Source organism: Paenibacillus sp. GXUN7292, from assembly GCF_050864975.1.
In the GTDB taxonomy this organism is placed as follows: Bacteria; Bacillota; Bacilli; order Paenibacillales; family Paenibacillaceae; genus Pristimantibacillus.
Map to the genome: position 1 here is coordinate 57,672 of NZ_JBOZWO010000025.1, position 41,845 is coordinate 99,516.

General features: G+C 42.7%; 38 protein-coding genes and 1 pseudogene. 6 read left to right on the forward strand and 33 right to left on the reverse strand.

The annotated features are described in order from the left end of the window. Window position 1 precedes the first annotated feature (1 nt). The 11 genes from ACRRU2_RS19030 to ACRRU2_RS19080 all read right to left on the reverse strand — a co-directional run bounded on the left by ACRRU2_RS19030 (window position 2) and on the right by ACRRU2_RS19080 (window position 13,475). A complete protein-coding gene (locus tag ACRRU2_RS19030; RefSeq protein WP_432504112.1) occupies window positions 2-781 on the reverse strand; it encodes a DNA alkylation repair protein in 780 nt (259 codons plus the stop codon). Between the two features lie 13 nt (window positions 782-794). Further along, the gene (locus ACRRU2_RS19035; protein ID WP_331699038.1) at window positions 795-1,223 is read right to left on the reverse strand and encodes a VOC family protein; all 429 of its coding nucleotides are present in this window, start codon (window positions 1,221-1,223) and stop codon (window positions 795-797) included. Between the two features lie 88 nt (window positions 1,224-1,311). Further along, complete coding sequence (locus tag ACRRU2_RS19040) at window positions 1,312-2,535, reverse strand: MFS transporter (RefSeq protein ID WP_432504114.1); 1,224 nt, start codon at window positions 2,533-2,535, stop codon at window positions 1,312-1,314. Between the two features lie 296 nt (window positions 2,536-2,831). Then, window positions 2,832-3,650, reverse strand: coding sequence for a MerR family transcriptional regulator (locus ACRRU2_RS19045; protein WP_432504116.1), 819 nt, complete (start codon window positions 3,648-3,650; stop codon window positions 2,832-2,834). A gap of 220 nt (window positions 3,651-3,870) precedes the next feature. Next, the gene (locus ACRRU2_RS19050) at window positions 3,871-4,251 is read right to left on the reverse strand and encodes a VOC family protein (RefSeq protein WP_432504119.1); all 381 of its coding nucleotides are present in this window, start codon (window positions 4,249-4,251) and stop codon (window positions 3,871-3,873) included. Then, window positions 4,244-4,711, reverse strand: coding sequence for an SRPBCC family protein (locus ACRRU2_RS19055; RefSeq protein ID WP_432504171.1), 468 nt, complete (start codon window positions 4,709-4,711; stop codon window positions 4,244-4,246). Before ACRRU2_RS19055 ends, ACRRU2_RS19050 begins: the two co-directional genes overlap by 8 nt. A 55-nt stretch (window positions 4,712-4,766) precedes the next feature. Continuing rightward, window positions 4,767-5,354, reverse strand: coding sequence for a TetR/AcrR family transcriptional regulator (locus tag ACRRU2_RS19060; protein WP_432504121.1), 588 nt, complete (start codon window positions 5,352-5,354; stop codon window positions 4,767-4,769). A 249-nt stretch (window positions 5,355-5,603) separates the two neighbouring features. Continuing rightward, window positions 5,604-8,603, reverse strand: a complete 3,000-nt coding sequence (locus tag ACRRU2_RS19065; protein WP_432504123.1) for an InlB B-repeat-containing protein — start codon at window positions 8,601-8,603, stop codon at window positions 5,604-5,606. Window positions 8,604-8,771: 168 nt separating this feature from the next. After that, window positions 8,772-9,899 carry a response regulator gene (locus ACRRU2_RS19070; RefSeq protein WP_432504125.1) on the reverse strand — a complete coding sequence of 376 codons (1,128 nt, stop codon included), beginning with the start codon at window positions 9,897-9,899 and terminating at the stop codon, window positions 8,772-8,774. After that, a complete protein-coding gene (locus tag ACRRU2_RS19075; protein ID WP_432504127.1) occupies window positions 9,880-12,915 on the reverse strand; it encodes an ATP-binding response regulator in 3,036 nt (1,011 codons plus the stop codon). The genes ACRRU2_RS19070 and ACRRU2_RS19075 overlap by 20 nt, the downstream gene beginning before the upstream one ends. 206 nt (window positions 12,916-13,121) lie before the next feature. Continuing rightward, window positions 13,122-13,475 (reverse strand): VOC family protein, encoded by a 354-nt coding sequence (locus ACRRU2_RS19080; RefSeq protein ID WP_331699044.1) that lies wholly within the window; start codon window positions 13,473-13,475, stop codon window positions 13,122-13,124. 121 nt (window positions 13,476-13,596) lie between these two features. Between ACRRU2_RS19080 and ACRRU2_RS19085 the strand changes: the two genes are divergently transcribed. Then, window positions 13,597-14,520, forward strand: coding sequence for an alpha/beta hydrolase (locus ACRRU2_RS19085; RefSeq protein WP_331699045.1), 924 nt, complete (start codon window positions 13,597-13,599; stop codon window positions 14,518-14,520). 163 nt (window positions 14,521-14,683) lie between these two features. On the opposite strand, the gene ACRRU2_RS19090 is transcribed toward ACRRU2_RS19085, so the two are convergent. The 6 genes from ACRRU2_RS19090 to ACRRU2_RS19115 all read right to left on the reverse strand — a co-directional run bounded on the left by ACRRU2_RS19090 (window position 14,684) and on the right by ACRRU2_RS19115 (window position 18,911). Further along, window positions 14,684-14,797, reverse strand: a complete 114-nt coding sequence (locus ACRRU2_RS19090; protein ID WP_432504173.1) for a hypothetical protein — start codon at window positions 14,795-14,797, stop codon at window positions 14,684-14,686. Window positions 14,798-14,922: 125 nt separating this feature from the next. Further along, window positions 14,923-15,309, reverse strand: coding sequence for a VOC family protein (locus ACRRU2_RS19095; RefSeq protein ID WP_331699046.1), 387 nt, complete (start codon window positions 15,307-15,309; stop codon window positions 14,923-14,925). A 300-nt stretch (window positions 15,310-15,609) separates the two neighbouring features. Continuing rightward, complete coding sequence (locus ACRRU2_RS19100) at window positions 15,610-16,020, reverse strand: carboxymuconolactone decarboxylase family protein (RefSeq protein WP_331699047.1); 411 nt, start codon at window positions 16,018-16,020, stop codon at window positions 15,610-15,612. Window positions 16,021-16,228: 208 nt separating this feature from the next. After that, entirely contained in the window at window positions 16,229-17,233 is a 1,005-nt protein-coding gene (locus tag ACRRU2_RS19105) for a sugar-binding transcriptional regulator (protein ID WP_432504131.1), read from the reverse strand. 49 nt (window positions 17,234-17,282) lie between these two features. Further along, window positions 17,283-17,951, reverse strand: a complete 669-nt coding sequence (locus ACRRU2_RS19110) for a hypothetical protein (protein WP_432504134.1) — start codon at window positions 17,949-17,951, stop codon at window positions 17,283-17,285. Between the two features lie 21 nt (window positions 17,952-17,972). After that, window positions 17,973-18,911, reverse strand: a complete 939-nt coding sequence (locus ACRRU2_RS19115) for a DMT family transporter (RefSeq protein WP_432504137.1) — start codon at window positions 18,909-18,911, stop codon at window positions 17,973-17,975. Window positions 18,912-19,036: 125 nt separating this feature from the next. Between ACRRU2_RS19115 and ACRRU2_RS19120 the strand changes: the two genes are divergently transcribed. Further along, entirely contained in the window at window positions 19,037-20,425 is a 1,389-nt protein-coding gene (locus ACRRU2_RS19120) for a PLP-dependent aminotransferase family protein (RefSeq protein WP_432504139.1), read from the forward strand. A gap of 88 nt (window positions 20,426-20,513) precedes the next feature. Here ACRRU2_RS19120 and ACRRU2_RS19125 read toward each other — a convergent pair whose 3' ends face one another. The 15 genes from ACRRU2_RS19125 to ACRRU2_RS19195 all read right to left on the reverse strand — a co-directional run bounded on the left by ACRRU2_RS19125 (window position 20,514) and on the right by ACRRU2_RS19195 (window position 32,246). Continuing rightward, window positions 20,514-21,491 (reverse strand): tRNA dihydrouridine synthase, encoded by a 978-nt coding sequence (locus ACRRU2_RS19125; RefSeq protein WP_432504141.1) that lies wholly within the window; start codon window positions 21,489-21,491, stop codon window positions 20,514-20,516. A gap of 24 nt (window positions 21,492-21,515) precedes the next feature. After that, a complete protein-coding gene (locus tag ACRRU2_RS19130; RefSeq protein ID WP_432504144.1) occupies window positions 21,516-22,220 on the reverse strand; it encodes a demethylmenaquinone methyltransferase in 705 nt (234 codons plus the stop codon). A 121-nt stretch (window positions 22,221-22,341) separates the two neighbouring features. Next, window positions 22,342-22,911 (reverse strand): SF0329 family protein, encoded by a 570-nt coding sequence (locus tag ACRRU2_RS19135; protein WP_432504146.1) that lies wholly within the window; start codon window positions 22,909-22,911, stop codon window positions 22,342-22,344. A gap of 270 nt (window positions 22,912-23,181) precedes the next feature. Then, window positions 23,182-23,511: a metal-sensitive transcriptional regulator gene (locus ACRRU2_RS19140; RefSeq protein ID WP_331699155.1), complete on the reverse strand. Its 330-nt coding sequence runs from the start codon at window positions 23,509-23,511 to the stop codon at window positions 23,182-23,184. Window positions 23,512-23,637: 126 nt separating this feature from the next. After that, window positions 23,638-23,883 (reverse strand): glutaredoxin family protein, encoded by a 246-nt coding sequence (locus ACRRU2_RS19145; RefSeq protein WP_331699054.1) that lies wholly within the window; start codon window positions 23,881-23,883, stop codon window positions 23,638-23,640. A gap of 135 nt (window positions 23,884-24,018) precedes the next feature. Next, window positions 24,019-25,014 carry an NAD(P)/FAD-dependent oxidoreductase gene (locus ACRRU2_RS19150; RefSeq protein WP_432504149.1) on the reverse strand — a complete coding sequence of 332 codons (996 nt, stop codon included), beginning with the start codon at window positions 25,012-25,014 and terminating at the stop codon, window positions 24,019-24,021. Window positions 25,015-25,047: 33 nt separating this feature from the next. After that, window positions 25,048-25,281: a ferredoxin gene (locus tag ACRRU2_RS19155; RefSeq protein ID WP_331699056.1), complete on the reverse strand. Its 234-nt coding sequence runs from the start codon at window positions 25,279-25,281 to the stop codon at window positions 25,048-25,050. A 122-nt stretch (window positions 25,282-25,403) separates the two neighbouring features. Beyond that, window positions 25,404-25,610 (reverse strand): heavy-metal-associated domain-containing protein, encoded by a 207-nt coding sequence (locus ACRRU2_RS19160; protein ID WP_331699057.1) that lies wholly within the window; start codon window positions 25,608-25,610, stop codon window positions 25,404-25,406. 29 nt (window positions 25,611-25,639) lie between these two features. Beyond that, window positions 25,640-26,260 carry a nitrite reductase gene (locus tag ACRRU2_RS19165; RefSeq protein WP_331699058.1) on the reverse strand — a complete coding sequence of 207 codons (621 nt, stop codon included), beginning with the start codon at window positions 26,258-26,260 and terminating at the stop codon, window positions 25,640-25,642. Between the two features lie 32 nt (window positions 26,261-26,292). Next, on the reverse strand, window positions 26,293-27,165 hold the full coding sequence (locus ACRRU2_RS19170; RefSeq protein WP_432504152.1) for a hypothetical protein: 873 nt from the start codon (window positions 27,163-27,165) through the stop codon (window positions 26,293-26,295). Window positions 27,166-27,196: 31 nt separating this feature from the next. Then, a complete protein-coding gene (locus ACRRU2_RS19175; RefSeq protein ID WP_432504154.1) occupies window positions 27,197-29,629 on the reverse strand; it encodes a heavy metal translocating P-type ATPase in 2,433 nt (810 codons plus the stop codon). Window positions 29,630-29,658: 29 nt separating this feature from the next. Beyond that, a complete protein-coding gene (locus ACRRU2_RS19180; protein ID WP_331699061.1) occupies window positions 29,659-29,859 on the reverse strand; it encodes a copper ion binding protein in 201 nt (66 codons plus the stop codon). Beyond that, window positions 29,856-30,191, reverse strand: coding sequence for a metal-sensing transcriptional repressor (locus ACRRU2_RS19185; RefSeq protein ID WP_432504156.1), 336 nt, complete (start codon window positions 30,189-30,191; stop codon window positions 29,856-29,858). Before ACRRU2_RS19185 ends, ACRRU2_RS19180 begins: the two co-directional genes overlap by 4 nt. A 114-nt stretch (window positions 30,192-30,305) precedes the next feature. Beyond that, a complete protein-coding gene (locus tag ACRRU2_RS19190; RefSeq protein ID WP_331699156.1) occupies window positions 30,306-30,638 on the reverse strand; it encodes a metal-sensitive transcriptional regulator in 333 nt (110 codons plus the stop codon). 168 nt (window positions 30,639-30,806) lie between these two features. Next, window positions 30,807-32,246 (reverse strand): MFS transporter, encoded by a 1,440-nt coding sequence (locus ACRRU2_RS19195; protein ID WP_432504158.1) that lies wholly within the window; start codon window positions 32,244-32,246, stop codon window positions 30,807-30,809. Between the two features lie 361 nt (window positions 32,247-32,607). Here ACRRU2_RS19195 and ACRRU2_RS19200 point away from each other — a divergent pair, with 361 nt between their 5' ends. From ACRRU2_RS19200 to ACRRU2_RS19210, 3 genes are read left to right on the forward strand one after another with little or no spacing between them, the layout of a single operon-like run. Beyond that, the gene (locus ACRRU2_RS19200) at window positions 32,608-34,203 is read left to right on the forward strand and encodes a spore germination protein (RefSeq protein WP_432504161.1); all 1,596 of its coding nucleotides are present in this window, start codon (window positions 32,608-32,610) and stop codon (window positions 34,201-34,203) included. Between the two features lie 49 nt (window positions 34,204-34,252). Beyond that, the gene (locus tag ACRRU2_RS19205) at window positions 34,253-35,356 is read left to right on the forward strand and encodes a GerAB/ArcD/ProY family transporter (protein WP_432504164.1); all 1,104 of its coding nucleotides are present in this window, start codon (window positions 34,253-34,255) and stop codon (window positions 35,354-35,356) included. Then, complete coding sequence (locus ACRRU2_RS19210; RefSeq protein WP_432504166.1) at window positions 35,353-36,540, forward strand: Ger(x)C family spore germination protein; 1,188 nt, start codon at window positions 35,353-35,355, stop codon at window positions 36,538-36,540. Before ACRRU2_RS19205 ends, ACRRU2_RS19210 begins: the two co-directional genes overlap by 4 nt. 115 nt (window positions 36,541-36,655) lie before the next feature. Here the strand turns inward: ACRRU2_RS19210 and ACRRU2_RS19215 are convergent, their stop codons facing one another. Then, the gene (locus tag ACRRU2_RS19215) at window positions 36,656-40,552 is read right to left on the reverse strand and encodes a lamin tail domain-containing protein (protein WP_432504168.1); all 3,897 of its coding nucleotides are present in this window, start codon (window positions 40,550-40,552) and stop codon (window positions 36,656-36,658) included. Window positions 40,553-41,460: 908 nt separating this feature from the next. Here ACRRU2_RS19215 and ACRRU2_RS19220 point away from each other — a divergent pair. Continuing rightward, a pseudogene (locus ACRRU2_RS19220) lies at window positions 41,461-41,838 on the forward strand (SRPBCC family protein); the annotation flags it as partial. Window positions 41,839-41,845: the final 7 nt, after the last annotated feature.

Sequence of the window (41,845 nt, forward strand, 5' to 3'; positions counted from 1 at the left end):
GCTACAGATCCTTCACCATTGCCAACGCATCCGTATCTCCAGACTTCACTAACGATCTTAAGGCGTGGCGGACCATACTCGGGCCATGCTCCCTGCCATTACACAGCTTATCTGCTATCCATTTTATAGTGACCGATTTGTGATCCTTAGTCAAATCGTTTAAATGATTGGCTACAGAACGTCTGACATAGCTCGAATAGTCATCTAACAAAGGCTCAAGTAAAGTAAGATTGCAGAAGGGATCTCCGCCGAGGACCTCCATCTTCCTCGCCCAAGGAAGACGAGGACGGGTCCCTTCACTAACCAAACGGCGCACATGGAAATTAGGATCATAAGACCAGGCTTTAAGTGTCTCCACACATGCTTCCGGGTAACGGTAGAGATAAGGGCGGATTGCATATTCCGCGGTATGGCGCTTAGTAATTTCATACAATGCGTCCATAGAAGTCCGAAAATGCTCCAACCCATATATCTCCACAAAGTTAGCAACAGGCATGAGAAAGTAACCTTCAGTGAACATTCCCTGATCACTTTCATTTTCCGGACCGAGTATTTTTAACAGAATTTCAACCTGATCGGGATAGCCTAATGGTAATGACCGATGCAGCTCTTCAGCAATCAGCCGGACTCTCGCCTTCAATTCCAGCGGACCCACATTCTTCTCCACAGCACTAACAAAATTGGTTACCGGGAAGTCGGGATAGGAGGGCTTGATCAGCTCGGCCAGTCGTACAGCCAGCTCTGCTCCAAAGTAATTTTTCAGCGGTATATACGATCCCAATAATATCGGCCCCTTATTTCCAGACTTCTTCGGTATATTGGCTGTTAAAATCATTTGTCGGAGGGATGACGCTAATGACATCAATCAAGACTCCATTAGGGTCGGAAGTAATGAAATGCCGCTGTCCAAAATCCTCGCTTCGGATATCAAGCTCAAGTGGAAGCTTAGCTTCCTTAATAAGTCTTTCATATTCTGCATCGACATCGTTAACTTCAAAGTTAAGGATCAGCCCTCTTACTTTCGTTCTATACGCGTCTGGAATGGTCGGATGTGCCGCATCGAGAATAGCTAACTCGAATGGGATTTCATTACCGGACATTTTCAAGCTTACATACCAATCTGCCTCAAAAACCATCTCGAATCCGAAGTGCTCCATGTAAAATGCGGCCGTGACTGCAACTTGCTCTGATAAAACAACCGGATAAAAACTGGATACTTTCATTTAAAAACTCCTCTCAGTATGGTAGGTTTATTATACATACATACTGTATGTATGTAAATAAGTAATTTAAAATGGTGGATTATCTCGTTCAGCCGATACGTCTTTCTAATTCTGCGGCATAATCCGGAACAGCATCCGTCGCTGGTGAGGATCTGCGGCCCAAGAGATAACTTATAAATGTCATCAACGAAGCCGCAACCGCAATAAATCCGCCAATCCAGGAAACATCGATAAGCCTCATATTTGCGGCAGCAAATCCGCCCAAGGAGGAGCCAAGCGCAATGCCAACGTTTATGGATACAGGATTCAGCGACGATGCCAGATCTTTGGCAGCCGGATAATGTTTATCCGCCAAGTCAATGAAATACAACTGCATAGTAGAATTCATAATATAAACGACAAGGGCCATAAACGATATGCTTATAAGAGCTGTTACGATCGAATGAGATGATACATAAAGCGACGCAAGAATAACAGCCTGCAGTAGAAACGCATACCTTAGTGTTTTAATACCATTGCGGGCTGCGATTTTTCCGCCAAGCAACGTACTGAATAGGGAAACGACTCCGTACAGCAGGAACACAAGGCTAATATATCGATCCTGAACAAGAAGCACCTCTTTCATCAGAGGAGTTAAATACGTATATACAGTATAAGTCGCTGCAATGCTTAGCGTCGGAATAAAAAATGCGATTAATATACGTGGATTTCCTAACAAGCGTACTTGTTTTACTAGTGAGCCTTTCGTTCTATGCAGCCTCTTCGGAATTGTTATCGAGCAGCTGATTAAGGAAATGATCCCTAATAATGAGGTGAACCAAAAAGCTGAATGCCAACCGCTCCATTGTCCAATAAAAGTTCCAAGAGGTACTCCAATGACACTTGCTACTGTAAAACCTGCAAAAATGATCGCAATCACTTTACCCCGCTTAGCAGCCGGTATCGTTTCGCTGGCAACAGACATGGCGAGCGCAATTAAGACTCCAGTCACAATAGCCGTGAGAATTCTGGACAGTATAAGCAGCGTGTAGGTACCAGATAATGCGGTTATAACATTTCCCGTAATAAATACCGCAATCAAAATGAGCATTAAAGGATATTTTGAAAATCGACTAAATATTGCCGTCAAGACTGGTGTACCTATTGCAAAGGATAGGGCAAAGGCTGATACCGTTGCTCCTGCTGTTGACAGGGCAATATTCAAGTCCGCTGAAATTTCATTTAAAAGCCCCACAATAACAAATTCACTCGTTCCCAGCACGAAGGTCAATAAAAATAAATTTAAGGTCAACTGTTTTTCTTTCGCAGTCAAAAGAAAGCATCTCCTTTCTACATACATGTAAATCCACACGCTGTTGAGAAACTCGTTTGGAAACTCTAACGAATCCTAGCATGCTTATTGACTGTAAAACGCTACTCAAATTAGCATTTGTTCACAGATAGCGCCTCTATGATTCGTAAGAATTTCAAAAGGGGTGTTTTATGTTAAATAGCTTCTTGAATATTCGTTACAAAATGGACAGCCTCTCGAGCGCCCGCTTTGGTCTATTATCCGGACTATTAAGCAACAGTAGAGATTTTTCAACAGCCTGCAACCCAGCGTTTATGTCAAGCTCTTTCAACGGCAATCTGTATTTCGGCCACATACGCTTGTGGATCCGTCAATTTTTCATGGAGAATACAGATTTCGCGCCTCGGTTCATTTTCCTTCATTCGATAACCATTTCGTTCGATCCACACCGCCAGCTCCGTGCTTGCAGTACATTGACTTGTTATCCGGCAATGATGGATAAGCGTAGCCATCGTCTGGGCCTTCGGCAATTGTTTTACCGTAAATGGATAACGCTCCGGTATATCTTGGGTAAGCACTCGTGCCACTTCAATGTCTATCTCCTCCTCGCTTTCCTCACAGCCATGCCAAAGCACCATTCGGGACAGTGAAGATTGCCCGTAACGCTGCAGATAATCGTCCAGCTGCCGAAATAGCTCAGGAATTTGCCGCAGCGAGATTTTCTTCCGGTATGACAGTATGGTCTGTGATTCAATCTCTTTCAGAACAACATCATGCGACGTCGACTGATCCATCCCCTCCTGTTCAATGTTATTTAGACGTTCCCTGATTCGATCGAGTCTGGCCTTCTCCTTCTCCAAAGCGATTTGAATTTCATTTTGTTTGATCAAGAACATTCCCCTGATTTGGTCAAGCGGAATATGTTCGTTCAACATCCGGCGAATTTCCTCCAGAGAGAATCCCAATTCCTTAAAGGCCAAAATACGATGGAGCTGAAACATTTGGTCAGCTGAATAATATCTGTATCCTGTAAATTTGTCAGTATGATCCGGTTTGAGCAAATCTAACTGGTCATAGTAACGCAGCGTCTTAACAGAAACCTGGCTAATCTTCGAAAACTCGCTTATTTTAAACATGTGTCCCATCCCTTTGCAAACAAATTGTCTATTGCACTTTTGTCTTTACCGAGTATATCCTTCCAGTTGAGGGGAAAGTCAAGCGTAAGGATTTTTAGCTATTTACCAGTAGTTTTCATGCGAACACTCTAAGCTCACTAAAACAAAGTAATGACTGTAGATGATATTTTAGATTCACAAGAAAAAAGACATGGAGAACGGGCTCCATGCCTTTGAAAAGCTAATTTAATCGATGTACCATTTCATATTTATTTCCGCAAGGATCTTCAAAATAAACTGCGTAATAAGTTGGGCTAATCGGGAATAAACGAGGGCCGTCATTTATAGTACCGCCATTTTCCTTGACCAGCTTCGCAATACGATCGACCTCTGCCTGACCATCCGCCCAGAATCCAATCATATTGTGATTTGGCTTATGTTCCCGGTCTTCTGTAATCGCAAAATAAGCTGCACTAGGCAATTCCCCATCAGCAGCATATACTTTCCAATTCAAGCTGTGAAAGGTTCTTGTGAACCCTAATTCCGGAAGAAGTGCTTCATAAAAAGGCATGACACTTTCTAAATGGTTCACTCTAAGATCAATGTGACTGAACTTATTCATAATTATCCATCTCCTCCTCATCATTTAGAGTGCTTATTTTCTGCCAGGTGGCGCTCAGCACGTGTTCCCAATGCAGCTTCATTTGTTCCCGCGTGTTCGGATGATCCAAATTTTCTTGATGGAAGCTGATCGTTGTTCGGTCAGGATGATTAGAAAGCAGCCGGATTTGCAGCGTAGACGGCTTCTCCCAATCCTTCTTGCCCCACTTTAAGCGAAGCTGCTTGAATGGCTTTACAATTCTGAGCTGACCCGAAATCCCCTCATCGGATGTAAAAACCTCACCCTCATTAAATGCTAGAGGAGATACATTTCCAATCCATAATTTTATCCCTTCAGGAGAGGTTAAAAACGACCATACCTGTTCTGGTGAAACTGGGAACGTCCTTCTAACACCGATTTGGAAACCTGCAGACGCCGTTTGACCAACAAGCTTGCGCGATTCAATATTCTGATGTTTAATAGTAACACCTCCGCTAAAATATTTGTTAGTACTCACTATCTTTCATTCGAAAAAATTAAGGCCTTAACGCCCTGACAAACAAATCGATGCTTGATTTCATAAAATCTTGCTTGGATTTTGTTGTAATCTCAGACTTGACAAACAACTGCGACATGAATGCTCCGTAATTCATCCACATGAAAGTGATCGCCTGCATCTCCGCATCAGTCGAAATCAGTTTATTCTTTTTCTGCATGTCTATGAAATAAGCCGTCAATAACTCCAATAGTTTCCGCGGATGCTTCTGTGCCTTTTCGCGGATTTGGGTCAATTCATTTTCGCTCAATACAATGAGGAACAATTTTCGGTTACGCTCCATAATTTCATGATACATTTGGCTAATCATGAGCAAGTCCGATCTCAAGTCCCAAATCACTTTCTCGTTAAAAATTTGGGTCATTTCGATTGAGTAATGATAATGGTCAACTGCTTTGTCCAACAGGTTTTGCTTGCTGCCGAAATTACGGAACAATGTCATTTCACTGACCCCTGCCGTTGCTGCAATCTCCTTCGTAGATACGCCCTTATAGCCTTTTTCAGCCATTAGATCTATTGCCGCTTGCATCAATTTGGCTTTATTGTCCAAGATCATCTTATTTCCCATACTTCCCAGCCCGATTCATTATTTTATAGTTAGTGCTAACTAACATGTTATCATAATATTATTAAACCGCTAGAATGTCAATATCTTCAAAGTATCCAGAAGAAACGCTGCGCGTCCTTGGCTAAGGAGGTACCGTTTCTCGGTGGAATATAGGAACAAGTATAAGTTGAAAAAATATACTTTCCTATATTTTTAAAGAGGGACTGTCCGAAATGCGGACAGCCCCTCTCATTCATTTTTTGCAGCAAGTTATAATTGAAGTGCACGTTTCATAAATGTTACAAATTGCGCGCGCGTAACTGGCTCTTCGGGTTTGTAATACCCGTTCTCACCTAATGCTAAGCCGTACGACTCCAAAGCAGCGATATAGGGATAACCCCAATGTGTTTTAGGCACATCTTGAAAAGTACTCTTTCCGCCTGTTGGCAAATTGAAGGCAATGACAAGAATCTTAGCCATTTGTGCCCGTGTAAGATGCTGGTCTGGATAAAAGTATCCATTCGCTCCTTCGAAAATACCAGCTAATGAAACTTTCATGATGGCCTCATAGTACGGACTATTGTTTGAGATATCATAAAAACGGTTCAGCGGGCGGTTTGGCGATAATTCCAGAGCTCTTGTGAACATTACCGCAACATGCGCTCTAATAATGGGATCATCCGGTTTAAACTCTCCGCCTGGATACCCTATTATAATACAACGGCTAGCCATATCTGTTATAGCGTTCTTCGCCCAATGTCTGGATATATCTGTAAACTTTGCAGAACATGCATGTTGTACAGGTTCTTCTTCTTGTATCGGTTCTGGTTCTACAGTGGGTTCAAGTTCTATAATAGGTTCTGAAGGTGTGACATAAATAATTTTCGACCATTTTGCGTAAAGTGTCATATCGGCTATGACGACATTCGTTGTAAAATCCCAAGCGAGTGTTAAGTCTTCATCTTTAAACCAGCCTGCAAAATTATATCCAGACTTTTTGGGATTTGCGGGTAGAACTGCACTTTCTTCAAATGCAACTCGTTGATCAGTTATTTCCGATCCTCCAGTTGTTTCGAAGCTAACCGTATATATCTCTTTTTCCCACTCAGCATAGAGGGTCATATTTTCTGTAACGACATCCGTTGCAAACATCCAAAGTGTTGTTAGTTCCTCATCCTTATACCAATCAACAAAGCTATAACCCGTTTTAATTGGGGGAGCAGGCAATACGACTTTATCATCGTACACTATCACTTGCTCTGCGACTGCTGATCCACCGTTCGACTGAAAACTTACCGTATACGTATTGGCCTTCCATTTCGCATACAGTGTCATATCCCCCTTAACCAGACCCGTATTAAAGTTCCAAGCCGTCGTTAAATCGGAATTCGTATACCAACCTGCAAATGTATGACCCGGTTTACTTGGGTTTGTCGGCGAAACGACTATGCCATCATAGGCTATAGTTTGGTCAGCTACCGCCGAGCCGCCATCCGACTGAAAACTTACCGTATACGTATTGACCATCCATTTCGCATACAGCCTCATATCCCCTTTAACCAGACCCGTGTCAAAGTTCCAAGGCGTCAGTAAAGTGGAATCCACATACCAACCTCCGAAGGTATGGCCCGCTTTGCCCGGATTTACTGGCGATGTGATCTGGTTATCGTAGACTATAGTTTGGGCAGCTACCGCCGACCCGCCGTTCGACTGAAAAATTACCGTATACGTATTGGCCGCCCATTTTGCATACAGCGTCATATTCCCTTTAACCAAGCCCGTCTCAAAATTCCAAGGCGTTGTTAAATCGGAATCTGTATGCCAACCTGCGAAGGTATGACCTGTTTTGCTTGGATTTGCCGGCGACGGGACTCTGTTATCGTACGCTATCACTTGCTCTGCGACAGTTGTTCCACCGTTTGACTGAAAACTTACCGTATACGTATTGGGAATCCACTTCGCATAAAGCGTCATGTTTCCTTTAACCAGATCTGTACCAAAGTCCCAAGGCGTCGTCAAACCAGAATTCGTATACCATCCTGCAAAGGTATGCTCTGCTTTGCTTGGGATTGTCGGCGATACTACTGAGCCATTGTATGCGATGGCCTGGTCCGCAACCGCCGTTCCACCGTTCGACTGAAAACTTACCGTATACGTATTGGCAATCCACTTCGCATACAGTGTGATGTTTCTTGTTACAATATCCGCATCAAAATCCCACTTGTTAATAAGCTCCTTTTCCTTATACCAGCCTTCGAGATTATGCTCTGTTTTATTTGAAGTGATTGCTGTTGTTGTTTGAGCAAAATCCACCTGCTTTGCAGCACCACCCGATCCTCCATTAGCATTAAACGTAACGTAGTTCCTCTGCCACGCTGCATAAATAGTCAGTGGAGACGCCGGGTTAGCCGTAACTGTTTTGTTCCAAACTTGTGCATACTCAGGGTCCGTATACCAATTATACAAATTACTATTCGTTGCATCTGAATACTGATAAAAAAAACCGCTATTAACATCCGCCATGTTATCTTCAAGAAGCGGCGTTCCTAAAAAAGTTACTAATTCTAGTGCGTTGTAATGAAACGCCTCTCTCTTCACAGTAGTTACAGTTTCTGGAATGACCAATTCTAATATACGATTGCCACTAAATGCAGAGTTGCCAATAATCCTCACACTGGCTGGAATGTCCAGAGAAATTAATTTGTTAGTGGCAAAAGCATACTCACTAATCTCTGCCAGACTATTAGACAAGCGCAGATCTACTAGTCTATTTCTCTGAAAGGCATACGCACCCAATTCAGTTACACTATCCGGAAGATGCAAAGCAGTCAGATCATTATTTGTAAATGCATTTTTACCGATCTTCTCTACACCATCATTAAGCGTTAGACTTGTTAATTTATTAAGTTGGAATGCTCCATGACCAATTTCTTTTACACTTCCCGGAATTTCCAGGCTTGTCAAAGGATTATTATAAAACGCTTTTGTACCTATCGACACTAATCCGTCTGGCAATTCCAAGCTCTGTATCGATTTATTTTGAAAAGCCTCGTCACCGATTGCCGTTACTGTTTTCCCATCCATTTTCTGCGGAATAACGACAAGATCTCTTGGAGCAGAATCCGTATATCCTGTAATCGTTACAGTTGTAGGATCAGCATTGTCAGTGTAATAAAAATCACCACTTTGATTATCTGCATGCACAGGCAAAATATTAAACGGTGCGATTAGAAATGCCATAACTAACAACATCATGCATGTTCTTTTCATAATAGCCTCCAATCCTTCATATTTCTAATTATTCAGTTCATCCATTGCTACCAAACGCTGCCTCCCGTATACGAAATATTTGAATACGATATGTAGCTTAATGAATCATAATGGACAAATACTGAACAAATATTAAAATATAAAGTCTTATTGGACGCTTCTCCTCATTTACATGCCCGAAGCTTCATGGCCTTTCATATACTCTTTATATAACTCACTCATTTTTTCGGGTACCGGAATGTTTAACTCCCCCAGCAATTTTTCTTGTATCGTTTCGTAAAATTGATAGCATGCTTGTTTTTTATTTTGCTCAATTAGAAATTGCAGAAGCAAAAACATATACTGCTCATTATATTCCTCTATTTCCAGCATCTTTTGTAAACAGCTTAATTTCAATAATGGATTTATTCCCTTCGTGTCCGCCACATAGGACTCCAGCACATTTACAACCGTTTGTTTTAACCGAAGTCTTATTCTGATTGCCCATGAATATTCTTCAGCTGCTAGAAAATCATCCTCATAGCAATTTAAAATTTGTTGGATCGACTGTTCATCATGCTGCTCCCTCTCTATCAACGCTAACAATTGCTCGTAATCGCTGCCTATTTTCATTGACAACTGATAGTGATTATTAACCAGTAAAATGGGATTGTCACTTCCATACTGCTTGAGGGTTTTTCTTAATTGATATATCGTGGTGTGAAGATTTACACTCGCTCTTTCTGGTTCAACCTCTGGCCATAAATTTTCCATAATGACGACATTTAATAACGGCTTTTTTTGATGAAGCCATAGAAACAAGAACAGCTCGCTTACTTTTTTTGTGCGCCACTTCACCGTTTTTTGCTCAGTATCCAATAATTGAAAGCCGCCAAATACACGAACATAGAGATTTGCATCTATAATGTCAGTCTGTGTTTCCCTACGCGAGTCGTAAATTTGCTGTGCTTTGATCATCGCCTTTTCTAATCGCTGCTCGTGAACCGGCTTTAACAAATAATCTGTAGCTGCAACGTCAAATGCGTCCACCGCAAACTGAGAATGTGCCGTTACAAAAATAAGTTGTATCTGTGGATATTTCGCTAACATTAATTTTGCAATCTGCAATCCATGAACATCAAGCATCTCCATATCTAGAAAAACAAGATCTATTTGTTCCCGTTCAAAAAGATCAAACGCATCCATAGCATCAGTAAAACTTCCTTTCATGCAAATCGAAAATTGTGTTAGCTCCTCTAGCACAATTGTCAATACATCAATTGCTAGCTTCTCATCGTCAATGATGACTATGTTCACTCCGTTCATCTCCCGGCAATAAAATAATGACCGTCGTTCCTTTTCCTTCTTCACTATATAGACGCAAACTTGCACTTTTGATTAGCTTGAACTTTTTCAATGGATTTTTTAGACCAATTCGCGAATGGTCCCCACCCACTATTTGCTGCAATTTATCATTGGGGATTCCTACGCCGTTATCGTCAATTTTAATACGAATCAGCTGTCCATCCCGCTTAATACTAATTTCAACCGTGCCTCCTTCTTTTTTCTTCGAAATTCCGTGAAAAACGGCATTTTCAACTAAGGGCTGAAGAGACAATGCTGGAATTTGTATATCAATTAATTCGTCAATATCATAAATGACAGTCAACCGATCATCTAATCGCATTTTTTCTATATAAAGATACGCCTTTACAAGTTCAATCTCCTCAGAAATAGAAACCATACTGTTACGATAATGAACATTTAGCTTCGCACGAAAATAAGTGGATAAATAGTAGAGTGCTCTCCTCGTACTTTTGATATCTTTATAACTTAACGCAATAATTGTATTTAGTGTGTTATATACAAAGTGAGGGGTCACTTGGGCGTACAAATAATTCATTTCCTCCTCTATTGCATCAATAGAAGATTGACGAACTGCCAGCAATGAGCGAATACGTACCAGCAAATCCTCGGACACGATCGGTTTTAACAAATAATCATTCGCCCCGCTATGCAAAGACAGCATCAGATCTGAATGCTGCATAATCGATGTTAACACAATAATTGGCAGCTCTAATATATCGTGATATTTACGTACCTTTTTACATAATTCATAGCCTGAAATCCCTGACATCATGTAATCGATTAACATACAATCAACTTTATGTGTATTTAAAACTTCCAAGGCATCATAACCATTATCAACTGCTATAAATGTATATCCACTTTGAGTTAATGCGTCAGCAAGCTGCTTAATACTCGCATGATCATCATCAACCACTAAAATAGTCTGTTCATTCCCCTTATAAAAGAGCGGCAATTGTAGCGAATGCAATGTGTTGTCTGTTGTAGAATCAGTAAACTCATCGATCCTGGCAAGCGGCATCGTGAAGGTGAATACCGAACCGACACCAAATATGCTGGTGACATCAATTTGACCGTTTAGCTTTTCAACAATATTTTTAGCAATACTAAGCCCTAATCCAAAGCCCCTTCTTTCATTCTTCACTCTATAAAAGGAGTCAAAAATATATTCTAGTTCTTGTGGAGGTATCCCCGATCCTGTATCGCTGACTTGAATGACCATATGTTCCCCGCGAACCTCTGCAGTGACCTCAATATGGCCTTCGGCAGTATGCTGCAGCGAATTATACAGTAAGTTGTAAAGCACCTGCTTAAACCGCAATTCATCCGTATACATCGCAGGTAAAGAATCATCAACCGCACTAATAAGTCTTATCGGCCCATGATTCGACAGCAAGCTTTGGATTTCATTAATGACTTCATTAATGACTGCAATCGGCACAGCCCGTGGAGCGACACTCACTTCACCTGCCATATGATTGGATGAGAACAATAAATCCTCTACTAAAAAACCTAAGCGTTGTGTGTCACTATGAATAGATATTATATTTTCTTGCTGCTCACGTTTTAATGGACCCTTGGTTCCTTCCATTAAAGATTTGGATACATTTAATATTCTATTTAAAGGTGCCTGTAGCTCCTGTGACGTTTTTATTAAAAACTCATCCTTCAATTGGCTATTTACATACAGTTCTTCCGATAATTTTTGCGTTTTGCTAAAGGAAGCATTTGCTCTAAAGCTAAGCAGTGACGCAAAACTGTAGAGTACGAGTACAAATAACAGTAACTCGCTATAATTCATAGGCAGATCAAATAAAAACTTAACAACCATTAAAATGGAATAGCAGCAAAGCGATACTAAAAATATTAAAATATAATGCGCGCCTTCTACTTTTTTCATGAGTACACGAAATAAAACAAATAAATTGTAGAGTACCACTGGAATAATTGCACTTACATAAATAAGCTGAAGTAATACAATAGCTCCTGTCCCATTATTGCTAAAAGGATCTGTAATCGCATATATAAAGAAAACAGTGCCAAGTAAAACATTAATTCTAATAATCGCCCGTTTTTTAATAAATTCTGGATACATCGCGTGTACAAAATAAGTTAAGCTGGCAGCTACAAGAGGTATAATACCAAGCTGTAATCGTATTTGCTCCGAAACTCCCAGTGATGGCATAAATTGAAAAAATATTTTTTGATTGATAAATGACATGTAAAGACCTAATAATAAGATGAACAGTCCAAAAAACAACTCTTCTTTTCGTTTTCGATTTTGATTATAGGAGATTAAATAAATGAGACCAAATATCATATAGCCGATTGATACCAGAGCATCCAATAACAGTTTTTTATTGTAATGATTTTCGATGGCGCTTTTTGTGCCAAACTCCACCTGAAAAAGAATGCCTGCCTTTGAATAATTGTAATTGGCTACATGAATGACGATATCAAGCTGCTTATTTTCACTTACTGAATAAACTGTGTATTTATCTGCATTTTCAACACGAAATGTTTCAAGTGTAGGACTTGGATTCCCTTTTGCACCAACTTCTTCTCCATTTATAAAAATGCGATTGGCTTGCCGTATTGTACGAATGTATAAGCCGTATTGTCCTTCGACAGGTACTTCTACAAGGAGATGATACGTTCCAACAGAGAGCCCTTCCTCATTTGGTTCAACAAAGCTATTCCACTTGGAAGGTACATTAAGAGCTGCTCGTTGTTGTTCAAATTCTCTCATCTCCCTACTCGGGGGGATCAACACATTGGGATAAAATGCCCACTCTCCATCCAATTTTATAATGGACCGCTTCTCTAATTGCCCAATATCAATGGTGGCAATACCATCCTGAACAACTGATTTATGCTCAATATGAGAAAAGTTTTGATTACCCAGGTAAAAGACAATCGTAAATAGCGTAATAATCACTGTAATCAAGCTTATATTTCTTTTCATGATTAAGCCTCCTGATTTTTATGACTACTCTATCCTATTCGATATTCTCTGGACAAAATCTGATCAATTATAGTCATAACTTCAATATATCACGGCTCAATTTTCACTACCAACATTGGGTCTCTCTCAAATATTCTATAAAAAAAGAGAGCGTCCGATGAAGGACTACTCTCATAACCACCAACAAAACCGTCCATATACGCTCTTCAATGTTTATGTGCTAGAATATTGACAAGCTTACCAAAAGGGTCGCGGACAAAAAATCGCCGGACGCCCCAAGGCTCATCCACAAGCCCATATTCGATTGAAAATCCGGCATTCTTCATTCGTTCAAACGCAGCATCGACATCATCAACTTCAATCGATAGATCAGGGGTAATCGTATCAGATCCCCCTTGTGAAGCAATACTAATTTGAATGCTCATCTTCTCATTCGAACCATAAGTTTTAATCCATCCATGATCCATTAACAATTCAAGACCAAGCACGTCATGGTAGAAGCGTTCGGCTTCCGCGATATCCTTCGTATTTATATTGGCAACGATTCGTTTGACCTTCATTTTCAACCCTCTTTTCTTTTTGATGAAACATAACTACATCTTTCACGTATATCCCTTTAGTTTCATATTTTACAGATAAATGATAGAGAATCCTATAGACTATTTCGGAGAGGTCATGTGTATGCTGGTTTTGAAAAAAAGAAAGTGGGTTTTATGGTTATCTGTTTTAATTCTTATCATCGCCCTCCCAATTACAATTTTCATGCAAATAATCATTCATTCTAATGTACCAGAGCTTGCAGAAGGAAGCATTGAGCAGCGATATGCACAGCAAGGAAGCTATCAGGTAAAGGTAGAAGAAGTTAAGAGTACCATCGGAGAGGCTTTATTTAGAATATACTACCCGGCATTTCAAGGTGACGAAGCATACCCTATTATTTCTTGGGGGAATGGAACAGGCGCCACGCCGGATCGTTATGATGAGCTCTTAACCCATCTTGCTAGCTGGGGGTTTATTGTAATAGATTCCTATAGCAAGACAACAGGAACAGGCAAGGAAATTGTGGAGGCTATTGATTATTTAAGAAATGAAAACCAACTGGCAAACAGCTTGTTTTACCAAAAAATACAAATGGAGCATGTTGGTGCAGCTGGACATTCTCAAGGGTCTACCGGGGTCATTAATGCGCATACCAACTATACAAGCGGATCGTTGATTAAAACGGTTGTATCCATCGCTCTCCCGGATTTGAAGCATTGTGATCCGGAAGATGTGTACGATACTGCACGTATTACCGTTCCTTTCCTCATTATGGGCGGTACACGAGATTTTTTAATCTCACCGGTATCAACAAATCAATTAGCCTTGCATAGTACGAACGCAAGCACGCCTGTTATGATGGGGATGGCAAAAGGCGCAGCCCATACAGCGATTGAAGGTAATGGCGGCAATCATAGGGGTTACTTGACGGCATGGATGAGATATCAGCTGCTTGATGATCAGGAAGCCATGAAGGCATTTCATGGGGAATCTTCCGAGATGATGCATAACACAAATTGGGTGGACGTTATACAAGCAAATATGGATGATAAGGTACATCATTAACAAAAACTACTCCCTAGTGGGCAACCAGCACTCCACATATGCGGGGTAGCGAGGGTGCTCTGGCGTACGTCTGACTTCCGAAGGTCTTAAAGTACTTCCTTATGCAAAAAGTGGATGTAATAAATATCAGAAATTGCAAATTCAAATTGATGAATTACACGGACTACAATCGGGATTCCTCTTTTACATTTAACCCTGCTTCTTTTCGTAAATTCCGTGAATCAATGTTTCCATACTCCATCAAAACTTTATAGAGATGAAAAGCCGTTCTGGAAATATGACCATCATTATATCTTTCTTCAACCGTTTTTGTTCAATGTAAGTATTGGGTAGAATCTTATAGTTCTAAACCAATTCTACAAATTCCCTATAATTTAATACTTCCATTGTCTGCAACACCTTTTATTCTATTGGAATTTCGTGATACAACTCGATTAAGTTTCCTGCGGGATCTCTGAAATTAACGCTTCTTATCCCATATTGTCTAGAAATCGGCTCCGACATAAAGATGACTTTTTCCTTCAGTTCAAGAAATGCCTTGTCTACATCATTCACCTGAAAGACAATTACTGCCCGATCATTAAAATGATCGTTTACAGAATAAGAACAGTCAATCGCATCAGCCATGGATTTTCTATCATAAAGAGCGAGTGTGGTATTACCTGTATTGAAATCGGCATATCTGCCCTCTTCTGTTCCCCAAATGGGTTCAAATCCCATCACATCCCGGTAAAAAATAAAACATTCCTTAAAGCAATCCACGAGCAAGCGAGTATGGGTTAACTCCATTTCTAATCTCCCCCTGACCTTAATCATTATTACAATTCAGTACTTATTCGATGTATATAGGTTTTTCCCTCTTTTTGGTTTTGTTACAAAAAATACGAAAAGAGGCTGATCCTCACGGACAACCTCTTTTTCTTCATCACAGAGCCAAGGGATTTTAGCATTACTGTCACATCTCATCTGTTTGTTACGAACCATCAATATTAGGCACTCCACATGTGTGGGGTGCGTGATATTGAATGGAAAAATATTGAACTTTAAAGTACCCTGCAAATAACTACTTAATTAGTATGCCCCTAAACCTTATAATGCACTTGTATCTACTTTTATTCCCTGCTCGTCAAACACTCTCTGGGCGGCTTTCAATGCATTCAACACTCTTGGGAATCCAGTATACGGGATGAGATGTACAATACAACCGACAATTTCCTCAGAGGTTAAACCAACTGCTAATCCGGTTCTTACATGCATTTCAATTTGCGGTGTTCCTTGAGCAACAAGGGCGGAAATGGTTGCAATCACTTTTTGCTTTTTATCTAATCCAGGACGTGCATAAATATCCCCAAACGCGAATTCAACAATAATTTTCTTTAAATCAGGAGCAATATCTTCAAAAGCCTCTCCGATATCCATATGACCCGTTGGCTTTTCTTCCGTCGGTATAGTAAACTCCTTTATCGTTTCAATACCCTTTTGATAGCGATCATGTACCATGATAAAATCCCCTCCATAAATGTACGTTTATTTAATGCAAAGAGTGAAACATATAGTAACATCAAATTGCATTATACCATCTTTATAGTTAATGATAGTAAATGACATCGGTTGGTGAACTTATTGGAAGGGAAAGCCCTGTTCAATATTCCATTCGTTGATGCGACAGCTCCCAGAAGCATGTCATACCTGCGAATTTTTATTATTGCTATGCCATGGCGGTTGTCGACACCTCCCCAGATGACCGGGCAGGATGGTTGTGTTGCCAATCGAGCAGTCGTTTGGCTGTGTCCATATCTGTAACGAGCACATCCAGGCACTTACTCCTGAGGGCGGCGGAAATCGCTTCGACTTTGTCGTCACCAGCGGCGATGGCAATCACGTTCGGAATAGCCTTAATATCGTCTATCGTAAGCCCAATCATCCGTGCTTCCCTATCGTCATGCACTCTTTTCCCGTTTTCATCTAGGAATGACGTAGAAATATTGCAGACCGCACCCTTCATTTGCACCCCCTTCAACTCTTCGTCACTGAAATATCCGGAACGGACGATCATCGCCTGTTCCGTAACCTGACTGATCCCGATTAGCGCTATCGATACCTTCTTGGCAGCTTCCAGCACGTCGAAAATTCCCATTTCGTTCAGAAAAAAATCTCTGACCTGAGCTGACGTGACAACAGCTGGCGCATTCAGCAGCAGATGGCGGGAATTAAAGCGTTCCGCGAACACACGCGCGTTCGAATTGGCATGCCAAGCTCCGCCGTCCGAGCCAAATCCGCCGATCATCGGTACGAACTTGACATCTTTCCTGCCGGTGCAATGCAGCTCATTGGCGACAGACGCGATCGTTCGTCCAGCCGTGATACCGACAACGTCGCGATCCTTGATCACACTTTCGAGCAGTGCCGATGCGGTGCGAGCGACATGCAGTTCAATCATCTGTTGGTCAGCGTTCGGAATATGTACGACGATGACATTGTGGATGCCGAACGTCTCCGCGATGGCCCTCTCATATGCCTGCTCCTCCGAGTACGGATTGCGGATACTGATTTGCACGATGCCTTCCGACTTGGCGGTTGCAAGCATTCTGCTGATCTGCGGGCGAGAAATGCCGATACGATTCGATATTTCCTGTTGATTCATCCCGTCCATGTAATACATCGTGCTGACCTTGACCAACAGCCTCGTCTTCACTTGACTCGCATCATTCACTATTTGTCGTGACCTCCTTCCTCTTGAACATTCGGAATACGTACAGAGATCAGTCAAATACCTGTAGTAGCTCTGTTTTTGAAGAAGGCGATAAGCTGTGAATGCTGTTCTCTAAATTCTTTAAATTCTTCTCAATATAATCCGAATCGATACCCGGCGGCGCATAAATCGAAAAAAGAACCTTTGTAGTGGATTCGGTAATACGACTTCCATAGTCTGGTCCTCGTAAAATGCTGGATATTGCACCCGTTTGGTCACATAGTGCCATATCTCCCTGATCTGCGGTAGCTTTTTTACCAGAAATAGATCGATAAGCCTCCATGCCAGTTGCAGATTTTAGCAGCAGCGGAAATTGCAATTGGTCTAGGTCATAACCGGCAGTAAGCAGCATACTGTCAAGTTCCGAAATAAACATCGCTTGTAACAGTCCTGACTCGGAATGCAAGTCTTTTTTCCCTTTTAGTACGGATTCCAGTTGTGCCAGAAGATGATAGCTGTAACCGAATTTCTTGTAATAAGCAACGTACGCCTGGACAGGGTGGATCTCTTTCAATTCTTTTCTGTCCAGATGCGAATACTTTTGGCGTAATCTATCAACGACTTGCACCAATTCCTGTTCTTCATATGAGCCAGAATAGGATACTTCCCGCATGATCAAGATCCCCATTTTTGTCCCAGGATAGGTAGTTGTAATGCTTTTATCAATTGAAAACATCATATCCTCCTACATGTTTATCGTTTATTGACCAGTTGCCTGCCGATGCGGTTGCCGCTGCCGATTTCCGATCATCAGCATACTGGAAATAATCAGGAATCCCCCGGCCCATTGCGCATAGCTAATTGCTTCTCGCAATAATAATAGGGATAAGAGCATCGAGGTCAAAGGAATCATCCCGGAAAAGGCGGCGGTCGTATAAGCATCACAGTGTTTGACGCCGGCATAGAAAAACACAAAAGCCAGCGCGGTTACAATCAGGCCATACCATATTAATGCCAGCCATTCATTAAGCCCAATCATCTGCAATGCTGCAAAAGGTTGTTCCATCAAAGCCGGAATGATCGACAACACAAAAGCGACTGCAGATACGATCAGCGTCTGCACCATCGGATGAATGGGTATGCCTGTCTCATATAGCTGCTTTGCCCTGTGCCTTCTCGAAATGATATTAAAGGTAGATTCACTGGCCATAGCGCAAAGGATGAGCACATTCCCTCCTAAATGCTCTGCCGAAAAGGCAGCGGAATATATGTTTACTCCCGCTAACAGAACAATACCCATGACCGTACAGGCAATACCCGCCGCAGTCCAGCCGGAAGGCATTTCCCTCAGGACCAAGTAAGCCAGCACAGCTGTAATTGCAGGTGCGGTTCCGGTTAAAATTCCAGCTTCAACCGTACTTGTCAGGCTAACGCCCGACAGCAGGAAAATGCGAAACAAGAAGATGCCAAAGATGGCTTGCAGAATAAGCATTTTCCAATCGCCGTTCTTGAGCAGGCGAATCGTTTTCACTGTTTCGGCCCCATAGAATGGCGCTAAACATAGAAGCATGATTCCCAAACTAACAAAGGTCACCGTAAAGCTGCCCAGCGTCTCGGAAAGGATATAGCCTGTAATAACCGAAGTGCCTGCCAGTGAAAAGGCAAGCAGCAAATAAATTTTTCCCTTGATCTTGTTCATCTCCAACCTTTGCCAAGATATTTGATTAAAGCAGACTGCCAAGTATAATTATGTTGTACGAACTGGATTGTTCATAGTGCCAGTATAACCATTATTTTAGGGAGCCAGTTGGAAGGAGCATTCACATGTGGGGAATAGAGTTGCGTTATAAAGATGAGATCAGCTTGTCACGCCAAATATTTTTAACACTAAAGCAACGTATTTCGACAGGTCAGATCGCGCAAGGCGAAGCTCTTCCTTCTACACGCGAGCTAGCAAAAGGTTTGGGCGTTTCCCGAAATACGATTTGTGAGGCGTATGATATGTTATGGACGGAAGGCTTTATTGTCAGCCGTCAGGGAGCGCCGTCGCGCGTCGCGGAAGGGCTGCATATTACGCCAAATAAAACCGTTCTGATACAGAAACAAAAACCAGAACGGACGCCGATCCGCTGGGACTTTAAAACAGGGAAGCCGGATTTAACCCTTTTCCCCTGGCAGCTTTGGAGTCAAATGATTCACCGGGCCACAACTCATTTCCCTGTTCAACAATTAGCCTACGGCAGCCCGAGAGGATATGAGCCTTTATGCGAGGAAATCGCCCATTGGCTGCTGCGCAGCAGAAGTATGGAAGTCGATCCGGAGGATATCTTTATTACATCAGGCGCTACACAGGCTCTTCGTCTGCTTGTAGATATTCTTAATAGGGATGGACATGCCTTTGCCCTGGAAAACCCGTCACATCAAGCAATCCGCACCGTCATAGAAGGCAAGGGCTCCCCTCTGCACTGGATGCCGGTGGACAGTCAGGGCGCGGATATTTCCTTGCTTCATGACCACAAGCTTTCGGCAGTCTATGTCACTCCTTCCCATCAATTTCCGTTAGGCGGCATTCTTCCTGCCGGGCGCCGCGCTGCATTGATCCGTCTCGCAATCGAGCAAGATTTTTATGTGATTGAGGATGATTACGACAGTGAATTCCGCTATTCCGCCGCTCCGATCAGTCCGATTTATGCCATGGATTCGTCTCGCGTCATTTATGTAGGTACGTTCAGCAAGACGTTATTTCCTGCTCTACGGTTAGGATTTGCGATTGTGCCCAAGCCGCTGCAAGCGAGTTGGAAGCATCACAGGATGTATATGGATGTGCAAAATCCCATTCTGGAGCAAGCCGTGCTTGCTGAATTTCTAAAGCAGCGAAAAATGGATAAACATGTCCAGCGAATGCGGCGAGTCTATGGTGAAAAAAGAAGGATATTGCTGCGTGCTGCCCAGCACCTTTTCGGAAGCTCAGTCCGGCCTTGGGGGGATGCCTCCGGCTTACATGTGGCGCTCCAGTTTCCGGGGAGGGCATTCGGGGAGCAGTTTGTACAGGATTGCAGGGAAGCAGGCATCCGATTAGCTTCGGTATCGCAATATTGCCCCATTCAAAACGATCATATCGATAAGCTTCTTGTAGGCTACGGGCATTTAAGTCATATGCAAATTGAGGAGGGGATTGAGGCGCTGTACCGTTACTTAGCAACTGCGACTTAAAACTATAACGGAACTGTGGAAACTGTCGATTAATTGTGGGCAACAAGCAATAGTTGCCCACAATTAATCGGCAGCTTCCTGAGTTCCTTTAGCTTTTTTCGCTGCTAACATTCTTTTCAAAGCTATCAAGCAGTGCACGTACTTCATCTGTTGACTTTGTACTCATCATCTGATGTCTTAATTCGCTAGCCCCGCGAAAGCCTTTGACATATACTTTGAAGAAGCGCTGAAGCCCTGACATTGCACGCGGCAGCTCTTCGATATATTGATCATGAAGATCAAGATGCAATTTAAGAAGATCCAGGTATTCTTCCGGACTATGCTCCTTTGCTTCTTTTTCAAAAGCAAACGGATTATTAAATATTCCACGACCAATCATCACGCCATCTATTCCGTATTGCTCCGCAAGCTTTAGCCCTGTTTCACGGTCGGGAATGTCTCCGTTAATGGTTAGAAGAGTATTTGGTGCTACATCATCTCGTAACTTTTTGATTTCTGGAATCAACTCCCAATGCGCATCCACTTGACTCATTTCCTGCCTTGTACGTAAATGTATGGAAAGGTTCGCAATATTCTGTTTTAATATATGCGTGAGCCACTCCTGCCACTCGTCTACATCCTTGTATCCAAGTCTTGTTTTCACACTTACTGGCAGTCCTCCGACTTTTGCTGCTTGGATAATGTCTGCTGCAACATCAGGGCGAAGAATAAGGCCGCTTCCCTTCCCCCTTGATGCAACATTTGGAACAGGGCAACCCATATTGATATCTATGCCTTTAAACCCCATCTTCGCCATCCCGATACTCATTTGACGAAAATATTCAGGCTTGTCCCCCCAAATATGTGCAACCATCGGCTGTTCATCTTCTGTAAACATCAAACGTCCACGCACACTTTTATGTCCATCTGGGTGACAATAACTCTCTGTATTTGTAAACTCGGTAAAAAAAACATCAGGTCTGCCTGCTTGACTTACCACATGGCGAAAAACAACATCCGTCACATCTTCCATTGGTGCAAGCACAAAAAATGGTCGTGGCAAATCACACCAAAAATTTTCTTTCAATTCAAGCTCAAATCCTCTCACTATCTATTTTATAGCCATATGCATGGCTGCGACGCCGCCACTATAGCTTTTTACATCTACTTTGGAAAATCCCGCTTCTAAAAACATTTGTTTAAGTTCTTTTTTATTAGGGAAATCACGAGCTGATTCTTGTAACCACGAATATTCATCGTAACTTTTGGCAAAAAACTTTCCAAGCAAGGGCATAATAAAACGCATATAAAAAAGGGAAAGTTGTCTATACCCAATTAATGTTGGTTGGGATGTTTCTAAACAAACTACTTTTCCGCCTGGTTTTGTTACGCGATGCATTTCCCTTAACACAGTTAAATATTCTGGTACATTTCTTAAACCGAAACCAATGGATACATAATCAAATAAATGATCTTCAAAAGGGAGTTCCATGGCATTACCTTGGATAAATGTAAGTTGCTTTAAAGCTCGTTGCTCTTGCTTATCTTGTGCAATCTTGAGCATGTTTTCGCTAAAATCTAATCCAATTACTTCTCCGCGCTTTCCAACAGCATCTGCTAAAGCAATCGCCCAATCCCCAGTTCCTGTGCATACATCAAGAGCTTTACTTCCTTCTTTAACATTCATTTGTTTCATGACATCTCGACGCCATGCGATATGTCTCTTAAAAGTGATGATAGAGTTCATCGAGTCGTATTGAGTCGATATCTTTTCAAATACACGATGAACCCTTTCCGTCTTTGTTTGTTCAGACATATAATCCCCCTCTTCCACGAATGCTATATCAAAAGAATACAAATATACCAGCCATAATTGCACATTCTATTATGAACGTTAGTTTAGGAAAGTATGATGAAGGCGAAAAAGTTATTTATTTTCAAAACGTACTACGCCGTAGCTCATAAAAATACTGCACAACCGGATGCTTTAACTTCATCTTCTCGGACATATTTAAAATTCGTTTTTTTCCAACTCTTCTGTCCACCAAAGCTAGAATATTCAATAAGATATCATTGCTCTCTATGCTTTCCTCAATAGAAATGGATAAAAACTTATTGGCTGCAACGATAAAATTCGATTTACTTAATGATGTCTGTGCCGACAAAAGCTCCTTTGCATATTCTGATATTTTTCTACTTCTTGCAATTACTTTTAGACGATCCTCCGGAACCATCCCTTTGGTTTCTTTTCTAACGGCTTCAATTTCTTCATTATTGATAGGAATTTGGATATCTGGATCACTTTTAATCTCCAGTTCCGTCTGATACCATCTGATTAAGTTAGTTACATCACTCATATTTAGTACGTTCTTTTTATCTACTGTAATATAACAATTTCCCGCTTTATCAGGTAAATAACGGTAGCTGGTTGCACGGTATTCAACCCTTCCAATTAAAGCAGGACAAAGAAAACTCTCCAAATTTTGTTTCAATTTACTCCAGGACATGTACTCCACCTTGTTCTATATTAATAACTACCTATTGAGGCAGTCTCTATTATCCATAATACAATAACCTACACACAATTCTCTATGTTCGAATAAAAATACCATTGATTTAAGCACTGTTGCCTTTTAATCGTTGGTAAACGTGCAGCGATTCATGCATTCGCCCAACACAATAACGGATCGCAATGCCTTGTTGAATGAACCATTCCGATTTTCAGTTAAAGCTAGAAACAAATAAGGAGAGACAATCGATGATGTCTCCCCTTTCTGTTATTTAATTAGCTTATTTACAGTGGTCAACAATTCATCCAAAACTTCACGATCGCCTTCTTCTATCCGTTCAATAACACAACTTCTTAAATGATGTTCCAGCAGTTGTTTTCCCAGCCCATTAAGAGATGCATGGATCGAAGAGATTTGATGTAGCACATCATCACAATACGTATCTCGTTCGATCATTCCCTTCACCCCGCGCACTTGCCCTTCGATACGATTCAATCTTTGAATCAAATTTTTTTTTGTTTTTTCGGAATGATGACTCTTCCGCTCTGTGGAGGATGTATGGTCGCATGAGGCGGTCTCATGGTTGGTATTACTCATTGGAATCAGCTCCTTCTTATTAAACATTAACATCCCCCCTCCCCCTATGTAAAGGGGAACCAGACGTATCGTAAATAAGACATTGCGGGGAACTGGTTACTGGCGTGTATTCACTGGACAGTCAACTTATGCATTTTTCAACAAACCGCTTATTTCATTGAGATTTTCCGCAAAGCCGACGAACACTTTATCGCCAATCACAATCGTCGGCACAACTTGTTTTCCGGTCAGGTTCCAGACTTCTTCTGGATATTTAGGATCTTCTTCGCAGTTTAAATCCGTATAAGGGATTTCATTCTCTTTGAAGTAGCGTTTGGCGAAATTACAGTCACTGCAGGTTGGGATTGTATAGATTTTTACGGGTACTTCCATGTTCGATACACTCCTCACTTATCGATTATTTTCCAGTTGCAAATGTAAATGATGCTTTAAAATGACTTGCTGTATTTTCCTTTTCATAAACTTTTCTTTCGAACCGGCCTATTCGAAGGAAGATACCGTTCCTGCTTACATTTTCATATTGCTGCTATGCCCAGGTGAAAGTTTGGCTTCCGGATCAATGTAAACTTTGGCATTGTTAATGGCAGTCGGCGCTTCTCCGAAGCCAACGGCAATCAGCTTCAGCTTGCCTGGATAAGTCGAGATATCTCCGGCAGCGAAGATGCCGGGTATGTTCGTCTCCATTTTCGTATTGACAACGAGCGAACCGCCTTCGACGACAAGTCCCCAATCTCGGATCGGTCCCAGTGAACTAACGAAACCGAAATTGATGATGACTTCATCAACATCGACCAGTGTCTTCGTTTGGGTCTTCACGTCGGTCAGCACAACCCGCTCGATGCTTTCATCTCCATGCAGCGCCGTGATTTCGGCAGGCACGACAACATTGACTTTTGACTGCATAAGCAACTCGACGCTATGCTCATGGGCCCGGAATTTATCACGGCGATGAACGAGCGTCACCCGCTCTGCGATCGGCTCAAGCATCAGCGACCAATCCAATGCGGAATCACCGCCGCCGCTAATGAGCACTTTCTTGCCGTGGAATCGCTCCAGATCGCTGACGAAGTAATGAAGATTCGAATTCTCGAAACGCATCGCTCCCGGCAGTTCCAACCTGCGCGGCTCGAAGGCACCGACACCAGCAGTGATGATGACGGCTTTCGCCTGGTGAATGGCGCGATCCGTAACAATCTCAAAAGACCTTTCACCGAGCTTGCGCACAGCCAGCACCTTTTCCTCGAGTCTGACATCAGTTCGGAACAACTCCATCTGTTTCTTTAAATGATCGACAAGCTCCTGGGCTTTCACTTTAGGGAAACCGGCTACGTCGTAGATATTCTTCTCTGGATACAAAGCTGCGAGTTGGCCGCCGAGCTGCGGCATACTTTCTATTAGTGTAACCGACATCTGTCTCATGCCGCCGTAGAAGGCGGCGAACATGCCAGCAGGACCGCCTCCAATAATGGCTACGTCCGAGTTCGAGATCATTTTTTCGTACATTCTTTAGTACCCCCGAAGTATTTTTTTCTTCTTTTAGTAAAATGGCTTATCAGAAATCATGATCGAATCAGTGGGGCATCCGTCTAGCGCATCTTGCAAGTCATCCCACAAACTTTCGTCGATCGCCGATATCCCGCGATTGTCGTCTCCCTTGAATATGACGTGGGCCAAGCCTTCATCATCGTAGTCGAAAATATCGGGTGCCGCCGCTCCACATGCTCCGCATGCAATGCATGTGTCCTTGTCCACGCATGTATATTGGGCCATCTTATACGCTCCTTCGCGTTTTTCTCCAGTATGATTTAACAAACCCGGTCAAAGCTCGACCGGGTTTCCTCTTTTAAGCGCTAAATTTTCCACAAAGCCGATGAAATCGTATTATCGATATATTATACCAAAACGGCATTATATCCTTTTTTTTGAATAGCTTCCTGAATCTCAAAAATTTGAACTTTGGCTTCGTCAAACCGAATATCTACCGTGCCCTGCTCAAAATTAACGCGACCTTCAGCGCCGATTGCACTGATCGCGCCTTCAATTTTCGGAACGCAAGAACGGCAAGTCATGCCCTGTACTTGGACGGTTGCTTCCTTCACTAGTTTTCACCTCCTTTCTTTGGCTTCCTTTATCCTGAAATTTGTTGCAACTGCTCTAACGAGATCCGATCTACAAATTTTTTGAACTTTTCTTTACCTTTAGCATGTTCCTTATAATAATCAATGATGGCCGTAATGGCGGGAATAAGTTGTTCTTCTGTGACTCCCTCGCGAAGCAACTTGGCGAAGGAGGTTTTAAGCCCCTTCGATTCACCGCCAACATAAATATTAAACTTATCACGCATTTTGATAACGCCGATATCCTTAATGAGCGGTTCACTGGTACCTAATGCGCATCCGGCATAGCCGATCTTTAACGGTGTAGGTGTTTTAATGCCAGCTATTGCTTGATTCAAGGCTTTGGCCGTTTCAAGCCCCGCTTCTTCGGCACCTTTACAGAAATTGCAGGCAATCAAACTCTTGGTTACAAATCCGGCAGGATTCACTTCAAGACCATTACGCTCAAGTTCTTCCTTGATGGCTTCCCTTCGTTCGATCAGCACTTCTGCATACAGCTGTTTGAAGGTGGTCATTTCCACCTTCGCATCTGTGCCTACAATAGTGCCGATTTGGACAAGTTGGTTTGGCGTGAATAAGCTGCCGCCAAGTTGTATCGCTGGACTTATGGCAATTTTCACTTTTTCACCCACTACTATCTACTCCTCTGTTCAAACTTAACGAATCACTTTATATCAACTACGAAAGGTACGGTGAACACTTTTCCTTGATGTTGAAATTGTCCCCAGATTTTATACGTACCGCTTTTTGGGAAGGAAGTCATAAACTCAGCCTTTGGTCCAGTCGACTTTTCGTCCAACGGATGGACATGGAGGTATTTCTCCGCGTCATCCGATAAAACAACGACGTGACCAACAGCGCCCAAATATTGCTCCAGGTTGCTGATCCCTTTATTCGTTTGCACATCTGCAATATTAAACGTTAGCGTGACTTCGTCTTGTGCCTTGGTGCTACTTAACGTAAGCTCGACTTCTTTGCCATCAACAACTTTCACAAGCTTTTCGTCTGCATTGATAGCTTCGTGCGCTTTTTCTTCCCCTTCTACCTTCACCCATTCACTGAGTGTAGTGCTCGAGCCGCCCTTTGGAACGAAATCCACAAAGAGTTTGTAGTCCCCGCCTCCGGGAAACGATGTATCAATAGAAAAATTTCCGTTCCCATCAAACTCAGGGTGAATGTGATTAAAGTAAGAGAGGTCATGGTTAACAACGATGAGATGCAGCAATTTTTCATGACTTAATTCATAATCATTGACCACATTGCCTTTGGAATCGGCGATTTGAATGTCCAATTTTGATTTTTCGTTTGCTTTTGCTGTTCCTGAAGCGAATGAAAAAGATGGCTTGTAGTTGTCTGCTGGTTGTTCACTAGCACCGTGTCCGCCATGCTCACCATGTCCTGTACTTGGAGCTGCTGAATTTTCTTGATTCTGATTGGTACCTCCACTTGAATGTGCGTCTTCATTGGGGGTCCCGCAAGCAGACAATACCCCGAAGGCTAAAACACCTGTTAAAATAAGTATCATTTTTCTCTTCATCAGAAAATTCCGCCTCTTTTCAAAATCATTTTTAGTGTCGCACTTTCACCCGCTGTAAACGGAGTGCGTTGAGGACAACGGAAACCGAACTCAGTGCCATCGCTGCACCAGCAACCCACGGCGCCAGCAAGCCGATCGCAGCAATCGGAATGCCTAACGTGTTATAACCAAGCGCCCAAAACAGGTTTTGCTTAATATTAGTCATCGTTTTACGACTCATGAAAATCGCATCAGGAATGCTTGATAAGTCGCCGCGCATCAAGGTGACATCTGCCGCTTCCATCGCCACGTCTGTCCCTGTGCCGATTGCCATGCCAATGTCTGCTGTTGCGAGGGCTGGTGCATCGTTGATGCCATCTCCGACCATCGCCACTTTTTTGCCTTGCGCTTGCAATTTTTTCACTTCTTCCGCTTTTCCTTCAGGCAGAACTTCAGCACGTACATGGTCGATACCGACTTGGGCCGCGATCGCCTTCGCCGTCCGTTCATTGTCGCCTGTGATCATGATGACTTGAATGCCCATCTCCTTCAGACGGCTCACTGCTGCCTTCGACGTTTCCTTAATCGTATCCGCCACCGCAACCATACCTGCATACCGGTTATCAATCGCAACCAGCATGGCGGTCTTGCCTGCTTCTTCCAAACGAGACATCGGTCCGTATGCCGCCTTCGCATCGACTTCGTACTTTTCCATCAGCCGGCGTGTACCGATTAGCAATTGTTTCCCTTCGACAACCGCCTGGATTCCAAATCCCGGAATCGCTTCGAAAGACTCTGTTCTCGGCATCTCAATATTTCTTGCCTGAATACCTGCCACAATCGCTTCCGCAAGCGGGTGCTCCGAATTTTTCTCCGCCGCCCCGATCAGTCTGAGGAATTCCGCCTCGCTGCCTTCGGCTAAAACATCTGTCAATTCCGGCTTGCCTTTCGTTACTGTGCCGGTTTTGTCGAGAATGATCGCATCGATCTTATGCGTCTGCTCCAGATGCTCTCCTCCCTTGAACAAAATACCGAGTTCCGCCGCGCGTCCCGACCCCGCCATGATCGATGTCGGGGTTGCCAGTCCCAGCGCACAGGGGCAAGCAATGACGAGAATGGCGATTGCTTTTTCCAAAGCGCCTGCAAAATCGCCTGGGGTGACAAAAAAATACCATACTAGGAAAGCCACTACTGCTATACCCACGACAATCGGAACAAATATCCCGGAGATAATATCCGCTACCCGTTGAATCGGCGCTTTGGAGCCTTGCGCTTCTTCCACGACCTTAATAATTTGTGCAAGCGCCGATTCTTTGCCGACTTTCGTTGCTTTAATCCTAAGCATGCCGTTTTTGTTGATCGTGGCTCCGATAACCGCATCGCCGGCTCTTTTCTCTACCGGGAGACTTTCACCCGTGAGCATCGATTCATCTACCGACGACACGCCCTCAAGCACTTCTCCATCCACCGGTATTTTATCTCCCGGACGGACAAGAACGACATCTCCTGCAATAACTTCATCAATCGGAATCGTTAGTTCTTGGCCATCACGAATGACCAGGGCCGTTTTCGCCTGCAGCCCCATTAACGATTTAATCGCTTCAGAGGTCCGGCCTTTCGCGTTTGCTTCAAACAGTTTCCCCATAATGACCAGCGTAATCAGAACCGCACTTGTCTCGAAGTACAAGGAAGGTCCATGATGCATGCTGTCGCCCATCGCAAACCAATCGAGAGTCAAGTACAGGCTGTAAAAATAAGCAGCCGAGGTTCCAAGTGCAATCAGAACGTCCATATTCGCACTGCGATTGCGCAGCGCCTTATATGCGCCTACATAAAATTGTCCACCAATATAAAATTGCACCGGAGTGGCCAAAATGAGTTGAACCCAAGGATTCATCAGGAAATCCGGCATGTACATCCATGAGGTGAACGAAAAATGAGCCACCATTGTCCATAACAATGGTAAGGAGAAAATCGCCGAAATGAGTAATTTCTGTTTCTGCCGACGTATTTCATTCAGGCGATGGTCGCCTGTGCTTTGATTTTCCTGCTTGACCAAGGCTTTATAGCCAAGCTTTTTGACTTTGCTTTGCATATCCTCGATCGAGACTTCGCCTGATGAATACTCGACGCGAGCCGTTTCCATCGCAAAGTTTACAGTGGCGCTTGTCACGCCCGGCATCTTGCTTAGTCCTTTTTCGATTTTGTTGGCGCATGCAGCGCACGTCATGCCTTCGAGGTTAAATTGTGCAACTTCCGTTACCGTACCATATCCAAGCTTTTTAATGGTTTCTTCCAAATTCTTTCGATCCAATTTTGCTGGATCGTACGTTACGTTTGCTTTTTCCAGAGCAAAATTGACGTTGGCTGAGGAAACCCCCTCCATTTTATTAAGGCCCTTCTCAATTCGATTTGCGCACGCTGCGCAAGTCATACCCGTAATTTGCAATGTTGATTGCTTTGTCTGGGCGGCTGTAGCTTCCACAAAATTTCACTCCCTTGTCGTTGAATGACTTACACCACTTCGTAACCCTGATCTACGATGGTTTCCTTAATCAGCTCGATCGAAATTTGATTTTCATCGAACGACACATCCACCAAGTTGTTCTTCAGATCGACCTTTCCTTTCGCCCCGATTTCTTTAAGCGCTCCCTCAATGGAATTGACACAGTGCTGGCAGCTCATACCTTCAACTTGCAGTGTTATGTTTTTCATTTCCCCTCATCCCTTCTCTTCACTAAAATGTTTAATGTTAGTAGCATTTCATCCGCGATCGTATCATTATTCTTTAGGCCGGTGTTTGCTGCGTATGCTTTCAGGTGATGCGACAAGAGCACAACTCCAACTGCATTCAAGGCAGAATGGACAGCCTCAAGCTGATTTAAGATTTTATCACAGTACTCATCTCGCTCCACTTGCCTCCGTATCCCCCGGACCTGCCCTTCAATTCGATTCAATCTTAACTGAATGGAAAGCCGTTCCTTCGGAGTCATGTAACTTGATTCTTGATTTTTAGGAAATGATGCCGTCGACTCCGTCTTATTCATTCCCATCACCTCACAATTAGTATACCCTCCCACCCTATATCAAGTTAATATTTTTTACTGTACCCCCTCTCCCTATATACTAATTCAAAGAAAAAGCAGCAGACGCTGCCCAACTTACTTTATTAACTTGTTCATGGTGACCATAAGCTCTGTTAACACTTCAGAGTCCCCTTCCTGGATCCGCTCGATAACACAGCTTTTCAGATGATACTCTAATAAAAGCTTTCCGACCCCATTCAAAGCAGATTGTACTGACGAGATTTGGTTCAACACATCGTCACAATACGTATCTTTTTCAATCAGCCCTTTTATGCCGCGTACTTGCCCCTCAATCCGATTCAATCGGTTTATTAAGCTGTTTTTCACTTTATCCGAATGATGACTTTTTCGTCCATCTCCGTTAATCGAGCAGCAACTCAAATCATTTTCACCTTCATGCTCATGCATTTCTGTATCCACGTTCATATGATTCGCCTCCTCGATCTTTATTATACTATACCCCCACACCCTATTCAATATGCACTATTCAAAATACCCATTAGGGATTGGAGAAAATTATTCAGCGGAAATCTCCAGCCAAACTATTCGTTTGGCCGGAGATCTGTCGTAATCACATTACTGCCGGACCGTTTGCCTCCCTTGCTTGGGCGAACGGATAAAGAATAATGCCAGAATAGCCCCTGCAAAGGCCACTACACCGGACCAAAAAAATACTTGATGAAATCCGGCATTCAAAGCTGCTATTGAATCAACTCCTCCTTGGGAAGCTGTTGTAGAAGCGGCGATCGCAACCATAATGGCCAAGCTAATTGCCGAGCCGATCTGGTAACTGGTATTGGCCAGGCCAGATGCCAGACCCGCCTCTTCCGGTTTCGCCCCTGACATGGCTGCCATCGTTGCAGGGACATAAGCAAGAGACATGCCCAACGCCCCCAATAACGATGCCGGGAGAACGTTCGCGACGAAAGTGCCGTCTATAGGAGTATTTCCCGAGAACCACATCATTGACGTACCAAGAGCGATTAAACCGATCACTAAATTAGCTTTTATGCCAAACTTTCCGATCAATTTGCCTGCAATGAACATCATGACAATCGCAATCAGCATCGTCATCGGAAGCAAAGCAACTCCACCGGCAAAGGCGGAAAATTTCAAAACCTGCTGCATGTAAAGGTTGAGAAAATACCAAAGTGGAATCCATCCTCCGGAAAGCATGAGGAGCGCGATATTTCCGGCAGCCAGATTTGGCGCTCTAAATATTCGGAGCGGCACGAGAGGTTCTTTTTTAACAGCCTGAAGAATGAGAAAGAGAATGAACAGACCCGCTCCCGAAATGATGGTCCATAGAGTGGACGGCGATCCCCATCCATTATGTTCTGCAGTTACAATGCCGTATACAACCAATATTAGAGCAGCTGTGACGAAGATGGAGCCCACGACATCAATGCTTCCTTTTCGGCGCTGCCCTTTCGACAATAGGGACGGAGCTATCAATAAGGCCAGAATACCGACTGGAACATTGATTAGAAACGTCCACGTCCAACTCAGCCATTCGGTAATTACTCCTCCAAGAAACACGCCGGCAGATCCTCCTGCCGCTGCTGAAGCACCCCAGAAGCCGAGAGCCTTGCCCAGTTCCTTCGGGTTTCCGCTGAACAACATCATGACAATCGTCAAGGCCGACGGTGCAATTAGCGCCGAGCCAAAGCCTTGCAATGCGCGGCCAACATTAAGCGCTTCGTCATTCCATGCCAAACCTGCAAGCAAGGAGGCTAAGGATAGGATGGAGAAACCCCACATGAAGATGTTTCGTTGACCGAATAGATCGGATAATCGGCCACCCAGCAGCAGCAAGCCGCCAAAGAAAATGACATATGCGTTAAATACCCACTGCAAGTTTTCCTGCGAATATCCAAGTGCTTCTTTAATGGCCGGTAATGCTACCCCAATAATCGAGGTATCCATAATGACTATAAAATTGGCAAGGCAAAGCAAGGCCAATGCTTTCCAACGCTTAGGATCAGGTTGCGATAAAGCCTGTGATTGCTTAGACATATTTAAATCCTCCACCTAACAGAATTATCCGAAGAACGCCTCCCAGTCGATCACCTCGTGACGGCCGTCTAAAACGAGGGGACTGAATGCCATATTTCCCCGAATTCGTCTTCATTATAGTATAGCCCCCCACCCTATTGTCAAGATCATTTTTTTATGCTTACAAATGGATTACTGGATTTTCTAAGGTTTCCTACTCGACATTATTTCAATTTTTCACGGTAAGGATCTAATGGCAATCTTCGCCGTTAGGTTTTTCTCAAGAATTCCAAGAGAAGCTTCTCCTTTTGGTCACTTGCATAAATACCCATAAATAGGGAAATGAATACTTGTAGAAAACCCATACTCTGGAGGCTTATCCGTGACTCAATTCTTTAAACGATTCTCCAAAAAATCTCTAAGAAAACAGGCTCGGCGGGAAGTTTTGCTGCAAGAGAATCATGAACATCCAAGCCAACAATTTTTTACGGATTTGAATCTAAATGAACGAGCTATGAAAGAACTGTTTCGAAACTGTTCCGATGTTGTATACCGCCCTATTCAAATTCATGAACAAAAGAAAGCGTTACTGATCTATGTCGATGGAATGGTAGATACGCAAAGCCTAGAACAAACCTTACTTATGCCCCTAGTCCTCAAAGGAATGCCGGAAAGATCGAGTAGCCTGGAGTCTTTTGAAAAACTTATCCGTGATCAAGCTATCGCAACCCGGCAAACAAAGCTGGCAAGCAGTGTACTAGAAACGGTGCAGGATGTTTTAAAAGGTCAAGTCGCGATTTTTGTGGAGGGAGAGAATCAGGCTTTACTCGCCGACCTCAAAGGTTATGAAAAACGGCAAATTACAGAACCGACAGTCGAATCCGTCATACGCGGTCCCCGGGAAGGGTTTACCGAATCGTTACGAACGAATACGAGCTTATTAAGGCGAAGATTGCAAAGTGCCAGATTGAAAATCGAATCTCTAACGATTGGAACATTGTCTCAGACGGATGTGGCCATTGTATATATTGAAGGTATCGCTCAAGATTCGATCCTGGAGGAAGTTCGAAAGAGAGTTGGCCGTATTCAGATAGATGCTATATTGGATTCGGGATTTATTGAAGAATTTATCGAAGACAACCCCTTTTCTCCGTTCCCGCTGGTACAAAATTCGGAACGACCAGATGTAGTGCTCTCAAGCCTGTTGGAAGGCAAAATCGCTATTATAGTGGACGGCACGCCGTTTGCGCTTATAGTCCCTCTAACGTTTTGGTCGGTCGTCCAAGCTGCGGAAGATTACTATGAGCATTTCATCTATACAACAGCGATTCGGTGGCTGCGATTCATGTTGCTGGGTATTTCGTTCCTGCTCCCTTCACTATATGTTGCAGCCACCACATTCCATCCGCAGTTAATTCCAGCGAGTTTACTGCTTAGTATCTCTGCCGCTCGAGAAGGCGTTCCTTTTCCGGCCGTTGTAGAAGCATTGTTGATGGAAGTCATGTTCGAGGCGCTTAGGGAAGCCGGCATCCGTTTGCCCAAACCGATCGGTTCGACGGTCAGTATGGTTGGGGCATTGGTAATTGGGGAATCGGCAGTGCGTGCCGGCATCGTTTCGGCGCCCATGGTCATTGTCGTTGCGTTTACAGGTATAGCCTCGTTTTCTATTCCCCGTTATAATTTGGGGCTGGCTTTTCGAATTTTGCGGTTCCCGCTATTAATCTTGGCGGGCACGTTAGGTTTTTACGGAATTGGCTTCGGATTAATCGCGCTCCTTATTCATCTGGTCAATCTTCGTTCGTTTGGAGTCCCTTTTCTAGCCCCGGTTGCTCCCCAGATTCCCGGAAATTTAAAGGATGTTCTGTTCCGTTCGCCGCGCTGGGCTTTGAATGCTCGACCAACCTACCTTGCAGGAAGGGATAAAAAACGCATTCCAAAAGGGCAAAAGCCTGGTGAAAAACGAGGGAGAAGCGAATAGGCATTGAAAACAAGTATCCGATTAGCCATAGATAGGAGCGCGCTTGCGAATGAAAATATCCGGACTGCAGCTTTTCTGGCTGATCCTAAATACGATAACCGGCCTTGGTATTTTGTTTACGCTGTCACCAGCCATTGCCGAGGCTAAGCAAGATGCTTGGATTTCCATCACGTTGTCTGGAATAATCGGGCTCTGCATGATGATCCTCGCTGTAAAGGTAAGCCTTCTTTACCCCGAGCAAACATTTATACAATATAGCCAGACGATATTAGGGAAATGGTTAGGGAAAATTCTCGTCATTCCTTACTTTATGATGTGGTATTCGGTAAGCGGGATTATTTTACGCAATTCCTCCGAATTTATATATGTTGCGCTGTTTAATGAAACACCTTTAACCGTGTTATCCATCGTCGTGTTAATTTTGGCGATTTACGTTGTTTATACAGGAGGCCTTGAAGGAATCGCCCGTTGCAGTGAAATGATGGGCCCATTTATTGTGCTTATGCTTTTGGGCACTTTCGTTCTTAGCATAAATCAATCGGATTGGCAGCAATTAATACCCGTCTATGCGGATTCCGGTTTGAAGTCCATTTTGAAAGGGGCCGTTCCCCTCGTTGCTTTTTATGGCGATATCATCTTGTTTGTCATGGTGTTTCGTTTTCTTGCGGATTTCCGTCAAGCATTCACGCGGTCCATGTGGGGGATAGCCGTTTCCTCTATTTTGACTATCGCAGCAACGGCGATGATCATTATGACATTTGGGCCGACGCTTCCCTCGCGAATGTGGTTTCCTTTTTTAAGTATGACGAGGTTTATTTCCGTCTTGGGATTTATTGAAAATGTCGATATCTTTGTCGTGATCATCTGGATGTTTTCTGTTTTTATCAAATTGTCTTTGTACTTGTTTGTCACCATTTACGGAACCGCGCAGTGGCTCAATATGAAAGATTGGAGAAAGTTGATTTGGGTTGTTGTTCCAATTATATTTCTTTACTCGCTGTTGCCAAAGAACATTGCGGAGGTCGTGGTAGATTTCCAACAATCTATGATACCTCGTGCTCTGCTCATTTACGCATGTGTCTTTCTCCTATTATTATGGATTGTTGGGCTGATCCGCCAAAAGAGATCCAACAAGAAGGTGAGCCCGCAATGAAATCAATACACTTTATGAATCCTGTCCTATTACTCTTGCTCATGCTATTGACGACAGGTTGCTGGGACCGCAAAGAACTCAACGACCAGGCCATTATCACCGCCTGGGGATTTGACTTGAACGAAGATCAAATGTTTACGGGGACTGCACAGTTTGCAATTCCATCAAAACTAGGCGTCGGTGAAGGGAAAAGCCAGGGCAAGGCTTTTTTTACCGTATCGGGAAATGGGAAAAATATGTACGATGCCTCCAAAAATATGCGGTTAAAACTATCCCGACCGTGGTTTGAAGGGCATAGCGGGGTAGTCCTGATCGGGGAAACATTAGCAAAACATGGCCTTGCAAACATTTTGGATGAATTAGGCCGGGATCCCACTGTTCGTCTGCGAAGGGACATAATGGTCTTAAAAGGGGGCGCGGTACAGGATTTTCTCGAATTGACGTATCCGCTGGAGCGTGTATCCGCTGATGCTATTGTCAAAATGCATGAGACAGCTGGATTAAAGGCCAATCGCACGTTGCGAAACTTTTATATGGCTGCTGAGAGCGAGGAGAGCAGCCCTTTCTTGCCTGTGATCGAGATGAATGACAGTTCTTCCAAGGGAAGCTCTGAACGAACAGATCCAAAGATGAAGTTATGGGGGTTCGCTATTTTTAACAAAAACTCCCGGCTCGCCGGATATTTACCCATGAATATGGGTTACTACCAGCAATGGATCAAAGAGCAATTGAAATCAATAATCATCACTGTAGATATACCTGGGGAGAAGGGAAACGTCGTGGTGGAGGCAAACCATTTGAAAAGTAAAATCGTGGCATCCCCGCTGGGCTCGAAGGTGCATTTTCTCGTTACGCTTAGCGGAAAGGGGAAAATTCGGGAAAACAATACTCGTTTAGACTTGGCTGTTTCTAAAAACATCGCTCTGGTCCAGAATGAATTAAATACACAAGCTGGTACATATGTCCATCAGATCATAAAGAAAGTGCAACCTCTCGGCACAGACATTTTCGGTTTTGGCGAAGCTTTTCACCGACAACATCCGTATACGTGGAAAACATTAAAACAGGAATGGCCAGAGAAATTTGCAGAGGCGGAAATTTCCGTTTCACTGAGCCTGCAGATTCAAGAAACAGGATTAATAGGTATACCATATATTTTGAAAAATAGAGAGATCAAAAAATAAAAAGGGATACTTAAAATGTCATTGGAGCGAAGTACGGTGTAAAGACTGCCATCATGCTGTGCACATCGCAAAAAATCTCCCTTGGATCATTCCTAAGGGAGATTTTCCATTTCATTTACTGAACAAGCTCTGTTACAAAATTTTTGAATATGGTGGCTACTGCTGCTCTGTCGGCATTTGCCTTTGGTTCGAATGTATTTCCGCCAATTCCGCTTATCATGCCATAACTTTGAATTGTAGTCACTGCATCCTTCGCCCAATCGCTCACTAAGTTTGCATCTGCAAAGGCTGGCTTGTTTGTGCCTGCTAATTTTGTACCCTTGTACTCCATATAGTTATGAAGCATCACAGCCATTTGCTCGCGAGTAATAGGTGCAGATGGATTAAATTTTCCATTCCCCATACCTGACACAATCTTTTTATCAGCTGCCCAGGCAATTGCAACGCCATACCAAGCATTCTTATCAACGTCCACAAATACTGATGTATTGTAGCCGGTAAGGTCTGCTCCCTCTATATTTGCAATGACCTTAGCAAACATGGCTCGTGTCATTTCATTATTCGGTGCAAACTCATTCTCGCTTATCCCATTGAAATACTGTCGAGCTGCTACAAAGTCTACTGCATCTGCAAACCATTGTGTGCTTAAGACATCTGCAAACGACACTTTATTGTAGTCAATAACAAAGCTAGAGAAGTGGTTAACCGTCATCTTTACTGTACCAGCCTCTGCATTGTATAATCCCATGACATGTTCAAGCTTTCCGTTCTTGTCCAGATAATATATCACAATAGCGTTTGGATTCTCACCTTCGCGTAATGTGTACGGAACGGATACGCTCGCTAAACCGCCATTGAAATCACTGATCTCTTTATCACCGCTTGTTACTGTAAAATCGAATATCGGTCTGTCTGCAATCCGCTCTTTAGTAACTCCGGACACTGAAAGCGTGCTCGAATCAACAATGCTGGCAGAAATCTTAACATCGGCCTTAGCCGCTTTTTCAATTGCTTTTAGAGTTATATCGTCAAACGTGATGGTTGCAATTGGTGATGCAATTACAAGCGCTTCTACCCGAGCTTCGGCTAATGCTCTAATCGATTGGTTTGGAATCATCACTTCAACTGTTTTGACATTTGCAATAGCTTCTACTTTGATTTCAACAGTGGTTTTTGCTCTGTTCGAAGCTTCCACGAAAGCAATTGCTTCTGCTAATGCTTGTTCAGTTAGAGCTGCTTTAGCTATGCCGCCTTCAGAAGTTTGTGTTAACTCGGAAGTAACGTTGATTCTGTTCTGATCTACTTTCGGCGCGCCTGGTGTTGGAGTAACTGTTCCAATGTTATCGCCTCCCGGGCCGCCACTTTCTTTATAATCAGATGCAATAGAACCTATAGATAAAGAACCCGATTTTTCTCCATCTTTAAATCGATATACCGGTCTTTGACCATTTTTTGTGAAATTTGCCTCTGCGATTGCAAATCCTTCATTATTGGCACTAATATCGACACCACTTGCTGGCATGATATGAATAATTTCCGGATTTTTCTCTCCATTGATTGATATTTTTGCTGCACGGTTATTATATCCATTATCTGCAACAACCCACAATACATTTTCATAGGTATCATAGTCGAGAGCCATTGCTCCGCCAATTTTTCCGTCAATATCAGCAATTTGTACAGAACTTCCATCCTCGTTTAAAACATAGGCATACACATGTCCATTATCCTCTAATGCCACAAAGAACACACCATTTGCAATGGCGTTCGGATAATTAGCTGCATCAAAAGCTGCATCCGTGTTTTGGTCATAAAGCTTGCCATCAACATTTGCATTTGATACCCATTCTACAGCTTCAATCCCCATATTGGCAGAAACCTGTGGTAATGAAGCGGTTAAATCCCACTCCTGCAAGGCAACTAAGTCATTGTCTTCTATACGTGGATCAACTTTCAAAATCACATTAAAGTTAACGCCTTTAACATTATTATCACGTTCAGAAGCAATATAAACAAAACCATCTCCATCTACTGTAATTCCTTCTGCATCCGGACCTGCTGCTTTTTCATTGTCTGCATCTTTTTGGAATCGAACACGCTTACCGTTTTCAAAGCCTTTTGCAAAACTTAACTCTCCATTTTTAGAAACGTCCAAAATCCAAAACTTACCCGTACCGTTATCAACCGCATATAATTGGCCATTAAAGAAATCCAATCCGGAAGAATCCTCTAAAAATGTTGGTTCAAGGTCAAAAATCACAACTTCGCCATTACCTGGCCATGCAATAACATCAGGAAAACCTTCAAATTTATTTGCTGCGCCAGGTGTTGCTTCCTTTGTATTTCTATACTCTGTTCCAGTTAAATCAGGATACAGTCCCCAGGTAGGATTTGTATGATCTGGCCATGTTGTGCTGGCTATTAACCTCTCATTTTCAAATAGGCGTACAGAATCATCCTTTCCAAGTCCAAAACCAAACTCTTCTTCTGTCAATACCAAAAATCCAAATGCTGGAATCGTTGTACCTTCAGGAAGAACATATTGATGTGCATCGTCACTGTCTTTCATTACTATTCCCGAAATATCTAAAACTTCTCCTGTTGGATTAGCAAGTTCTATCCAATCAGGTCCCTTATTCAAGTCATTTGACTGTATTTCATTTAAAGTAACAAGATTTGTTACAATATTCGCTTTTCCCTTAGTCGAAGTGGGAAACTCTATTAATTCGCCTGTTCCATCTGGAATTCGCGCGTATACACCATTTGCATGGACTTCCCACGAATACTCTGCAATGGACACACCATCCTTATTAAAAATAGTAACTTTATCTGCCTTCCCTAAGCCAAATGTAAAATGGATATTTTGATCAAAAACATAAAACTCACCTGGTTTAAGAACTGTTCCATCTACTACAGGCGTTATATCTGCAGCATGCCCTACCGGGTCATCATCATATAAATACCAGCCAGATAGATCTACGGCTGTTGTTCCTCTATTAAAAATTTCAACCCAATCTGTTTCATCATCGTTAGACTCTACTTCATTGATGACAATCTGAGGTGCATACCAATCGTTTTTTAGTCCCTTTGTTTCTTTCGTTAATCCAAACGAACCGGTCCCATCCGGATATCTTCCGAAAGACGCCACTGCCTCATCGCCTTCATAACTTGCATGCTCAGTCCATGAATATTCATCCAGTAAATTTCCTTCGTTGTCATATACACGAATAGAATCTCCTGAACCAATACCAATTGCTGCTGCGAACTCACCTGGAACGTAGGCATCTGTCTGATCATCATATACTTGACCAACCGTATTTGCCTCAACTACAAACAATCCGCCTGCTTGCAGTTTTGTTCCTTCTACAAATTTCCAACGATGGTCATTAGAATTATCACGAATTTCATAACCAGAAAGATCCATCTCTTCTGTTCCTAGATTAATAAACTCTACCCAATCATCCGGCGAAGAATTAATCTCATTAATTAGTAATCTATGTTTAGGTAACTCTTCTTTTTCTACAATATTTAACTTGCCTTTGGTTGGTTCCTGATCAACAAATCCTCCTGTACCGTCTGGAACCCTTGCATATGTGCCAACTGCATGACCTGAATAATTATACGAATCCAATAACGTATTGCTACGATCATACAAGGAAACTGTATCCTCTTTTCCCAAGGATAGATTGTTTAACAAAACATTATGTTCAATAACCAGAATTTCGCCAGCTTTTAATATAGTACCTTCCTCAATACGCCATTCTTTATTTTCTGCCACCCGCTCTAAATCTTTATCATCTGTAACAAACCATCCGCTGACATCTATATCTTCATTGCCAGTATTCATGATTTCAATCCAATCTATATCTGTCACCGGATCATTAGATTCAATTTCATTAATAAAAACTGTATTTTCTACTTCTGATGCCCGTACATACTGCATTGGAAGTAATAGCATGGATGCAATAATTAACACATTTAACATACTCATTGCTTTTATCCTTCTTTTCATTTTCACTGCTCCCTATTCATTTTTATGATTAAGCCTTATTCCGAGCCACTATTTCAATGATGAGACATCATTGTAAAATTCAAATGTACTTTACGTAATAAGTTTGTTAATTTTGCAAACTACCACTTTATCCCATCTATAAAGAGGTGGTGAACGAATTTCCGGTAACAGTGTAATATAGACTGTCGATTAATCGTGAATAGTTGCAACAAGCAAGAGAATGAGGTGCCACTCCATTAAAAAGGGGATTCCGACCGCTGTTGTAGTCCAATTGTATGAATAATTATCCCTGTTATGGTTAAACTTGGCCTACAAAGGCGAACGCTGCCGCTTCTCTATTCCCATTCTTGCTCTCCGTTCCCCCTTTCTCAAAGACAAAAAAACAAGATGCCGGAAGCTAATAGCCTGCATCTTGTTTTCTATTGGTTGCTCTATTTAATTAACACTTACCTCTTTATTTGGATTCAAGTAACTTTGATGAAGATGTTCACATCTTTCAAGTTCTTTCTGACAACATCTGGTGCCAGACAAACCGCATCATCAATGTCTCCGCCAATATCTGTATCAAGCAATACTTTTTCTATTTTCTTTACCTTCTAGCAGTGGCGTTAGTGCTTCATTATACATACGTTTCCAGTCAATGCAACGGCGGCATTTTTGCTCCAATGAGTATGTATCCCAATCGTTATCAGGAACACTAGTAATTGCAATCATTATGGATGGTAAAGTATACCATGTCTAATTTTTTTGCTATAATCGATTGTATTCAGCATTTGATTTCTCATAATTGTGATGCAATATTAGGTATAATTTATTTAATAAAGGAGAGATAAGGTGTGGGCAACTTATCCATTGAAAAGCAAAGGGAAATTTCTGCAACAACCAAGGCAGTATGAAACGTACTTACTAATCCTGACTTCATCAAACAGTGGTTAGGGGTAACAGTTAAAACAGATTGGACAGTAGGAAGTCCGATTACTTTCTCATTCTCATGGGAAGGTAAAGAATATGAAGACAAAGGTCACGTCCTTAAACATGAATTACAGAGCATTTTCTCATATGATTACTGGAGTGGCTTTTCAGGCACTACTGACAGTCCGGAAAACTACTCAATCATAGAGTTTAATCTAAATAACAACGGTGAACAGACAACACTGAGATTAAAACATAGCAACTTCTCTACCCCGACGATGTATGAGCATTCAGACAAAAACTGGGAAGAAACTTTAGATGTTATTACAAGGTTAGCTGAGGAATCCAAAAGGAACAAAATCACCTATCGGTGACCTAACC

What these genes read in the sequence shown, in the direction of transcription:
- ACRRU2_RS19035 (WP_331699038.1), bottom strand. Translation starts at nt 1,223, where the DNA reads ATGAAAGTATCCAGTTTTTATCCGGTTGTTTTATCAGAGCAAGTTGCA.
- ACRRU2_RS19045 (WP_432504116.1), bottom strand. Translation starts at nt 3,650, where the DNA reads ATGTTTAAAATAAGCGAGTTTTCGAAGATTAGCCAGGTTTCTGTTAAG.
- ACRRU2_RS19050 (WP_432504119.1), bottom strand. Translation starts at nt 4,251, where the DNA reads ATGAATAAGTTCAGTCACATTGATCTTAGAGTGAACCATTTAGAAAGT.
- ACRRU2_RS19060 (WP_432504121.1), bottom strand. Translation starts at nt 5,354, where the DNA reads ATGGGAAATAAGATGATCTTGGACAATAAAGCCAAATTGATGCAAGCG.
- ACRRU2_RS19065 (WP_432504123.1), bottom strand. Translation starts at nt 8,603, where the DNA reads ATGAAAAGAACATGCATGATGTTGTTAGTTATGGCATTTCTAATCGCA.
- ACRRU2_RS19075 (WP_432504127.1), bottom strand. Translation starts at nt 12,915, where the DNA reads ATGAAAAGAAATATAAGCTTGATTACAGTGATTATTACGCTATTTACG.
- ACRRU2_RS19080 (WP_331699044.1), bottom strand. Translation starts at nt 13,475, where the DNA reads ATGAAGGTCAAACGAATCGTTGCCAATATAAATACGAAGGATATCGCG.
- ACRRU2_RS19085 (WP_331699045.1), top strand. Translation starts at nt 13,597, where the DNA reads ATGCTGGTTTTGAAAAAAAGAAAGTGGGTTTTATGGTTATCTGTTTTA.
- ACRRU2_RS19095 (WP_331699046.1), bottom strand. Translation starts at nt 15,309, where the DNA reads ATGGAGTTAACCCATACTCGCTTGCTCGTGGATTGCTTTAAGGAATGT.
- ACRRU2_RS19100 (WP_331699047.1), bottom strand. Translation starts at nt 16,020, where the DNA reads ATGGTACATGATCGCTATCAAAAGGGTATTGAAACGATAAAGGAGTTT.
- ACRRU2_RS19110 (WP_432504134.1), bottom strand. Translation starts at nt 17,951, where the DNA reads ATGATGTTTTCAATTGATAAAAGCATTACAACTACCTATCCTGGGACA.
- ACRRU2_RS19115 (WP_432504137.1), bottom strand. Translation starts at nt 18,911, where the DNA reads ATGAACAAGATCAAGGGAAAAATTTATTTGCTGCTTGCCTTTTCACTG.
- ACRRU2_RS19120 (WP_432504139.1), top strand. Translation starts at nt 19,037, where the DNA reads ATGTGGGGAATAGAGTTGCGTTATAAAGATGAGATCAGCTTGTCACGC.
- ACRRU2_RS19130 (WP_432504144.1), bottom strand. Translation starts at nt 22,220, where the DNA reads ATGTCTGAACAAACAAAGACGGAAAGGGTTCATCGTGTATTTGAAAAG.
- ACRRU2_RS19135 (WP_432504146.1), bottom strand. Translation starts at nt 22,911, where the DNA reads ATGTCCTGGAGTAAATTGAAACAAAATTTGGAGAGTTTTCTTTGTCCT.
- ACRRU2_RS19140 (WP_331699155.1), bottom strand. Translation starts at nt 23,511, where the DNA reads ATGAGTAATACCAACCATGAGACCGCCTCATGCGACCATACATCCTCC.
- ACRRU2_RS19145 (WP_331699054.1), bottom strand. Translation starts at nt 23,883, where the DNA reads ATGGAAGTACCCGTAAAAATCTATACAATCCCAACCTGCAGTGACTGT.
- ACRRU2_RS19150 (WP_432504149.1), bottom strand. Translation starts at nt 25,014, where the DNA reads ATGTACGAAAAAATGATCTCGAACTCGGACGTAGCCATTATTGGAGGC.
- ACRRU2_RS19155 (WP_331699056.1), bottom strand. Translation starts at nt 25,281, where the DNA reads ATGGCCCAATATACATGCGTGGACAAGGACACATGCATTGCATGCGGA.
- ACRRU2_RS19170 (WP_432504152.1), bottom strand. Translation starts at nt 27,165, where the DNA reads ATGAAGAGAAAAATGATACTTATTTTAACAGGTGTTTTAGCCTTCGGG.
- ACRRU2_RS19180 (WP_331699061.1), bottom strand. Translation starts at nt 29,859, where the DNA reads ATGAAAAACATAACACTGCAAGTTGAAGGTATGAGCTGCCAGCACTGT.
- ACRRU2_RS19185 (WP_432504156.1), bottom strand. Translation starts at nt 30,191, where the DNA reads ATGAATAAGACGGAGTCGACGGCATCATTTCCTAAAAATCAAGAATCA.
- ACRRU2_RS19190 (WP_331699156.1), bottom strand. Translation starts at nt 30,638, where the DNA reads ATGCATGAGCATGAAGGTGAAAATGATTTGAGTTGCTGCTCGATTAAC.
- ACRRU2_RS19195 (WP_432504158.1), bottom strand. Translation starts at nt 32,246, where the DNA reads ATGTCTAAGCAATCACAGGCTTTATCGCAACCTGATCCTAAGCGTTGG.
- ACRRU2_RS19205 (WP_432504164.1), top strand. Translation starts at nt 34,253, where the DNA reads ATGAAAATATCCGGACTGCAGCTTTTCTGGCTGATCCTAAATACGATA.
- ACRRU2_RS19210 (WP_432504166.1), top strand. Translation starts at nt 35,353, where the DNA reads ATGAAATCAATACACTTTATGAATCCTGTCCTATTACTCTTGCTCATG.
- ACRRU2_RS19215 (WP_432504168.1), bottom strand. Translation starts at nt 40,552, where the DNA reads ATGAAAAGAAGGATAAAAGCAATGAGTATGTTAAATGTGTTAATTATT.